The 55,386-nt window shown below is 67.4% G+C and carries 59 protein-coding genes and 3 tRNA genes (1 of these 62 only partly in view); 43 read left to right on the forward strand and 19 right to left on the reverse strand.

All coding sequences use genetic code 11. The annotated features are described in order from the left end of the window. A partial coding sequence (ribB, locus tag C474_RS11480; RefSeq protein WP_008386953.1) for a 3,4-dihydroxy-2-butanone-4-phosphate synthase occupies positions 1-618 on the forward strand: 618 nt, incomplete at its 5' end. A gap of 39 nt (positions 619-657) precedes the next feature. On the opposite strand, the gene C474_RS11485 is transcribed toward ribB, so the two are convergent. Beyond that, a complete protein-coding gene (locus C474_RS11485) occupies positions 658-1,581 on the reverse strand; it encodes an NAD-dependent epimerase/dehydratase family protein (protein WP_008386955.1) in 924 nt (307 codons plus the stop codon). Positions 1,582-1,673: 92 nt separating this feature from the next. Here C474_RS11485 and C474_RS11490 point away from each other — a divergent pair, with 92 nt between their 5' ends. After that, positions 1,674-2,603: a branched-chain amino acid transaminase gene (locus C474_RS11490; protein ID WP_008386958.1), complete on the forward strand. Its 930-nt coding sequence runs from the start codon at positions 1,674-1,676 to the stop codon at positions 2,601-2,603. Between the two features lie 90 nt (positions 2,604-2,693). On the opposite strand, the gene C474_RS11495 is transcribed toward C474_RS11490, so the two are convergent. Both C474_RS11495 and C474_RS11500 read right to left on the reverse strand, forming a co-directional pair. Further along, entirely contained in the window at positions 2,694-3,101 is a 408-nt protein-coding gene (locus C474_RS11495; RefSeq protein ID WP_008386959.1) for a RidA family protein, read from the reverse strand. A gap of 45 nt (positions 3,102-3,146) precedes the next feature. Then, entirely contained in the window at positions 3,147-3,746 is a 600-nt protein-coding gene (locus C474_RS11500; RefSeq protein WP_008386960.1) for a DUF502 domain-containing protein, read from the reverse strand. 206 nt (positions 3,747-3,952) lie between these two features. Between C474_RS11500 and C474_RS11505 the strand changes: the two genes are divergently transcribed. The 6 genes from C474_RS11505 to C474_RS11530 all read left to right on the forward strand — a co-directional run bounded on the left by C474_RS11505 (position 3,953) and on the right by C474_RS11530 (position 9,572). Further along, complete coding sequence (locus C474_RS11505) at positions 3,953-4,495, forward strand: CDP-2,3-bis-(O-geranylgeranyl)-sn-glycerol synthase (RefSeq protein WP_008386962.1); 543 nt, start codon at positions 3,953-3,955, stop codon at positions 4,493-4,495. A 227-nt stretch (positions 4,496-4,722) separates the two neighbouring features. Continuing rightward, a complete protein-coding gene (pyrE, locus tag C474_RS11510) occupies positions 4,723-5,271 on the forward strand; it encodes an orotate phosphoribosyltransferase (RefSeq protein WP_008386964.1) in 549 nt (182 codons plus the stop codon). 176 nt (positions 5,272-5,447) lie between these two features. Next, positions 5,448-6,167 (forward strand): phosphoribosyltransferase family protein, encoded by a 720-nt coding sequence (locus C474_RS11515; protein ID WP_008386966.1) that lies wholly within the window; start codon positions 5,448-5,450, stop codon positions 6,165-6,167. Positions 6,168-6,378: 211 nt separating this feature from the next. Beyond that, positions 6,379-7,785, forward strand: coding sequence for an NCS2 family permease (locus C474_RS11520; RefSeq protein WP_008386968.1), 1,407 nt, complete (start codon positions 6,379-6,381; stop codon positions 7,783-7,785). 72 nt (positions 7,786-7,857) lie between these two features. Then, on the forward strand, positions 7,858-9,246 hold the full coding sequence (locus C474_RS11525) for an aryl-sulfate sulfotransferase (RefSeq protein WP_008386970.1): 1,389 nt from the start codon (positions 7,858-7,860) through the stop codon (positions 9,244-9,246). Positions 9,247-9,314: 68 nt separating this feature from the next. Continuing rightward, the gene (locus C474_RS11530; RefSeq protein WP_008386972.1) at positions 9,315-9,572 is read left to right on the forward strand and encodes a glutathione S-transferase N-terminal domain-containing protein; all 258 of its coding nucleotides are present in this window, start codon (positions 9,315-9,317) and stop codon (positions 9,570-9,572) included. Positions 9,573-9,684: 112 nt separating this feature from the next. On the opposite strand, the gene C474_RS11535 is transcribed toward C474_RS11530, so the two are convergent. Continuing rightward, entirely contained in the window at positions 9,685-10,662 is a 978-nt protein-coding gene (locus C474_RS11535; RefSeq protein WP_008386973.1) for a transcriptional regulator, read from the reverse strand. A gap of 159 nt (positions 10,663-10,821) precedes the next feature. On the opposite strand from C474_RS11535, the gene C474_RS11540 reads away from it, so the two are divergent. Continuing rightward, on the forward strand, positions 10,822-12,138 hold the full coding sequence (locus C474_RS11540; protein ID WP_008386976.1) for a tRNA(Ile)(2)-agmatinylcytidine synthase: 1,317 nt from the start codon (positions 10,822-10,824) through the stop codon (positions 12,136-12,138). Between the two features lie 17 nt (positions 12,139-12,155). Here C474_RS11540 and C474_RS11545 read toward each other — a convergent pair whose 3' ends face one another. After that, the gene (locus C474_RS11545) at positions 12,156-12,623 is read right to left on the reverse strand and encodes a DUF7382 domain-containing protein (RefSeq protein ID WP_008386978.1); all 468 of its coding nucleotides are present in this window, start codon (positions 12,621-12,623) and stop codon (positions 12,156-12,158) included. A gap of 75 nt (positions 12,624-12,698) precedes the next feature. Between C474_RS11545 and C474_RS11550 the strand changes: the two genes are divergently transcribed. Genes C474_RS11550 through C474_RS11560 form a run of 3 tightly spaced genes read left to right on the forward strand, consistent with a single transcriptional unit; the run spans position 12,699 to position 14,513 of the window. Next, positions 12,699-13,781 (forward strand): ATP-binding protein, encoded by a 1,083-nt coding sequence (locus tag C474_RS11550; RefSeq protein WP_008386979.1) that lies wholly within the window; start codon positions 12,699-12,701, stop codon positions 13,779-13,781. Positions 13,782-13,803: 22 nt separating this feature from the next. Then, positions 13,804-14,145 carry a CrcB family protein gene (locus tag C474_RS11555; protein ID WP_008386981.1) on the forward strand — a complete coding sequence of 114 codons (342 nt, stop codon included), beginning with the start codon at positions 13,804-13,806 and terminating at the stop codon, positions 14,143-14,145. Then, positions 14,142-14,513, forward strand: a complete 372-nt coding sequence (locus C474_RS11560) for a fluoride efflux transporter FluC (protein ID WP_008386982.1) — start codon at positions 14,142-14,144, stop codon at positions 14,511-14,513. The genes C474_RS11555 and C474_RS11560 overlap by 4 nt, the downstream gene beginning before the upstream one ends. 61 nt (positions 14,514-14,574) lie before the next feature. Here C474_RS11560 and C474_RS11565 read toward each other — a convergent pair. Both C474_RS11565 and C474_RS11570 read right to left on the reverse strand, forming a co-directional pair. Further along, a tRNA-Asp gene (locus C474_RS11565) sits at positions 14,575-14,647 on the reverse strand. 19 nt (positions 14,648-14,666) lie between these two features. Next, a tRNA-Asp gene (locus C474_RS11570) sits at positions 14,667-14,739 on the reverse strand. A gap of 402 nt (positions 14,740-15,141) precedes the next feature. Between C474_RS11570 and C474_RS11575 the strand changes: the two genes are divergently transcribed. From C474_RS11575 to C474_RS11615, 9 genes are all read left to right on the forward strand, one after another. Then, the gene (locus tag C474_RS11575) at positions 15,142-15,369 is read left to right on the forward strand and encodes a DNA-directed RNA polymerase subunit H (protein WP_008386985.1); all 228 of its coding nucleotides are present in this window, start codon (positions 15,142-15,144) and stop codon (positions 15,367-15,369) included. Further along, the gene (locus C474_RS11580) at positions 15,366-16,937 is read left to right on the forward strand and encodes a DNA-directed RNA polymerase subunit B'' (RefSeq protein WP_008386987.1); all 1,572 of its coding nucleotides are present in this window, start codon (positions 15,366-15,368) and stop codon (positions 16,935-16,937) included. Before C474_RS11575 ends, C474_RS11580 begins: the two co-directional genes overlap by 4 nt. 3 nt (positions 16,938-16,940) lie before the next feature. Next, positions 16,941-18,773, forward strand: coding sequence for a DNA-directed RNA polymerase subunit B (gene rpoB / locus C474_RS11585; protein ID WP_008386989.1), 1,833 nt, complete (start codon positions 16,941-16,943; stop codon positions 18,771-18,773). Between the two features lie 15 nt (positions 18,774-18,788). Beyond that, positions 18,789-21,719 carry a DNA-directed RNA polymerase subunit A' gene (locus C474_RS11590; protein WP_008386991.1) on the forward strand — a complete coding sequence of 977 codons (2,931 nt, stop codon included), beginning with the start codon at positions 18,789-18,791 and terminating at the stop codon, positions 21,717-21,719. Beyond that, complete coding sequence (rpoA2, locus tag C474_RS11595) at positions 21,712-22,953, forward strand: DNA-directed RNA polymerase subunit A'' (RefSeq protein WP_008386994.1); 1,242 nt, start codon at positions 21,712-21,714, stop codon at positions 22,951-22,953. Before C474_RS11590 ends, rpoA2 begins: the two co-directional genes overlap by 8 nt. Positions 22,954-22,956: 3 nt before the next feature. Beyond that, the gene (locus C474_RS11600) at positions 22,957-23,376 is read left to right on the forward strand and encodes a NusA-like transcription termination signal-binding factor (protein WP_008386996.1); all 420 of its coding nucleotides are present in this window, start codon (positions 22,957-22,959) and stop codon (positions 23,374-23,376) included. 75 nt (positions 23,377-23,451) lie between these two features. Next, the gene (locus tag C474_RS11605) at positions 23,452-24,312 is read left to right on the forward strand and encodes a mechanosensitive ion channel family protein (protein WP_008386998.1); all 861 of its coding nucleotides are present in this window, start codon (positions 23,452-23,454) and stop codon (positions 24,310-24,312) included. 183 nt (positions 24,313-24,495) lie between these two features. Next, positions 24,496-24,924, forward strand: a complete 429-nt coding sequence (locus C474_RS11610) for a 30S ribosomal protein S12 (protein WP_008386999.1) — start codon at positions 24,496-24,498, stop codon at positions 24,922-24,924. After that, complete coding sequence (locus C474_RS11615; protein ID WP_008387001.1) at positions 24,924-25,538, forward strand: 30S ribosomal protein S7; 615 nt, start codon at positions 24,924-24,926, stop codon at positions 25,536-25,538. Before C474_RS11610 ends, C474_RS11615 begins: the two co-directional genes overlap by 1 nt. Positions 25,539-25,613: 75 nt before the next feature. Here C474_RS11615 and C474_RS11620 read toward each other — a convergent pair whose 3' ends face one another. Beyond that, complete coding sequence (locus tag C474_RS11620; RefSeq protein ID WP_008387003.1) at positions 25,614-26,381, reverse strand: DUF5781 family protein; 768 nt, start codon at positions 26,379-26,381, stop codon at positions 25,614-25,616. Between the two features lie 210 nt (positions 26,382-26,591). Here C474_RS11620 and C474_RS11625 point away from each other — a divergent pair, with 210 nt between their 5' ends. The 8 genes from C474_RS11625 to C474_RS21455 all read left to right on the forward strand — a co-directional run bounded on the left by C474_RS11625 (position 26,592) and on the right by C474_RS21455 (position 34,665). Further along, a complete protein-coding gene (locus C474_RS11625) occupies positions 26,592-28,781 on the forward strand; it encodes an elongation factor EF-2 (protein WP_008387005.1) in 2,190 nt (729 codons plus the stop codon). A 192-nt stretch (positions 28,782-28,973) separates the two neighbouring features. Next, a complete protein-coding gene (locus tag C474_RS11630) occupies positions 28,974-30,110 on the forward strand; it encodes a sensor histidine kinase (protein WP_008387007.1) in 1,137 nt (378 codons plus the stop codon). Positions 30,111-30,404: 294 nt separating this feature from the next. Continuing rightward, the gene (locus C474_RS11635; RefSeq protein WP_008387008.1) at positions 30,405-30,965 is read left to right on the forward strand and encodes an ACT-binding domain-containing protein; all 561 of its coding nucleotides are present in this window, start codon (positions 30,405-30,407) and stop codon (positions 30,963-30,965) included. Then, the gene (locus C474_RS11640; RefSeq protein WP_008387009.1) at positions 30,962-31,918 is read left to right on the forward strand and encodes a homoserine dehydrogenase; all 957 of its coding nucleotides are present in this window, start codon (positions 30,962-30,964) and stop codon (positions 31,916-31,918) included. Before C474_RS11635 ends, C474_RS11640 begins: the two co-directional genes overlap by 4 nt. 188 nt (positions 31,919-32,106) lie before the next feature. Further along, complete coding sequence (tuf, locus tag C474_RS11645) at positions 32,107-33,372, forward strand: translation elongation factor EF-1 subunit alpha (protein WP_008387010.1); 1,266 nt, start codon at positions 32,107-32,109, stop codon at positions 33,370-33,372. After that, complete coding sequence (gene rpsJ, locus C474_RS11650; RefSeq protein ID WP_008387011.1) at positions 33,373-33,681, forward strand: 30S ribosomal protein S10; 309 nt, start codon at positions 33,373-33,375, stop codon at positions 33,679-33,681. A 274-nt stretch (positions 33,682-33,955) separates the two neighbouring features. Beyond that, a tRNA-Ala gene (locus C474_RS11655) sits at positions 33,956-34,027 on the forward strand. 365 nt (positions 34,028-34,392) lie between these two features. Next, complete coding sequence (locus C474_RS21455) at positions 34,393-34,665, forward strand: HalOD1 output domain-containing protein (protein ID WP_160166834.1); 273 nt, start codon at positions 34,393-34,395, stop codon at positions 34,663-34,665. A 32-nt stretch (positions 34,666-34,697) separates the two neighbouring features. Here C474_RS21455 and C474_RS22370 read toward each other — a convergent pair whose 3' ends face one another. Continuing rightward, the gene (locus tag C474_RS22370; RefSeq protein ID WP_160166835.1) at positions 34,698-34,859 is read right to left on the reverse strand and encodes a TFIIB-type zinc ribbon-containing protein; all 162 of its coding nucleotides are present in this window, start codon (positions 34,857-34,859) and stop codon (positions 34,698-34,700) included. Positions 34,860-34,998: 139 nt separating this feature from the next. Here C474_RS22370 and C474_RS11670 point away from each other — a divergent pair, with 139 nt between their 5' ends. The 3 genes from C474_RS11670 to C474_RS11680 all read left to right on the forward strand — a co-directional run bounded on the left by C474_RS11670 (position 34,999) and on the right by C474_RS11680 (position 36,243). Beyond that, complete coding sequence (locus C474_RS11670) at positions 34,999-35,433, forward strand: hypothetical protein (protein WP_049916935.1); 435 nt, start codon at positions 34,999-35,001, stop codon at positions 35,431-35,433. A 76-nt stretch (positions 35,434-35,509) separates the two neighbouring features. Beyond that, on the forward strand, positions 35,510-35,914 hold the full coding sequence (locus C474_RS11675) for a CBS domain-containing protein (RefSeq protein WP_008387015.1): 405 nt from the start codon (positions 35,510-35,512) through the stop codon (positions 35,912-35,914). 95 nt (positions 35,915-36,009) lie between these two features. Beyond that, on the forward strand, positions 36,010-36,243 hold the full coding sequence (locus C474_RS11680; protein ID WP_008387016.1) for a DUF7385 family protein: 234 nt from the start codon (positions 36,010-36,012) through the stop codon (positions 36,241-36,243). 87 nt (positions 36,244-36,330) lie between these two features. On the opposite strand, the gene C474_RS11685 is transcribed toward C474_RS11680, so the two are convergent. Both C474_RS11685 and C474_RS11690 read right to left on the reverse strand, forming a co-directional pair. Next, positions 36,331-37,650 (reverse strand): ribonuclease catalytic domain-containing protein, encoded by a 1,320-nt coding sequence (locus C474_RS11685; RefSeq protein ID WP_008387017.1) that lies wholly within the window; start codon positions 37,648-37,650, stop codon positions 36,331-36,333. 99 nt (positions 37,651-37,749) lie between these two features. Further along, positions 37,750-38,058, reverse strand: coding sequence for a DUF7562 family protein (locus C474_RS11690; RefSeq protein ID WP_008387018.1), 309 nt, complete (start codon positions 38,056-38,058; stop codon positions 37,750-37,752). 170 nt (positions 38,059-38,228) lie between these two features. On the opposite strand from C474_RS11690, the gene C474_RS11695 reads away from it, so the two are divergent. Continuing rightward, positions 38,229-38,711, forward strand: a complete 483-nt coding sequence (locus C474_RS11695; RefSeq protein ID WP_008387019.1) for an RNA-binding protein — start codon at positions 38,229-38,231, stop codon at positions 38,709-38,711. Between the two features lie 22 nt (positions 38,712-38,733). Here C474_RS11695 and C474_RS11700 read toward each other — a convergent pair whose 3' ends face one another. Beyond that, a complete protein-coding gene (locus C474_RS11700; protein WP_008387020.1) occupies positions 38,734-39,408 on the reverse strand; it encodes a DUF1028 domain-containing protein in 675 nt (224 codons plus the stop codon). A gap of 121 nt (positions 39,409-39,529) precedes the next feature. Between C474_RS11700 and C474_RS11705 the strand changes: the two genes are divergently transcribed. Continuing rightward, positions 39,530-39,883, forward strand: coding sequence for a cell division protein SepF (locus tag C474_RS11705; protein ID WP_008387021.1), 354 nt, complete (start codon positions 39,530-39,532; stop codon positions 39,881-39,883). Between the two features lie 107 nt (positions 39,884-39,990). Further along, positions 39,991-42,939, forward strand: coding sequence for an excinuclease ABC subunit UvrA (gene uvrA / locus C474_RS11710; protein ID WP_008387023.1), 2,949 nt, complete (start codon positions 39,991-39,993; stop codon positions 42,937-42,939). Positions 42,940-43,066: 127 nt separating this feature from the next. On the opposite strand, the gene C474_RS11715 is transcribed toward uvrA, so the two are convergent. Then, positions 43,067-43,270 (reverse strand): hypothetical protein, encoded by a 204-nt coding sequence (locus C474_RS11715; RefSeq protein ID WP_008387025.1) that lies wholly within the window; start codon positions 43,268-43,270, stop codon positions 43,067-43,069. 171 nt (positions 43,271-43,441) lie between these two features. Between C474_RS11715 and C474_RS11720 the strand changes: the two genes are divergently transcribed. Then, a complete protein-coding gene (locus C474_RS11720; RefSeq protein ID WP_008387027.1) occupies positions 43,442-44,437 on the forward strand; it encodes a WD40/YVTN/BNR-like repeat-containing protein in 996 nt (331 codons plus the stop codon). Positions 44,438-44,449: 12 nt separating this feature from the next. On the opposite strand, the gene C474_RS11725 is transcribed toward C474_RS11720, so the two are convergent. Next, entirely contained in the window at positions 44,450-45,205 is a 756-nt protein-coding gene (locus tag C474_RS11725; protein ID WP_008387029.1) for a hypothetical protein, read from the reverse strand. Positions 45,206-45,323: 118 nt separating this feature from the next. Between C474_RS11725 and C474_RS11730 the strand changes: the two genes are divergently transcribed. Then, positions 45,324-46,406, forward strand: a complete 1,083-nt coding sequence (locus tag C474_RS11730) for a geranylgeranyl reductase family protein (protein WP_008387031.1) — start codon at positions 45,324-45,326, stop codon at positions 46,404-46,406. Positions 46,407-46,439: 33 nt separating this feature from the next. On the opposite strand, the gene ygfZ is transcribed toward C474_RS11730, so the two are convergent. Together ygfZ and C474_RS11740 are read right to left on the reverse strand one after the other, a co-directional pair. Next, the gene (gene ygfZ, locus C474_RS11735) at positions 46,440-47,534 is read right to left on the reverse strand and encodes a CAF17-like 4Fe-4S cluster assembly/insertion protein YgfZ (protein WP_008387033.1); all 1,095 of its coding nucleotides are present in this window, start codon (positions 47,532-47,534) and stop codon (positions 46,440-46,442) included. 68 nt (positions 47,535-47,602) lie between these two features. Beyond that, positions 47,603-47,902, reverse strand: a complete 300-nt coding sequence (locus C474_RS11740) for a DUF6432 family protein (RefSeq protein WP_008387035.1) — start codon at positions 47,900-47,902, stop codon at positions 47,603-47,605. A 126-nt stretch (positions 47,903-48,028) separates the two neighbouring features. Between C474_RS11740 and C474_RS11745 the strand changes: the two genes are divergently transcribed. Then, a complete protein-coding gene (locus tag C474_RS11745) occupies positions 48,029-49,093 on the forward strand; it encodes a DUF7093 family protein (protein ID WP_008387037.1) in 1,065 nt (354 codons plus the stop codon). Between the two features lie 114 nt (positions 49,094-49,207). Next, positions 49,208-49,588 (forward strand): DUF5611 family protein, encoded by a 381-nt coding sequence (locus tag C474_RS11750; RefSeq protein ID WP_008387039.1) that lies wholly within the window; start codon positions 49,208-49,210, stop codon positions 49,586-49,588. Positions 49,589-49,669: 81 nt separating this feature from the next. Here the strand turns inward: C474_RS11750 and C474_RS11755 are convergent, their stop codons facing one another. Next, a complete protein-coding gene (locus tag C474_RS11755; RefSeq protein WP_008387041.1) occupies positions 49,670-50,410 on the reverse strand; it encodes an SDR family NAD(P)-dependent oxidoreductase in 741 nt (246 codons plus the stop codon). A gap of 229 nt (positions 50,411-50,639) precedes the next feature. Between C474_RS11755 and C474_RS11760 the strand changes: the two genes are divergently transcribed. From C474_RS11760 to C474_RS11775, 4 genes are all read left to right on the forward strand, one after another. Further along, positions 50,640-51,098, forward strand: a complete 459-nt coding sequence (locus C474_RS11760) for a universal stress protein (RefSeq protein ID WP_008387042.1) — start codon at positions 50,640-50,642, stop codon at positions 51,096-51,098. A 116-nt stretch (positions 51,099-51,214) separates the two neighbouring features. Beyond that, positions 51,215-52,186: an ROK family protein gene (locus C474_RS11765; RefSeq protein WP_008387044.1), complete on the forward strand. Its 972-nt coding sequence runs from the start codon at positions 51,215-51,217 to the stop codon at positions 52,184-52,186. Positions 52,187-52,386: 200 nt separating this feature from the next. Continuing rightward, positions 52,387-53,904 (forward strand): LVIVD repeat-containing protein, encoded by a 1,518-nt coding sequence (locus tag C474_RS11770; RefSeq protein ID WP_008387046.1) that lies wholly within the window; start codon positions 52,387-52,389, stop codon positions 53,902-53,904. 114 nt (positions 53,905-54,018) lie between these two features. Beyond that, on the forward strand, positions 54,019-54,351 hold the full coding sequence (locus tag C474_RS11775; RefSeq protein ID WP_008387048.1) for a NifU family protein: 333 nt from the start codon (positions 54,019-54,021) through the stop codon (positions 54,349-54,351). Positions 54,352-54,571: 220 nt separating this feature from the next. Here the strand turns inward: C474_RS11775 and C474_RS11780 are convergent, their stop codons facing one another. Beyond that, on the reverse strand, positions 54,572-54,841 hold the full coding sequence (locus C474_RS11780; RefSeq protein WP_008387049.1) for a HalOD1 output domain-containing protein: 270 nt from the start codon (positions 54,839-54,841) through the stop codon (positions 54,572-54,574). A gap of 71 nt (positions 54,842-54,912) precedes the next feature. Beyond that, on the reverse strand, positions 54,913-55,386 hold the final stretch of the coding sequence (locus tag C474_RS11785) for a DUF402 domain-containing protein (protein WP_008387051.1). 957 nt of this gene lie beyond the right edge of the window; the window shows 474 of its 1,431 coding nt (coding positions 958-1,431); its start codon lies off the right edge, out of view; its stop codon occupies positions 54,913-54,915.

The following is a 55,386-nucleotide window of genomic DNA, read 5'->3' on the forward strand; positions in this document are numbered from 1 at the left end:
GAACCGGTCCTCGTCCACGACTTCGACGACCGGGAGGGCGAGACGGACGTCGTCTACCCGGCGGGCGCCGTCGGCCCCGCGGACGTGGCCCGACTCCGCAACGACGCCGGCGGCCTCGTCTGCGTCGCCCTCTCGCACGACGTCGCCGAGGCGGTCGGCCTCCCGTTCCTCGACGGCGTCATCGACCACCCGACGGCGGCCGACCACGACCTCGCGTACGACGACCGCTCGTCCTTTTCGCTGCCCGTCAACCACCGCGACACGTTCACCGGAATCACCGACGAGGACCGCGCGCTCACCATCTCGGAACTGAGCGGCGCGGCCGAGGCGGCCCTCGCGGGCGGCTACGACGCCGACGACTTCGCCGCCGACTTCCGCTCGCCCGGCCACGTCAACCTCCTCCGCGGCGCGCCGAACCTCCTCGGGGACCGCCGGGGCCACACCGAACTCGGGTTGGTCCTCGCCGACGCCGCCGACCTCCCGGCGGCCGTCGTGGTCTGTGAGATGCTGGACGACGAGACGGGGACGGCGCTCTCGCCCGCCGCGGCCCGGGACTACGCGCGCCGGAGCGACCTCGTCTACGTCGAGGGCGAATCCATCGTCGAGCGGTTCGCCTGACCCGGTCCTACATCCGCCGGTTTCGTCGGTCCGCCCGACTCACCGCCAACTCTTCTCCGGCGTCCACCCGAGCATCCGCTCGGCTTTCTCCGTCGAGATGAGCGCCTCGTACCCCTCGAAGGACGTCCGGCGTTCCGCGTCGGGGTACAGTTCCTCGACCAGTTCCTCGGTCGGCACGTCCGCGCTCGTGTCCGCCGCCGCGGCGAAGAATCGCTCGTGGCCCGCGAACTCCGCGTCGACCGCCCGGCGGACGAGTTCGGCGGCGTCCGACTGCGCGAGGTAGGAAAACAGCGTGTTGCGCGCCGTCTCGAAGTGCCCCGACTCGCGGAGCGCCGACGGCGTCCGCTCGGAGCGCTCGAACGTCTCGCGCATCTGCTCGTCGGTCGGCATCCACGGGAAGCGCAGCGAGGCGATAGTTTGCGGACCGTCCTCTCGGAGCGCGAACCCGTCGGCGGTGACTTCGAGTACGTGCTTGCCCATCCCGTAGGAGTTCGACGGCGTCACCTGGTGGGCCTCGTCGACGGGGAGATAGGAGACGCGGATCGGTTCGGGTTCGAAGGAGGCGCCGAACGCGGAGAGACTGGAGGCGAGGACGACGGTGTCGACGTCGAGTGCCTCCGCGGCCTGAAGGACGTTGTACGTGCTCATCGCGTTGCTCTCGAAGACGACGTGACCGGGGTCGTGGTCGGGCGTCGACAGCATCCCGAGGTGGACGACGGCGTCGGCGCCGGCGGTGGCGAACGCGCCGTACGTCTCGCCGGCGTCGACCATGTCCGCCCGCAGGCTCGCGTCCGCCTCGGTGTCGCCCCCCGACCGAGAGACGTTGACGACGCGGTGACCGGTCGCGCGGAGTCGCCGGATGACGGTCGGACCGATGCGTCCGGTGCCTCCCGTCACGACGACCGTCTCCGGTGTTTTCGATGCCTCCCTCGTCGCCGCCGCGTTCGCTTCGGACGTTGGCATTCGTTCGCACCCGACGCGGACCGACGAAAAAAATCCAGCGGGCCGTTCCGCGTCGCCTACTGTTTTATGATGTGCCGTGAAAACCACGAGATATGGGATTTGACGAGATGGACGTCGACACCATCTGGATGGACGGCGAGTTCGTGGACTGGGACGACGCCCAGATTCACGTGCTCACGCACGGACTCCACTACGGGACGGGCGTCTTCGAGGGCGTCCGCTGCTACGACACCGAGAAGGGCCCCGCCCTCTTCCGTTGGGAAGAACACATCGAGCGGTTCTACAACTCCACGAAGCCGTACGACATGGAGATTCCCTTCGACTCCGAGGAACTCACCGAGGCGACGCTCGAACTCCTCGAACGACAGGACCTCGAAGCCGCCTACATCCGCCCCATCGCCTTCTACGGCTACGACACGCTCGGCGTCTCGCCCGGCGACTGCCCGACGAAAGTCGCCATCGCGGCGTGGCCGTGGGGGGCGTACCTCGGTGAGGACGCCCTGGAGAACGGCATCGAGGTGATGGTGTCATCCTGGCGCAAGCACTCCTCCAGTCAGATTCCGACGAACGCGAAGACGACGGGGCTGTACGTGAACTCGCTGCTCGCCGGCGAGGAAGCCCGCCGCAACGGCTACGCCGAGGCCATCGTTCTCAACAAGGAGGGCAACGTCGCCGAGGGCCCCGGCGAGAACATCTTCCTCGTCCGCGACGGAACCATCTACACGCCCGGTCTCTCCGAAAGCATCCTCGACGGTATCACCCGCAACACCGTCATCGAACTCGCTCGCGAACGGGGCTACGAGGTGCAGGACACCGCCTCCATCAGCCGCGGCGAACTCAACACCGCCGACGAACTGTTCTTCACCGGCAGCGCCGCGGAGGTCACGCCCATCCGCAAGGTGGACAACGTCGTCATCGGCGACGGCTCCCGCGGCCCCGTCACCGAGGAACTCCAGCAGGCGTTCTTCGACCTCGTGGAGCGCCGTACCGACGACCACGACGAGTGGTTCACCTACCTCTGAACTGACCGACGCCCGCCGCGGGTCGCTCTCGATCTCTCCTCGCACTCTCGACCGCTCCCCGCCCTTCCCGTCTCCGTCGCTCCTGTTCGCTCAGTTCTCCCGTTCTTCCGCCTCCTCGACCACGGCGGTGGCCTCTATCTCGACCAGCAGCGCGGGGTCGACGAGTCGGCTCACCTCGACCATGCTCGTCGCCGGCCTGATCTCGCCGAAGAACTCGGCGTGCGCGTCGCCCACGGCCGCCCACTCGTCGATGTCGGTGACGTACATCCGAGTGCGGACGATGTCCGAGAGCGACGCCCCCGCCTCCGACAGCGCGGATTCGACGTTCCGCAACGCCCGCCGCGCCTGTTCGTACGAGTCGCCCTCGCCGACGATTTCGCCGTCATCGTCCGTTGCCGTCGTGCCCGAGACGTGGACGTGCGGACCGACTCTGACGGCCCGCGAGTAGCCCACGCGCTGTTCCCATTCGGTGCCCGTCGAGACGCGTCTCCGTTCCATGCGTCAACCCCGCGGAGACGGACGAAAAGCGTGTCGCGAGGCGACCTACCGCGTTCGCTCGCGTTCGTCGTCCACGTCGATGTCGATGGCCGCGGTGGATTCGTCCTCGGCGAACCCGGCCGAGAGAATGCGCGTCAGAGCCTCTTCGACCTTCTCGTCCGTCTCGGTGAGGTCCTCGGGTTTGACTTCCATCACGAACCCGGTAGTGATGTTCGGTGCCGTCGGCATGAAAACCACTTCTCGCCCGTCTTTCGTCGTCTTGCCGGTTTTAAAACCCGTCATCCGAATCCCCGGCCACACCTCCAGCCGAACGGGTTTCTGGAGGTCCTCGGTCCCCGTCAGCGCCGTCTCGACGGCGAGTTTCGACGCGTTGTACAGCACCCGAACCAACGGGACGCGGTTCATCGTCCCGTCGATGGCGGACTCGAACAGGCGTCCGGCCGTCGTCCGCATCAGATAGCCCACCGAGAACACGAGCATCACGAAGACGAAGATGGCGACGAAGAACCCGTACGGCGGTTCCAACTGCTTGATGAGGGGGAGACCGGAGATGTTGCTGTAGAGGATGCCGAGAACGTACAGGATGACGAGGATAGGGACGAGTACGACCAGACCGCTTGCGAAGTCGCGTCTCCACGAGGACATTTATCGGTGAGTAGGTGACCACGGAGCCTTAAGAGGCCTTCTGTCCGCGGTGAGCGGATTCAGACGCCCGCGACGGCTCACAGCGCGAACCGGAGTGAACCACACGCCGACGTGCGCGGGTCCGGCACCCGTGGATTTCGCTCGCTCGATGTTTCGGGCGCGACCGAATCACCGAGATTTTTGTCCCGCCCTCCGACGTTCCGGGTATGGTCATCGAACTCGTCGTCGGCGCGTTCTGGGCGATGCTCCCCGCGTACGTGCCGAACAACGCCGCGGTCCTCGCCGGCGGCGGCCGTCCCATCGACGGCGGACGGACGTGGGGCGGCCGGCGCGTCCTCGGCGACGGCAAGACGTGGCGCGGAACGGCGACGGGGACGCTGGTCGGGTTCGCCCTCGCGTTCGTCTGCAACGCCGTCGCCGGTCCCCTCGGCGCCGCCCTCGACGTGTCGCTCCCCCGGTTCTCGGTACTCGGCGCGTTCGGCCTCGCCCTCGGGGCGATGCTCGGCGACATCGGCGCCTCCTTCCTCAAGCGCCGGTCGGGGCGCGAACGCGGCGCGGCGTTCCCCGGCCTCGACCAACTCGACTTCGTCGTCGGCGCCCTCGGCCTCGCCGCCCTGCTGGATTTCGAGTGGTTCGCGGAGACGTTCACCCTCCCCGTCCTCGCCGTCGTCCTCGTCCTCACGCCCGTCCTCCACGTGGTGACGAACGTGGGGGCGTACTATCTGGGACTGAAGAACGAGCCTTACTAGATCCCCACCTTTCTTTTCGAGGGTCCTCGCAGACGGCTTCGCCGTCTGCTCGAACCCCCGGAAGAAAGCTGGGGCAAAGAACGGCCGCGAGGGCTCGCTCACTCCGTTCGCTCGCCTCGCGGTACGATTTAGTATCCTCTCTCCGCCTCCGCAACGCTTCTGCACCGCGTCCGCCGCTGCCCCGAACCAACCCGTTTAAGCGCCTCGGCGGGACCTCTCGAAACGAGATGGCGAACGACGAACTCATCGAGGCCCTGCGCGCGGCGGACGCCGTGCAGTTCGGCGAGTTCGAGTTGTCCCACGGCGGCACCTCGAACTACTACGTCGACAAGTACCTGTTCGAGACCGACCCCCGCTGTCTGCGTCTCATCGCCGAGGCGTTCGCCGAGCAACTCGACGGCGTGGAGAAACTGGCGGGCGTCGCCCTCGGCGCCGTCCCCCTCGTGGCCGTCACGGCCGTCGAGACGGACACCCCGTACGTCATCGCCCGCAAGAAGGCCAAGGAGTACGGCACGGCCAAGCGCATCGAGGGGCGTCTGGAGGAGGGCGAGGAAGTCGTCGTCCTCGAGGACATCGCCACGACCGGAAGCAGCGCCCTCGACGCCGTCGAGGCCCTCCGCGAGGCGGGCGCCGTGGTGAACCGCGTCCTCGTCGTCGTCGACCGAGGGGAGGGCGGCGCCGAACGACTCGCCGAGGCCGACGTGGAACTCGACGCACTCGTCACCGCCGAGGACCTGTTGGCCGACGCCGATGCCGGCGGCGACGCGGACGAGTAAGGCGTCTCCGTCCGCCGCTTCGCCGCCTCGACGCCGTTCCCCGCCGTCGCGTTTCCCCCGCTTGCAGTTCGCGCAAGGCGTCGGACCGCGCTCCGCGTCGGTTCCACATCCGTGCTGAATCTACCCCTCGAAACGTATCGACGTATTCATACTTGTGTAACCGCGAGTAGCACGGTATGAACAGAGCGGAGAAAGCCGCCCTCCAACTGCAGGCCGTCGCCGTCCTCCGAGTGCTCAAGGAGACCCGGACGTACGACGAACTCGCCGATCTCACCGGACTCCCGGCCGGCGACCTCAACCGCTACGTCAACGGCCACGTCCTCCCGGGCGTCGAACGCGCCCGCGAAGTGGTGCAGGGCGTCGGCCGCGACGCCCTCGCGGCGGAGTTGGAGAGTCGCGTCGAGTTCGACGACGAGGGGTACGTCGACAACTCCGGCGTCGTCTTCGACCAGTCGTTCTTGGACCTCGTCGCGCCCGTCGCGGCGAACACGCTCGGCTTCGAACGCCCGGACGTGGTCCTCACCGCCGCCACCGACGGAATTACGCTGGGTGCCGCGATGGCCAGTTACTTCGACGCCCGCGTCGCCTACGCCAAGAAGTCCAAGGAGACGGCCGTCGAGGAGTTCGTCGAGTCCCGTCAGCGACTCGCCTCCGGCATCGAACTGACGTACTACCTGCCCGCGCGGGCCCTCTCGTCCGGCGAGAGCGTCCTCATCGTCGACGACCTCATCCGGTCGGGCGAGACGCAGGAACTCCTCCTCGATATCGCCCTGCAGTCGGAGGCGAACGTCACCGGCGTGTTCACGCTCATCTCCGTCGGCACCGAGGGCATCGACCGCGCCGCCGAGATAACCGACGCGCCCGTCGGCGCCCTCACCACGTTCGACGCGGAGTGAGGCCCCGGCCGTCCCGCCGCCCGCGGTCCGTACGGGACGTTGCCATCGGCGGTATTCGCGAGTCGCTCGACGGCTTGAATACTCACAAATGTGCATAAATAATGGAATTAGTGGCGTCATATACCTAACAGTTGTACATCTACGTGGATATTTTTCTCCCCGAGATGGTAACGCTTATACTCGGATTCGTGATTATGCACAAGCGTGAATTATGGGGCTCACTGAAACGCTGGACGAGTACTTCGACGTACAAGAACACGGGTCGTCCGTCCGAACTGAACTCCTCGCCGGACTGACGACGTTCCTGACGATGTCGTACATCGTCGTCGTCAACCCGGCTATCCTGACGGCCATCCCGGACGTCAAACCCGGAATCGCCATCGCGGGCTACTCGCCGGGGCAGGTCGAGTCGATGATCACCGTCGTCACGCTTCTCGCCGCCGCCGTCGCCACGTTCGTGATGGCCGTCTACGCGAACCGGCCGTTCGGACAGGCGCCCGGCCTCGGACTGAACGCGTTCTTCGCGTTCACCGTCGTCGGCGCCCTCGGCGTGCCGTGGCAGACGGCGCTGGCCGCCGTCGTCGTGGAGGGAATCGTCTTCATCCTCCTCACCGCCGTCGGCGCCCGCGAGTACGTCATCCGATTGTTCCCCGAACCGGTGAAGTTCGCCGTCGGCACCGGCATCGGGCTCTTTCTCGCCATCATCGGCCTGCAGGCGATGGGCATCGTCGTCGACGACGCGGCGACGCTCATCACCCTCGGCGCCGTCGCCGCCGACCCCGTCGCCATCCTCTCGGTGTTTGGTCTGTTCCTCACGTTCGTCCTCTACGCCCGCGGCGTCCCGGGATCCATCCTCATCGGCATCCTCGGCACCAGCGCCGTCGGATGGCTCCTCACGACGCTCGGCGTCGTCTCGCCCGACGCGGGTCTCGTCGCCGGGTCGACGACGACGACGTACGACATCACGCCCCTCGCCGGCGCGTTCGTCAGCGGCCTCGGCAACGTCGAGGCGTTCTCCTTCGCGCTCATCGTCTTCACGTTCTTCTTCGTCGACTTCTTCGACACCGCCGGGACGCTCGTCGGCGTCGGGCAGGCCGGGGGCTTCCTCGACGCCGACGGCAACCTCCCCGACATCGACAAACCGCTCATGGCCGACGCCGTCGGCACCACCGTCGGCGGGATGCTCGGCACCTCGACGGTGACGACGTACATCGAGTCCGCCGCGGGCGTTGAGGAGGGCGGCCGGACGGGCCTGACGGCGCTCGTCGTCTCGCTGCTGTTCTTGGTCTCTCTCGCGTTCGTCCCCGTCGCGGCCGCGATTCCGCAGTACGCCTCTCACATCGCCCTCGTCGTCATCGGCGTCGTGATGCTCGGCAACGTCGTCGACATCGACTGGAGCGACGTGACGAACACCATCCCCGCGGGGATGACCATCCTCGTCATGCCGTTCACCTACTCCATCGCCTACGGCATCGCGGCGGGCATCGTCTCCTACCCGGTGGTCAAGGCCGCCGCCGGCGAGTCCGAGGACGTGCGACTCGGCCACTGGGCGCTCGCGGCCGCGTTCGTCGTCTACTTCTTCGTCCGGACCAGCGGCGTCATCCAATCGCAGGTCTGAGGCGTCGCGGCGCCTCGGACCCGCCGGAGACCGCAAGAGATTCGTTCCCCTCCCCGTTCCACTCGTACACCGATGGATACGCCCTCCCGGTCGACGGCGGTGCGAATCGTGGCGTTCGTCCTCGTGGTCGCGCTGTTGACTCCCTCGGCGGTGTCGGCGCTCACCTACGACCCCAGCGAAGAGCGGACGCTCACCCGGGGGACGGTGACGAGTCCGGCGAACGGGTCGACGGTCATCAGCGTGCAGGGGTACACCTTCGAGGGGAACACCAACCGGAAGAAGCCCGCACGCATCATCTCGGCCGGCGAACGGGGCCAGACGCAGTGGGTCCACGACGACGAGGTCGGGGCGGGGGCGTGGTTCTTCGACGTCGACCCGATGGACAACGGAAACCTGCTCGTCTCCTCGCCACGGAGCGGGCAGACCGTCGTCTACGAACTGAACCCCGACACGCAAGAGCGCGTCTGGGAGAAGACGTTCAATATCACCGACACGCACGACGTCGACATGCTGAGCGGGAACCGACTCGTCGTCGCCAACATGCGCGCGTGGAACGAGTCGACGCAGGTCAGCGACGACCGGATATTCGTCTACAACCGCACGACCGAGGAGGTGACCTGGGAGTGGTACTTCAAGAACCACTACCCGGCGAACACCGACGGCGGCTACAACAAAGACTGGACGCACGTCAACGACGTCGACCCCATCGGCGACGGGAAACTGCTCCTCTCGCCGCGGAACTTCGATCAGGCCGTCGTCGTCGACATGGAGACGAAGAACATCACCCGACGCCTCGGGAGCGACAACAACTACTCGGTGATGAACGAGCAGCACAACCCCGACTGGATACTCAGCGAGAACGGGACGCCCACCGTCCTCGTCGCCGACAGCGGAAACAACCGCGTCGTCGAGTACGCCTACGAGAACGGAGAGTGGGTACGGACGTGGACCGTCGGGTCGAACACGCTGAACTGGCCCCGCGACGCCGACCGACTGCCGAACGGGAACACGCTCATCGTCGACACGCTGAACCACCGCGTCATCGAGGTGACGCCGACGGGCGAAGTCGTCTGGGAGTACTACGCCACGTGGGGTCCGTACGACGCCGAACGCGTCGCTCACGGCGACGAGTCGTCGGGCCCGACCATCCGCGATATGAACGCCAGCGGAACCTACGCTATCACCGGCAGCGCGAACCTCACCGCCGGGGCCGGCGACGGAACCGAGTTCGCCGCGCAGATGCGCGCGACGTTTTCCGGAACGGCGCTGGAAGAACCGACGAACGAGTTCGCCACGCGGTGGTCGCACGTGACCCCGTGGCTCCGCCCGGTGTGGATGTCCGGGTGGGACTTCGTGTGGGCCATCGCCGCCGCCGTCGTCGTCGTCCTGTGGGGGGCGACCGAACTGGTCCTCGGTCGCCATCGAATCGTCGGCGCCGCCAGGAGCGTCCGCGGCCGCTGACATTCGCTGTGCGCTCGGAGCGCACGCCACCACCGGACTCTTTATTCGCCGACTCATAGCCGACAGTGATGACGAATCTCACGCTGTACGAACTGGAAGGCTGCCCCTACTGCGCGAAGGTAACTGACAAACTCGCCGAACTCGACCTGGAGTACGACTCCGTCATGGTCCCGCGTTCGCACGGCGAACGGACCGAAGTCGAGGAAGTGAGCGGACAGACCGGCGTGCCCGTCCTCGTCGACGAGGAACACGGCGTTGAGGGGATGGCCGAGAGCGACGACATCGTCGAGTACCTCGACGAGACGTACGGCAACGCGGCGAACTGAGGACCTCCCCGAACGATCTTTCGCCGACGCTCCGACCGCGTAGCGGCGGCTCCGGCGGTCGCAGGACAGAACGGAAGCAACGAACGCGCTGCCGAGTCCTCCCGGCCGCGCGTCAGGCCTCGGTCGGTTCGCCGGCGCGTTCGCGGATGAGGTCCCGAATCGCGTCGGGGTCGTCGATGGCGGCGAGTTCGTCGCAACTGACGAGCGCCGTCCCCTCGACGGCGTCGCGCTTTGACTGCTCTTTGGTGAAGTACACCGACCGCGTCCGGGTGACCTCGCCGAGCGAGGACATGATGCGGGCGCGCTTCTCTGCGCTCCGGGTGAACGAGGAGTGGCCGGTGAGCATGGGAATCTGGTCCGAGCGCCGGTCGTCGTCCTCGCTGACGGCCTTGAACGGCGCGCGGGCGGTCGGGTGGACGGTGAATCCCGCTCGCGTGAGGATGTGGACGACGTGCTCGTCGTCCGGGTCGGCGTCGGGGTCCTCGGGCGTCGGTTCGGCACTGCGGACCTCCTCGGCGCCGTCGAGGACGGAAACGGGGCTGGAGAACGGCTGGTCGAACATCTCTTCGAGGTGGATGGCCACCTCGATGCTGGCGTTCATGCCGTCCTCGTACTTGGAGACGGTCCGGCGCGAGACGCCGAGTTCCGTCGCCAGTCGGCCGAGGCTCCACCCGCGGTTCTGCCGTTCGTCCGCCAGCAGGTCGCCGTCGAGGTTGACGTAGAGACCGCCCGGCGCGGCGTAGATGAGCGGCGGCACCCCTTCGAGGAACAGGTCCATCGCGGTGTCGGGGTTCATCACCGGCACCCCGTGGCGGAAGTACACCACCTCGGGTTTCAGGTCCTCGTCGCGGGTCCGAAGGCCGACGACGAGCGGCGTCGCGGAGAGGTAGCTGCCGAGTCGGCGCATCTCGGCGCCCGTCTCGGCGTCGAACGCGTCGATGTTGCCGAGCACCTTCAACAGCACCAAGTCGTCGCCGCGGCGAGCGGCGAGGTCGAAGCTCTTGGGCCGGATGGCACAACGGTCGCTGACGGCGAATCCCGCGTCGTCCAGCATCGCTGTGATGTTTCCAACCAGAGCTGACCGAGACATACCGGGAGATAAGCGATTTGAGACATATAGCTGTTTTGCCGGTATCACCGCATCCCGTCTCCCGATTAGGCTCGGTAGTCACCAGCATCGTTATATAGGTCCTTCTCGTCGCGGTAACGACTCGAAAGGGGTTACTCCGCCGAGGCGCTACGAGGGTCCATGACGGTCCTCGGTCTCGACGACACCGACTCGCGCCAGCTGGGGATGTGCACGACGTACCTCGCGACGCTGGTGGCCGAGGCCATCGAAGCGGCGGGCGGAACGGTCGGGCGTCGCCTCCTCGTCCGCCTCAACCCCGCCGTCGAGCACAAGACGCGCGGCAACGCCGCTCTCGCCCTCCACACCGACCTCCCGCCCGACGAGACGCTCGAACTCGCCGTCGCGGAGTTGGAACCGCTGGCGCAGACGGCCGACCCGCGGACCAGTCCGGGCGTCGTCGTCGCCCCCGGCGACGCCGAGGCGGTGCCCGACTCCGTCGCGTCGTTCACGCGGCGCGCGATTCGGTCGTTCGTCGACACCGAGGAGGCGGTCGAACTCGCGGAGGCGACCGGCTACGCCCACCGCGGGTGGGACGGCGGCCGCGGCCGCATCGGCGCCCTCGCGGCCGTCGGCGCGTGGGCCGCCCTCGACGAGTGGACGTACGAGCACATCGCCTACCGGGAGTTCGACCGCTGCGGGGCGCCCCGCGAGGTGGACTTCGACTCGGTGTTCGAGGCGGCCGAGGCGCACTACCCCGCCGCGTGGGACACCGTCGACACCGTCGAGGGACAGGCCGTCTGCGTCCCGAACGCCCCCGGACCCATCCTCCACGGCATCCGCGGCGACGACGCCGACGCGGTGCGGTCGCTGTCGGCCGCCATCGACTCCGAACCCGTCGAGCGCTGGTCGACGTTCCGCACGAATCAGGGGACGGACGTCCACCTCCGCGACGGCGAACTCGGGTCGCTCGACGATGGCGGCGCGTACCGCGTCGACGGCGCCGTCGCCTCGGCCCCGGAGACGCGGCGCGGCGGCCACGTCTTCTTCGAGTTGGGCCCTCTCGACTCGGACATCGACACCGATGCCAACGTCGCCGATGCCGCCGACGCCGCCGCATCCGTCGCCTGCGCCGCCTTCGAACCGACCAAGCGGTTCCGTGACCGGATCCGCGCCCTCTGGCCGGGCGACGAACTGACCGTCTGCGGTGAGGTGTCGGGGGGAACGCTCAAACTGGAGAAGTTCGCCGTTCGGTCGCTGAACCGCACCGAGTCGCGGACGCCCGTCTGCCCCGACTGCGACCGGACGATGGAGAGCGCCGGTCGGAATCAGGGCTACCGGTGCCGCGACTGCGGGACGAGCGCACCCGGTCGCGTCGAGGTCGAAGTCGACCGCGAACTCGAACGCGGGTGGTACGAGGTGCCGCCGTGCGCCCGCCGACACGTCGCCAAACCCCTCGTCCGCGGCGGCTTCGACGCGCCCGTCCACCCCGAGCGGTGACCGGCGCGCGAGACGGCTCACTCCGCGACGACCAGAATCCGCGTGTTCGCCCGCCGGTCGACGAACTGACCGCCGGCGGGCGGTTTCACGTCGATGACGACGGTCCCGTCCTCCTGGTTCGGACGGAGCGACGGCGAGACGGTGACCGTCGCGCTTCCGTCCGAACCGGTTCTTTCGGTCGCGATGCCGTCGAGGTCCGCCGTCCCTCCCTTCACGACGACGGTGGCGCCCTCGACGGAGTCGCCGTCGGAGTCGACCACGACGAGCGATATCTCCCGTTCGCCCGGCGTCACCACGTCGGGCGACGGCTTCACGTCCAACTCGGTGACCGCGAGACCCTGCACGCCCGACAGCATGTTCAGCATCACGCTCATCGTCGCCACGCCGACGACGAGGGCGACGACCAGTCTGATAGGCAGACCCTCTATCGCGCGGTCGTCCGCGGCGAACCGCCGGAGTTCGGTGGGTAGAGATTCGTCGAACACGGGGTGGCTGGCCCCGTCTCAGTAGATAAACCTCTGCGCGAACGTTCAAGTGCGGAGAGGGGACCAGATGCTCGCGTGAACACTGACGTCCTCGGCCGACGCGGACGGGAGGACTCCGCCGGCGGTCCCCTCGCCCGCCTCGGCCGCCACCGCGCCCGCGACGGCAGCGACGGCGCGCCCATCGCGGTCGACCTCGACCGACCCCACGCAGCGCTCGTCGTCGGCAAGCGAGGCTACGGGAAGTCCTACACGCTCGGCGTCCTCGCCGAGGAGGCGTCGCGAGCACCCGGTCTCGCGCCCGTCGTCGTCGACCCGATGGGCGTTTTCGACGGTCTCGCCGGGGGCGACGACTTCGACGCGCGAGTCGTCCGGTCCCCGACCGTCCGCGCGGACGCGGTCCCGCCGTCGGAGTGGCCCGCCCTGGTGGGTGCCGACCCCGACTCGCCGGTCGGGTCGATGGTATGGCGCGCCGCCGGCGAGTCCGGGACTCTGGCCGAGATGCGCGCGTTCGCGGAGGTCCCCGCGCGGTCCTCGCGCGTCGCCCCCGAGACGGTCCGCGCGGTGCGGAATCGACTTCGACGGGCGGCGTCGTGGGACGTGTTCGACCCCGACGGATTGGACGCCGCGGCTCTCTGCGGACCCGAGGCGACCGTGTTGGACTGCGCCGGCCTCGACCCCGCGCCGGCGAACGCCGTCGCGAGGTCACTGTACGACGCCCGCCTCCGCGAGTCGGTCGCCCGCCTGCCGTGGCTCTTTCTCGACGAGGCGCACGTCTTCTTCGACGGCCTCGCCGCGCCGTCCCTCCGTGCGATACTGACTCGCGGGCGCGCGCCGGGCGTCTCCCTCGTCGCGGCGACGCAGCGACCGAGCGCCCTCCCCGACGTGGCCCTCTCGCAGTCGGACCTCAGAATCGTCCACCGGCTCACCGCCGGCCCGGACGTGCGGGCGTTGACGGCCGCCGAACCCACCTACCTCTGCGAGGGTGTCGAGGCGCGGATGCCGACTCGACCGGGGGAAGCGCTCGTCGTCGACGACGCGGCGGAGGCCGCCTTCGACGTTCGCATCCGCGAGCGAGACACGCCGCACGGCGGCGACAGTCCGCGGGCGAACGAGGTGAGCGCCGGGGTCGATTCGGCGGGAACCGAAACCGCCGAGTAGCCCCGGCGGCGACCGGTAGCCGATGCAGAACCGCGTGGATCCCCTCCTCGTCGCCGCCGGCGGCTTCGTCGGCGCGATGCTACGGTACGGCATCGACGCCTCGCTACCGGGCGTCGGCGGGACGCTGGCGGTGAACGTGCTCGGCAGTTTCGCTCTCGGCGTCCTGCTCACCGCCGTCCGCCACCCCCGGATTCATATCCTCCTCGGAACGGGGGTGCTCTCCTCGTTCACTACCTACAGTACGTTCGCGGTGCAGACGGCGTCGCTCGGGCCGACGTGGGGGCTGGCGAACGTCGGCGCCAACTACGCGCTCGGGTTCGCGGCGGCCCTCGCGGGACTCGCGGCGGGGGGCCGACTCCGATGACGGCGCTCGCCGCCCTCGCCGCGCTTCCGACGCCCGTTCTCGTCGGCCTCGGCGGCACGCTGGGGGCTCTCACGCGGTACGGCGTCGATGTCGGCCTGTCCGGCGGCCGCCGGAGCACCCTCGCAGTGAACGTGCTCGGCAGCGTCGCCCTCGGTGCCGCCGTCGCGGCGCCGCTTCCGACGGCGGTCGCGACGCTGTTCGGGGCGGGTTTTTGCGGCGCGTTCACCACGTTCTCCTCGTTCGCCGTGACCGTCGCCGATGACGCCGCCGGCGGGAACCGTCGGGCGGCGGCCGGGTACGCGGCGGGAACGCTCTGTGCCGCCCTCGTCGGCGTCGCCCTCGGGGGATTTCTGGTCGGACTGGTGTAGGGGTCGAGACGCCGTACGCTCGGCGATAAAACGCCTCGCTGGAGGAAGGAGAGTCAAAGGACGCCCGGAGCGGGATTTGAACCCGCGTCACGACCGTGACAGGGTCGTATGATGGGCCACTACACCATCCGGGCAGGCGTACAGAGCAAACAGCGCCCGGAGCGGGATTTGAACCCGCGTCACGACCGTGACAGGGTCGTATGATGGGCCACTACACCATCCGGGCTTGCTCTACTCCATCGTAACGCGGTTCACTAATTAAGACTTATCATATAGGTTCCGCGTGGTAGCTCCTACCGCGTTATGCGGTACTGTTCGCCGGACGGCGGCGCGATGCCGCACGCGTCCGACCGTTCTGGTTCTCGCGGCGGTGAGTGTCGCGGTCGCCGGAAGGCATTTATCGGCTTCTCGCGTTGTTGGGTGCAACGCGAGTGCCGTCGCACCACCCGCAACGCCCTCACGCGCCGACCGTCGACGGGCACGGTCGGCCCCGCAACGGGTGGAAACGAGGCGACGGGACTGCTCGTGGCGAAGAGCGGCGCTTCTCGAACCCAGTTGGCAAGGGTTAAATGGATGCCTCCCGAACGAGCCTGTAGTATCTCGTGAGAACTTCTTCCCCCACCCATACATGGTAGACGTAAGCCAACACAAACTCGTTCCAGAGCACACGGTCCTCGAAGAGGAGGAGGTCGAGGAGGTGCTGGAAGAGTACGACGTGAAGCGTACGAGCCTTCCGAAAATAAAGCGAACCGACCCGGCGGCGCCCGACGGCGTGGAGGTCGGTGACGTGGTGAAGATCGTCCGCGACTCCCGGACCACGGACAAAGCAATCACATACCGACTGGTGATCGAATGAACCGACAAGACCGACGCGAAGTCTCGCGGCAGTACTTCTCGCAGGAACGGCTTGCAGAGCACCACTTCCGCTCGTTCAACAACTTCCTCGAACGCGGCATGCAGGAAGTCGTGACCGAGAAGGAGACCATCGACACGGACATCGGCGACAAGGAGGGCGAGGAACCCGTCTTCGTCGAACTCGGGGACATCCGGGTCGAGACCCCTCGCGTCCGCGAGGCCGACGGCTCCGAGGAACTCCTGTTCCCGCAGGAGGCGCGCCTCCGCAACATCACCTACGCCGCGCCGGTGTTCATGGAGATGTCCATCGTCCGCGGCGGCGAGGAGGAAGAGGAGGTCGTCGTCGACACGACGGAGACGAAGGTGGGTCGGATGCCCATCATGGTCGGCTCCTCGAAGTGTAACATCAGCGGCCTCTCCGACGAGGACCTCGTCGAAATCGGCGAGGACCCCGTCGACCCCGGCGGTTATTTCATCGTCAACGGCTCCGAGCGGGTGCTGATGACGTCCGAGGACCTCGCGCCCAACAAGATTCTCGCCGAGTACGACACGAAGTACGGCGACGAGATTCAGGTGGCCAAGACGTTCAGCCAGCGCCGCGGCTACCGCGCGCTGGTGCTCTGTGAACGCAACCGCGAGGGCATCCTCGAAGTATCGTTCCCCTCGGTGTCGGGCAGCGTCGAGTTCGTTACGCTCGTCCGCGCCCTCGGACTCGAATCCGACGAGGAGATCGTCCACCGCGTCTCCGACGACCCGGAGATTGTCAAGTTCATGCTGGAGAACCTCGAGGAGGCCGAGGTGCAGACGGAGGCCGAGGCCATCGAGACGCTCGGCAAGCGCGTCGCCAGCGGACAGGGCAAGAACTACCAGCTCAAGCGGGCGAACTACGTCATCGACCGCTACCTCCTGCCGCACCTCCACGAGGACGGCGTCGAGGAGGAGGACGTGCGCATCAACAAGGCGTTCTACCTCTGCCGCATGGCCGAGGCGTGCTTCGAACTCGCCCTCCAGCGCCGCGACTCCGACGACAAGGACCACTATGCCAACAAGCGCCTCAAGGTGTCGGGCGACCTGATGAAGGACCTGTTCCGGACGGCGCTGAACAAGCTGGCGCGCGACGTGAAGTACCAGCTCGAACGCGCGAACATGCGGAACCGTCAGCTGACGGTCAACACCGTCGTCCGCTCCGACGTGCTGACCGAGCGCCTCGAGCACCCCATCGCCACGGGGAACTGGGTGGGCGGTCGCTCGGGCGTCTCGCAGTTGGTCGACCGGACCGACTACATGGGGGTTCTCTCTCACCTGCGCCGCCTCCGCAGTCCGCTCTCGCGGAGCCAGCCGCACTTCGAGGCCCGCGACCTGCACGCGACTCAGTGGGGTCGCATCTGCCCCTCCGAGACCCCGGAGGGACCGAACTGCGGGCTCGTGAAGAACTTCGCGCAGGCGATGGAGCTCTCGCAGAACATCGAGGACGAACAGGGACTCAAACGTGAACTGGCGTCGATGGGGGTCGAGGGCATCCCCGGCATCGAGGGACCGAACCCCACCAACACGCCCGCGGACGACTAATACATGGCTCAGACACAGCAACGCGAAGCGAAGGTGTACGTCAACGGAAGCCTGGTCGGGACGCATCCCGACCCCGAACAGCTCGCAGACCAGATTCGAGAGGCCCGCCGCCGCGGCGACGTGAGCGAGATGGTGAACGTCTCCGTGAAGGGGCGCACCCGTGAGGTCATCATCAACGCCGACGCCGGCCGCGCCCGCCGTCCCCTCATCGTCGTCGAGGACGGCGAACCCCTCCTCACCGACGAGGAGATAGAGGCCGTCAGAAACGACGAGGTGTCCTTCGAGGACCTCGTCGAACGCGGCTACATCGAATTCATCGACGCCGAGGAGGAAGAGGACATCTACGTCGCCGTCGACGAGGACGACCTGAACGAGGACCACACGCACCTCGAAATCGACCCGCAGCTCATCTTCGGTATCGGCGCCGGGATGATTCCCTACCCCGAGCACAACGCCAGCCCGCGCATCACGATGGGCGCGGGGATGATGAAGCAGTCGCTCGGACTGCCGTCGGCGAACTACCGCATCCGCCCGGACACGCGTCAGCACCTCCTGCACTACCCGCAACTGTCGATGGTGAAGACGCAGACGACCGAGCAGATCGGATTCGACGAACGGCCCGCAGCGCAGAACTTCACCGTCGCCGTGATGAGCTACGAGGGGTTCAACATCGAGGACGCTCTCGTCATGAACAAGGGCTCCGTCGACCGCGCGATGGCCCGCTCGCACTTCTTCCGGACCTACGAGGGCGAGGAACGCCGCTACCCCGGTGGACAGGAGGACCGATTCGAGGTCCCCAGTCAGGACGTCCGCGGTGCTCGCGGTGAGGACGCGTACAACCACCTCGACGAGGACGGCCTCGTCAACCCCGAGACGGTCGTCGACGAGAACAGCGTCCTCCTCGGGAAGACCTCTCCTCCCAGATTCCTCGAAGAGCCGGACGACATGGGCGGCCTCTCACCGCAGAAGCGCCGCGAGACGTCCGTCACGATGCGCTCCGGCGAGTCCGGGGTCGTCGACACCGTCACCCTGATGGAAGGCGAGGACGGCTCCAAGCTGGCGAAGGTCTCCGTCCGGGACCAGCGGGTCCCCGAACTCGGCGACAAGTTCGCGTCCCGCCACGGACAGAAGGGCGTCGTCGGCCACCTCGCGCCGCAGGAGGACATGCCGTTCACCGCGGACGGCGTCGTCCCCGACCTGGTGCTCAACCCGCACGCGCTGCCGTCGCGCATGACGGTCGGTCACGTGCTGGAGATGCTCGGCGGAAAGGTCGGTGCCCTCGAGGGCCGCCGCGTCGACGGCACCGCCTTCCAGGGCGAGGACGAGGAGGAACTCCGTGGCGCACTCGAAGAGCACGGGTTCGAGTCCTCCGGGAAGGAGGTCATGTACTCCGGCGTCACCGGCGAGAAGATCGAGGCCGAGATATTCGTCGGTATCATCTTCTACCACAAGCTGTACCACATGGTGAGCAACAAGCTGCACGCCCGTTCGCGCGGGCCGGTGCAGGTTCTCACCCGTCAGCCGACCGAGGGTCGCGCCCGCGAGGGCGGACTCCGGCTGGGCGAGATGGAGCGCGACACCGTCATCGGGCACGGCGCCGCGATGGTCCTGCAGGAGCGCCTGCTCGACTCCTCCGACAAGGAGAAGGTGTACGTCTCCGCGGACACCGGAATGGTCGCCGTCGAGGACCGCGACCAGCGCCGCATCTACGACCCCGTCACCGGCGACGAGGACAACATCCACGAGATAGAGATCAGCTACGCGTTCAAGCTACTGCTGGACGAGATGATAGCGCTCGGCATCCGACCGCGCCTGAACCTCGAGGACGCAGTCTAACCCACAACAATGTCAATGCAGACACCGAAGGAGATCGGGGCCATCCAGTTCGGGCTGATGGACCCGGAGACGTACCGAGATATGTCCGCGACGAAGGTCATCACCGCGGACACCTACGACGACGACGGCTACCCAATCGACATGGGGCTGATGGACCCCCGCCTCGGCGTCATCGACCCGGGACTCGAGTGTCGGACCTGCGGGTCCCACTCGGGGTCGTGTAACGGGCACTTCGGTCACATCGAACTGGCCGCGCCCGTCATCCACGTCGGCTTCACGAAGCTCATCCGCCGTCTCCTGCGCTCGACGTGCCGGGAGTGCGGTCGCCTCTCGCTGACCGACGAGGAGTCCGAGGAGTTCCGCAGCGGTCTCACCCGCACGGAGGAACTCGGCGACGACTGGACGGACGTGCTGAAGTCGGCGGTCCGGCAGGCGCGGAAGGCCAAGCGCTGCCCGCACTGCGGCGCCCCCCAGCACGACATCAAGCACGAGAAGCCCACCACCTACTACGAGGTGCAGGACGTGCTCGCGGGCGACTTCTCCGAGCGCATCGCCGAGGCGATGCAACCCGACGAGGACGAGGAGGACGACGCGGGCATCGCTCCCGCGACGCTCGCCGACGAGACGGGTATCGCGCTCCAGCGCGTCAACCAGATCCTCTCCGGGGAGTTCCGACCGGTTGGCGACGACCGCAAGAAACTGGAGAAGGCGCTGGACGTGGACCTGACCGAAGAGGACATGAACAAGCTGATGCCCTCGGATATCCGCGACTGGTTCGAGGACATCCCGGACGAGGACATCGTCACCCTCGGCGTCGACCCCTCGCGGGCGCGCCCCGAGTGGATGATTCTGACCGTCCTCCCCGTCCCGCCGGTGACGGCTCGTCCCTCGATTACGCTGGACAACGGCCAGCGCTCCGAGGACGACCTGACCCACAAGCTGGTCGACATCATCCGCATCAACCAGCGGTTCATGGAGAACCGCGAGGCCGGCGCCCCGCAACTCATCATCGAGGACCTGTGGGAACTGCTGCAGTACCACGTGACGACGTTCATCGACAACGAGATTTCGGGCACGCCGCCGGCGCGGCACCGCTCCGGCCGCCCGCTGAAGACGCTCAGCCAGCGGCTGAAGGGCAAGGAGGGTCGCTTCCGCGGCTCCCTGTCCGGGAAGCGCGTGAACTTCTCCGCGCGGACCGTCATCTCGCCGGACCCGACGCTGTCGCTGAACGAAGTGGGCGTCCCCGAACGCGTCGCCCGCGAGATGACGCAGACGATGAACGTCACGCAGCGGAATCTCGAGCAGGCCCAGCAGTTCGTCCGTCACGGCCCCGAGGGTCACCCCGGCGCCAACTACGTCAAGCGACCGGACGGCCGCCGCCTGAAGGTCACCGAGAAGAACTGCGAGGAACTCGCCGAGAAGGTCGAGGCCGGGTGGGAGGTCAACCGCCACCTCATCGACGGCGACATCATCATCTTCAACCGACAGCCGTCGCTGCACCGGATGTCCATCATGGCCCACGAGGTGGTTGTGATGCCGTACAAGACGTTCCGGCTCAACACCGTCGTCTGTCCCCCGTACAACGCCGACTTCGACGGGGACGAGATGAACATGCACGCCCTCCAGACGGAGGAGGCCCGCGCCGAGGCACGCGTCCTCATGCGCGTGCAGGAGCAGATTCTCAGCCCGCGCTTCGGGCAGAACATCATCGGCGCGATTCAGGACCACATCTCCGGGACGTACCTGCTGACGAACGGCAACCCGCACTTCTCGGAGACGCAGGCGCTCGACCTGCTCCGCGCGACGAGCATCGACACGCTTCCCGAACCCGCGGGCGAGGAAGCGGACGGCCGACCGTACTGGACCGGTCGACAGTTGTTCAGCGAACTCCTCCCCGACGACCTGAACCTCGAGTTCACCTCCTCGACGGGCGAGGACGTCGTCATCGAGGACGGCCAGTTGCTCGAGGGGACCATCGACGAGGACGCCGTCGGCGCGTTCGGCGGCGAAGTCGTGGACACGCTGGCGAAGGTCTATTCGAAGACCCGCGCCCGGGTGTTCATCAACGAGGTCGCCTCGCTGGCGATGCGCGCCATCATGCACTTCGGGTTCTCCATCGGTATCGACGACGAGTCGATTCCGGCGGAGGCCAACGAGCAGGTCGACGAGGCCATCCAGAGCGCCTACGACCGCGTGCAGGAGCTCATCGACATCTACGAGGCCGACGAACTGGAGTCGCTGCCGGGGCGCACCGTCGACGAGACGCTGGAGATGAAGATCATGCAGCAGCTCGGCAAGGCGCGTGACTCCGCCGGCGAAATCGCCGACGACCACTTCACCGACGACAACCCGGCCGTCGTCATGGCGCGGTCGGGCGCCCGAGGGTCGATGCTGAACCTCACGCAGATGGCCGGCTGCGTCGGCCAGCAGGCCGTTCGCGGCGAGCGCATCAACCGCGGCTACGAGGGACGCACCCTCAGCCACTACCAGGAGGACGACCTCTCCGCCGAGGCCCACGGCTTCGTGGAGAACTCCTATCGGGGCGGTCTGACGCCGACGGAGTTCTTCTTCCACGCGATGGGTGGCCGCGAAGGGCTGGTCGACACGGCGGTCCGTACCTCGAAGTCCGGATACCTCCAGCGTCGCCTCATCAACGCGCTGACCGAACTGGAGGCGCAGTACGACGGCACCGTCCGCGACACCTCGGGCACCATCGTGCAGTTCGAGTTCGGCGAGGACGGCACCTCGCCGGTGAAGGTGTCCTCGAACGAGAAGGACGGTATCGACGTCGAGAACATCGCCGACCGCGTCCTCGACTCCGAGTTCGCCTCCGAGGAGGAGAAAGACCGGTTCCTCGGCCGCCGCGAACCGCCGACGAACCTCTCGGAGTACGCCGGTCCGGGTCTCGACAAGGCGCAGAGCCCGGAGGTGCAGTCGGATGACTGAGTACGAACACGTTAGCGAGGATATCGAGGCGCTCGTCGAGGACCGCGACATCCCCCGGCGACTGAAGCTCGATATCTACGAGACTATCGAGAAGCGCGAGGGCGTCTCGCCCGACCGCGCCGACGAGATAGCGCAGGCCGTCGAGGCGCGCTATCACGACACCCGCGTCGACCCGCTCGACCCCGTCGGCACCGTCTCCGCGCAGTCCATCGGGGAACCGGGGACGCAGATGACAATGAACACGTTCCACTACGCCGGCGTCGCCGAAATCGACGTGACGCAGGGGCTGCCGCGCCTCATCGAACTGGTTGACGCGCGGAAGACGCCCGACACGCCGATGATGACCGTCTTCCTCGAGGGCGAGTACGCGACCGAACGCGAACGCGCCCACGAGGTGGTGTGGTCGATGGAAGCGACGAAGATACTCGCTCTCGGCGACGTGTCGACGAACGTCGCCGACATGGTCGTCCGCATCGACCTGAACGAGGAGACGCTGTTGGAGCGGTGGCCCACGGTGGACAACGTCGACACCATCGCCCAGGAGATAGCCGAGACCATCGAGGACGCCCTCGGCGTCGCCACGCAGCGTTCGGGCACCGTCGTGGAGTTCGGCCCCGAGTCGCCGAGTTACCGCCGCCTCCTGCAGTTGGTCGAGGAACTGCGGGACATCGTCTTCAAGGGCATCGAGGAGGTCACCCGCGTCGTCATCCGCAAGGAAGACAACGAGGAGACCGACGGCGAGGAGTTCGTCCTCTACACCGAGGGGTCGGCGTTCGGCGACGCTCTCGCCATCGAGGGCGTCGACGCCTCGCGCACGACGAGTAACAACATCCACGAGATATACCGCAACCTCGGGGTCGAGGCGGCCCGCGAGTCGATCATCGACGAGACGATGAACACCCTACGCGAGCAGGGTCTCGACGACGTGAACGTCCGGCACCTGATGCTCGTCGCGGACATCATGACGAACCGCGGCGAGATAGAGTCCATCGGTCGGCACGGCATCTCGGGGTCGAAAGACTCCGTGCTCGCCCGCGCGGCGTTCGAGGTGACGGTGAACCACCTGCTCGACGCCGCCGTCCACGGCGAGGAGGACGACCTCGACGGCATCATCGAGAACGTCATCGTCGGCAAACCGATAGCGACCGGCACCGGCGACGTGGACCTCCGCATGGGCTCCATCGAAGCGCCGACGGAATCGGACGCACCCGCGCCGGAACCCTCGGACGACTGACGGATGACGGTCACGCTGTCGGACACGGCGCGACAGTTCATCGCCCTCTTCGAAGACGAGACCGACGCGGTCGCGCGGGACTGTCTCGTGTTCGAGGACCGCGTGGTCATCCTGGTCGCCGCGGGGCAGATGGGACAGGCCATCGGTCCGCGGGGACAGCACGTCCACGCCGTCGAGGAGAAACTCGGTCGCTCGGTCGAACTCATCGAGGACGCCGACACCACGGAGGCGTTCGTCGCGAGCATGCTCGCGCCCGCCGCCGTCCGGCACGTGACCGTCTCCGAGCAGAACGACCGCGTCGCGTACGTCGAAGTCGCCGACGAGGACCGCGGCGTCGCCATCGGCAAGGACGGAAAGAACATCGAGACGGCCCGGACGCTCGCCGAACGGCACCACGGCATCGACGACATCCAGTTGACCTGACATCCGGCTCACGGGGTCGGCTGCCGGCGGCCCCGAGGCACTTCCGTTTGGCCCCCGAACCGACGAGCGACCGCAATGTTCGCCGCCCCGTTCGACCAGTTCGCCTCGCTCGTCTCGACGCTCGACCCGGCCGTCCGCCGGGCGCTCGCCGCCGTCGGCGTGTTCGTCCTGGTCTCGCTCGCCGGACGACTGCTCGTCGTTCCGGCCGCCACTCGCGTCGTGCGCCGACGAAACCGCGAGAACCCGACGATTCAGGAAGCGACCGATCTCTACCTTCGAATCGCCGTCCTCGTCGCCGCCGTCGTCGCGGCCGTCATCGCGGCGGGGTACGGTCGCGTGCTGACGCGGTCCGCCCTCGTCGTCGCGGCGGCGACGCTCGTCATCGGCGTCGCCGGACAGGAGGTCGTCGGCAACCTCGTCAGCGGAATGTTCTTGGTCACCGATCCGAACTTCAACGTCGACGACTACATCGCGTGGAACGAGCGAGAAGGGACCGTCGAGGCCATCGGGTTCCGGACGACGCGCGTCCGGACAGTCGACAACCGGGAGGTGACCGTCCCGAACACGGAACTCGCCGCCAACCCCGTCGACAGACCGTACAGCCGCAGTCGCGTGCGCGAGACGATCCGGCTCCCGTTCGACTACGACGCCGACGTCGACCGGGTCGAGGCGTCGCTCGCCCCCCCACTCGCCGAGATGGACGGTATCCGCGAGGAACCGGCGCCGTCGGCCACAATCGACGAGTTCGACGCCTCGGCCGTCTGGCTGTCCGTCGTCTACTGGGTGGCGAATCCGATGGAGACGGACGTCCCGACGGTGAACGCGGACGCGATGGGGCGGATAAAGGCCGTCTGCGACGAGGAGGAACTCCCGCTCGGTCCGCCCGCCTACCAGCACCTCTCCGGCGCCGTCTCGCTGGCGGACGCCGAGACGTGACCGGTCGGCGCGACGAGACGGCCTCTCAGCACCGTTCCCGACCTGCGCGGTCCGTAGAAGGCGTAATCCAGGACGAGAAACGGCCTCAGAACCGTCCTTAGGGGGTGCTAATCGAACCTACGGCCGTTTCGCCGGATTCGAAAAGGGAGGCTTAAGTAGCTCCGTCGGGAAGTCCGTGTTACTATGGCGAACGGCAAATACGCCGCGCGCAAACTCAAACAGGACCGGCAGAAGCGACGCTGGTCCGACTCCGAGTACGCGCGCCGCGAACGCGGTCTCCGCAAGAAGTCCGACCCCCTCGAAGGCGCCCCGCAGGCTCGGGGTATCGTCCTCGAGAAGGTCGGTATCGAGGCAAAGCAGCCGAACTCGGCCATCCGAAAGTGCGTCCGCGTTCAGCTCATCAAGAACGGAAAGCAGGTCACCGCGTTCTGTCCCGGTGACGGCGCTATCTCCTTTATCGACGAGCACGACGAGGTCACCATCGCCGGTATCGGCGGGGCGAAGGGCCGCGCGATGGGCGACCTCTCGGGCGTCAACTACAAAGTCGAGAAGGTCAACGGCGTGTCGATGATTGAACTGGTTCGCGGTAACGCGGAGAAACCCGTCCGATAATGTCCGAGAGCGACCAACCCGAGCCGGACGCGCCGGCCGATTCCGAGGAAGCGACGGCGAACGCACAACTGTTCGGCGTCTGGGACATCGTCGAGATGGAGTACGCCGACCCCTCGACGCAGCGTTACATCAACGTCACGCCCATCGCGCACACGATGGGTCGCCACGCGTCCAAGCAGTTCAAGAAGTCGGAGATAAGCGTCGTCGAACGTCTCGTCAACCGACTCATGCAGTCGGAGGACAACACGGGCCAAAAGCAGAAGGCGATGAAGATCGTCAAGGAGGCGTTCGAACTCGTCCACGAGCGCACCGAGGAGAACCCGATTCAGGTGCTCGTCACCGCCGTCGAGAACGCCGCTCCCCGCGAGGAGACGGTTCGACTCAAGTACGGGGGTATCTCCGTCCCGCAGGCCGTCGACGTCGCCCCTCAGCGCCGCGTCGACCAGGCGCTGAAGTTCATCGCCGACGGCACCGCCAGCGGCTCCTACAAGTCCACCACGAGCGCCGCCGAAGCGCTCGCCCAGCAACTCGTCGGCGCGTCGAACTACGACGTGCAGACGTACGCCATCAGCCAGAAGGAAGAGCGCGAACGCGTCGCGGAAGCGGCCCGGTAAGCGCGCGGATTCTCTCTCTCTTTCGTTTCTCTTTGTCTTCGGTCTCCGTCCACCGATAGCGGCGTCCGCACGTCTTCAGTCGGCCGCCGCGGACCCTCCCGTCCCCGTCCCGACGGCGTACGCTCGCGTCACGTCCACGAGCGCCTTTCGGTAGTCGCTCTCGGTGGGGTCGGCCGCCAGCGAGCGGAACCGCCGCTTGAAGGCGGGGAGTTCGACGTTCGGCGCGTCGTCGGCGGCGGCGTGGGCTAAGTCGTAGATGCGGTGGTCGTCGTCTATCAGGTCGTGCCGCTCCACTAAGGCGAGGGCGAACGCCGCGTTGACGGCGGTTATCTCCGGGTCGGCGTCCGCGGTGACGAGGCGGGAGTCCGGCCACGGCGACGGGCCGGGGTTAGCGGCGACGGCGCGCGCGAGTTCGGATTCGAGAAAGTGGACGAGTTTCTCCGCCGGCGCCAGAGAGAGGGTGATGTCGTCGGCGTAGATGTCCTTCATGTGATTCGCTATCTGATAGCAGTGCGCGAGCTTCCTGCGCTCGACGGAGTTCCCGGAGAGCGCGAGGTAGAGCGCCTCCTCGGTCGATTGGACGTGCGAGGCGTGGCGCTCCTCGTTGCGAGCCATGTGGGAGAGTTCGTGGAGGACGAGTTCTCTGGCCATGGCGCTCGTGGCGGCCTGTCGGGAGATGTTCAGTTCGTGCCTGTCGTCGTAGTGGGCCGCCCACGTTCGCTCGTCGGGGTCGTCGCGAACGGAGACGTGGACGGGTTTCTCCAAATCGTACTCCGTCTCGAAGAGGTCGACGGCGCTGAGAAACGGATCCGGCGACGGGGACCCGAACAGTCGGATATCCATGCGTATCAATACCACGGACTGTGCGACAAAGACTCTTGTGCCGGCGGTCCGCGCCCCCGTGAGGCGGCGTTCGTCGCGGTAACCGTCGCGCTCGCGGGTTCCCGTCGTGGCAAAAAGGGACATACCGAGGCGAGAGCGGCGCGCTGGCGGCCGTTTCGCCACCGGCAAAACACTACCCTTTTGACCCTCCTACCAGTACGAATCGGTATAATGGGCCGACGAAAGAAAATCGTCCAAGAATGTGAGAAGCTGATGGACAAGCCGGAGCAGATCCGGAACATTGCCATCGCCGCTCACGTCGACCACGGGAAAACCACCCTGACAGACAACCTCCTCGCCGGTGCAGGCATGATCGCCGACGAGGGCGAGGCGACGCGCCTCATGATGGACACCGAGGAGGACGAACAGGAACGCGGTATCACCATCGACGCGGCGAACGTGTCGATGACGCACGAGTACCAGGACAAAAACCACCTCATCAACCTCATCGACACGCCGGGCCACGTCGACTTCGGTGGCGACGTGACGCGCGCGATGCGCGCCGTCGACGGCGCACTGGTCGTCGTCGACGCCGTCGAGGGCGCGATGCCGCAGACCGAGACGGTCGTCCGGCAGGCGCTCCGCGAGGGCGTCAAGCCCGCGCTGTTCATCAACAAGGTCGACCGCCTCATCTCGGAACTGCAGGAGGGTCCCGAGGAGATGCAGCAGCGTCTCACCGAGGTCATCGGCGACGTCAACGAACTCATCCGCGGGATGACCGAGGACATGGACGGCGTCGACGACTGGACCGTCTCCGTCGAGGACGGCACCGTCGCCTTCGGGTCCGCCCTCTACAAGTGGGGCGTCTCGCTCCCGTCGATGCAGGAGACGGGCATGTCGTTCGGCGACATCATCGAACTCGAACAGGACGGCAAGCGGCAGGAACTCCACGAGCGGACGCCGCTGTCGGACGTCGTCCTCGACATGGTCGCCAAGCACTTCCCCAACCCGCTCAACTCCCAGCCGCGCCGTATCCCGCGCGTCTGGCGTGGCGACGACCAGACGGAACTCGCCCGACAGATGCGCGAGGTCGACGACGACGGCGAAGTCGTCTTCATGGTGACCGACATCTCGATGGACCCGCACGCCGGCGAAATCGCGACGGGTCGGCTCTTCTCGGGAACCATCAAGAAGGGTCAAGAGCTGTACGTCTCGGGCACCGCGGGCAAGAACCGCGTGCAGTCCGTCGGTATATTCATGGGCGGCGAACGGGAGGAGTTGGACCGCGGCGTCCCCGCGGGTAACATCGCGGCCGTCACGGGCCTCCGCGACGCCATCGCAGGCTCGACCGTCTCCTCCGTCGAGATGACGCCGTTCGAGTCCATCGAGCACATCTCCGAGCCGGTCATCACGAAGTCCGTCGAGGCCAAGAGCATGGACGACCTGCCGAAGCTCATCGAGACGCTCCAGCAGGTCGCAAAGGAGGACCCGACCATCCGCGTCGAGATTAACGAGGACACCGGCGAGCACCTCATCAGCGGACAGGGCGAACTCCACCTCGAGGTCATCACCCAGCGCATCCAGAAGAACCAGGGCATCCCGGTCCAGACCGGTGAGCCCATCGTGGTCTACCGCGAGGCGCCGCAGAACGCCTCCCGCGAGGTCGAGGGCGTCTCCCCGAACCGCCACAACAAGTTCTACATCACCGTCGAACCCCTCTCGGAGGACATCGTCGAACAGATCCAGCTCGGCGAAGTGTCGATGGACATGCCCGAACTGGAGCGCCGCGAGGCGCTGCAGGAGGCCGGCATGGACAAAGACTCCTCGCAGAACGTCGAGCACATCCACGGGACGAACATCCTCATCGACGACACGAAGGGTATCCAGCACCTCAACGAGACGATGGAGCTCGTCATCGAGGGTCTCGACGAGGCGCTCGACGACGGTCCGTTGGCCGCCGAACCCGTGCAGGGCGCGCTGCTGCGCCTGCACGACGCTCGGCTCCACGAGGACACCATCCACCGCGGCCCCGCGCAGGTCATCCCCGCGGTCCGCGAAGCCGTCCACCGCGCGCTCATCGACGCCGACATCAAGATTCTCGAACCCATCCAGAACGTCCGCATCGACGTTCCCTCCGAGCACATGGGTTCGGCGTCCGGCGAGATTCAGGGCCGCCGTGGCCGCGTCGACGACATGTTCCAGGAGGGCGACCTCATGGTCATCGAGGGCATCGCGCCCGTCGAAGAGATGATCGGGTTCTCCTCGGACATCCGCTCGGCCACCGAGGGCCGCGCGTCGTGGAACACGGAGAACGCCGGCTTCCGCGTGCTCGCGGACAACCTCCAGCGCGACATCATCATGGAGATCCGAGAGCGCAAGGGAATGAAGCTCGAACTGCCGCAGTCCATCGACCAGTTCTGAGCTAAGCCGAACCGACCCAACAAGCGGCGTCCGGTGTCGATTCCCGGCGCCGAACGCCGCGTTCGACGCCGCCGGACTCCGCGCCGACGAACGCCCGTCGGACGGCGGCGACCGTCGGCCCGCGCGATTCGTTATCTCTTCTGAGAATTCACACCGAGAATACATCTTCTCTCCCCCCGTCCGTTCCGGCGTATGCTCACGAGAGTTCTCACGCTCGCAGAGCGCGTCGGGTTCGGGTCGCCCCCCGAGTCCGTCGCGCGGCAGTCGACGTCCGCGGTCCGGGTCGCCGCCAGCGGACTCGTCGCGCTGACCGGACTCGTCCTGCTCGTCCCGAACCTCGCGCCGCTTCTCCGCGGTGCGGACGACGGCGTCGTCGTCGTGCTCTCGCTGCTCGGGTCGGTCGTCTCGGTCGGTCTCGTCGCCGCCGGTGGGCTGTTGTACCGGAGTCGCTTCACGGACCGCAACGCCGCCAGAATCGCCGTCTGGAACCTGCTCGGCGTCGTCGTCCTCGGGGGCGTCATGACCGCGCACGCCGCCGCGCAGGGGTCGTTCGCGGGCGGCGTCGACGCCTCGGCGTTCACCGTCGGCAACCTCCTGGCCATCGGCGCGGCCGCGCACGTCATCATCGGCGTCTACGACGCCCGCCGGGTCCGCGCCGAGCAACTCGCCCGGCAGCGGCGGCAGACGGCGGTGCTGAACCGCGTCCTCCGGCACAACCTCCGCAACGAGGCGCAGGTGCTCACCGGTCACGCGGACATCGTGGCCGGCGCCGCCGACGGCGACGGGACGCTCGCGCGGTCGGTGGCGGCACTCCAGCGGAGTTCCGCCGCGGTCAGCAGCCTCGCCGACGGCGCGAGGGCCATCACGCAGGCACAGGAGCGGGCGGCGTCCGAGTACGTCGAGACGGACCTCTCGGCCGTCGCGCGCGCCGCCGTCGACGGCGCCCGCGAGCGCCACCCGGAGGCGACGGTTCGCCTCGACGCCGAGGCGGGCCTCGACGCGACGGTGCTCGGCAGCAAGGGCGTCCGCACCGCGCTGGACGAACTGGTGAAGAACTCGCTCGAACACGGCGGCGCCGCCGTCGACGTGGGCGTCTACGTCTCGCCCGACGCCGTCGAACTCCGGGTGAGCGACGACGGACCGGGCATCCCGACCCACGAACGCGACGTGGTCACCGGCGACGCCGAGATAACGTCGCTCACGCACGGTAGCGGCCTCGGTCTGTGGGTCGTCGAGGCCGTCGCCTCCTCGCACGGGGCGACGCTCGCGTTCGCGGACCGGGAGGGGGGCGGCTCCGTCGTCTCGCTCACGTTCCCGCGGCGCTCCTGATTCCGTTCTCCTTCGTCGCTCTCGAACGCTCGAAGCCGACGCGGTTCGTCGCCCGGTACGCGTCCGAACGCTATCGGTTCCGAGAGATAGCCGTTTTCCCATCGGTAACGTCGGACACGGCTCGCGTCCACAGACGCCGGACAGATTTGCAACCGACGAAGGCTTATAACGCGCGCACCGAGTGCACGGTAGTATGCTGACGGGGTCACACCGCCCGGCACGCATCGGTACGGAGCCACAGCGCGATTCCTCCCTGCCGACGACACCGACGCCGGGTGTCGCGGGGGTGGCGCGATGACCGGCGCCGAAGCCGAGACCGCTCCCGAGACGGACGGCGGCGAGCAGCCGAAGCCGCACACGATACGGCTGGAACTCGCCGACGAACCGGGACAGCTCCTGGACGCGCTCCGTCCCATCGCCGAGAACGGCGGCAACCTCCTCTCTATCTTCCACGAGCGGGGGAACCTCACGCCCCGCGGCCGCATCCCGGTCGAAGTCGACTTGGAGTGTCTGCCCGAGCGGTTCGAGGCCATCGTTGACGCGCTCCGGTCCGAAGAGGTGAACATCATCCAGGCGGGCGCCGAACACTACGGCGAGACGCTGACGGTCATCCTGGTCGGACACCTCGTCGACAGCGACCTCTCGGACACGCTCCGGCGCATCGAGCAGTGCTCCTCGGCGTCGCTGACGAACGTCTCCCTGAGCGCGCCCGAGGGCCGCGACGACGTGTCGAGCGCCAGCCTCCGGTTGGCGACGCACACGGGTCGGACCGAGGATGCGCTGGCGGTCATCCGCGAGGTGGCCGCGGAGAAGGACCTACACGTCGTCGAACCCCTCACGGAGGCGGGCCAATGAGCGGCAAGCGCCTCGCCGTCGTCGGCGCCGGCGCCGTCGGCGGGTCGGTGGTCGAACTCGCCCGAGAGTACGGACATACCGTCACGGCGTTCGCCGACTCCGCCTCCGCCGCCGTCGACGCCGACGGCATCGACGTCGACTCGGTGCTCGCGCGCAAGGGGTCGGAGGGACGCGTCGGGTCGGCCGACCCGGAGGCGGCGCTGGACGCCGACTACGACGTGCTCGTGGAGGCGACGCCGACGACCCTCGGCGACGCCGAACCGGGCTTCTCGCACGTGCGCGGCGCCCTCGAACGGGACCGACACGTCGTGCTGGCGAACAAGGGGCCGGTCGCCGAGCGGTACGCGGACCTGATGGCGCTCGAACGCGAGAGCGCGGGCGAGGTGCGGTTCGAGGCCACAGTCGGCGGCGCCATCCCGGTGCTCTCGACCGTCGAGGACCTCAGGCCGGGTCACGTCACCGCCGCGCGCGGCGTCCTCAACGGGACGGCGAACTTCATCCTCTCGCGGATGGCCGCGGAGGGACTCGGGTACGAGCACGTCCTCGCGGAGGCGCAGGACCTCGGCGTCGCCGAGGCCGACCCCGCCTTCGACGTCGAGGGGACGGACGCGGCGCTGAAGTGCGTCATCCTCGCGAACGTCCTCGCGGAGGGCGCACGCGAGTACACGCTCGCGGACGCCGACGTGGAGGGCATCCAGAACGTCCCGGGGAGCGCGCTCGAACTCGCCGCGGAGGACGGACAGACGATACGCCTCATCGGGGAGTGCACGCCCGATACGGTGCGGGTCAGCCCCCGCCTCGTCCCCCAGAACGCGGCGCTCGCCGTCACCGGCACGCGCAACATCGTCCAGTTGGAGACCGAACATGCCGGCCAACTGAACATCAGCGGCCGCGGCGCGGGCGGTCCGGAGACCGCGTCGGCGGTGCTGGCGGACGTGGGACGCCTCGACTGACGGGTAGACCGTCGCCTCGTGCGCTCTATACGCTGAAACGGACGGGGCGTGACACGCGCTCTCAGTCGTGCGATGCGCTCGCATAAAACGCGGTACGCGGCCGTCTCGGCGCGTATACGTATCGAAATGGTTTTAGGTCCATCTGGCTAAACACGCCAACACAGAGCGCCTTAGCGCGTGACTTACCCATGAGTGACAAACCGCACCAGAACTTGGCCATCATCGGCCACGTTGACCACGGAAAGAGTACGCTGGTCGGACGACTCCTGTTCGAGACAGGGTCCGTTCCGGAACACGTAATCGAGCAGCACCGCGAAGAAGCAGAAGAGAAGGGCAAGGGCGGATTCGAGTTCGCCTACGTCATGGACAACCTCGCCGAAGAGCGAGAGCGTGGTGTCACCATCGACATCGCCCACCAGGAGTTCGACACGGACGAGTACTACTTCACCATCGTCGACTGTCCTGGCCACCGCGACTTCGTGAAGAACATGATCACGGGGGCCTCCCAGGCCGACAACGCCGTCCTCGTGGTCGCCGCCGACGACGGCGTCGCACCCCAGACCCGAGAGCACGTCTTCCTGGCCCGCACGCTGGGTATCAACGAGCTCATCATCGCGGTCAACAAGATGGACGTCGTCGACTACAGCGAGGACACCTACAACGAGGTCAAAGAGGAGGTTCAGCAGCTCCTCAAGCAGGTCCGCTTCCGCTCGGACGACGCGACCTACATCCCCATCTCGGCGTTCGAGGGCGACAACATCGCCGAGCGCTCGGACAACACCGATTGGTACAGCGGTGAGATTCTCCTCGAAGCCCTCAACAGCCTGCCGGAGACGGAGCCGCCGACGGACGCGCCGCTTCGCCTCCCCATCCAGGACGTCTACACCATCTCGGGCATCGGTACCGTCCCCGTCGGACGTATCGAGACCGGTACGCTCAACCCCGGTAACAACGTCTCCTTCCAGCCCTCGGACGTGGGCGGCGAAGTGAAGACGGTCGAGATGCACCACGAGGAAGTCGACAGCGCCGGCCCCGGCGACAACGTCGGATTCAACGTGCGCGGCGTCGGCAAGGACGACATCCGCCGCGGCGACGTCTGCGGTCCCGCGGACGACCCGCCCTCGGTCGCCGAGACGTTCAAGGCTCAGATCGTCGTGATGCAGCACCCCTCGGTCATCACCGCGGGCTACACGCCGGTCTTCCACGCGCACACCGCACAGGTCGCGTGTACCATCGAGTCCATCGACCAGAAGCTCGACCCCGCGTCGGGCGAGGTCGCAGAGGAGAACCCCGACTTCATCAAGTCCGGCGACGCGGCGGTCGTCACCGTCCGCCCGCAGAAGCCGCTTAGCATCGAACCGTCCGGCGAGATTCCGGAGCTCGGTTCCTTCGCAGTCCGCGACATGGGTCAGACCATCGCGGCCGGGAAGGTCCTCGAGGTCAACGAGCGATAGATGCAGCAGGCTCGCGTTCGTCTCGCCGGGACCAGCCCGGACGACCTCGACGACATCTGCGACGACGTCCGCGAAATCGCGAACAAGACGGGCGTCAACCTCAGCGGACCGATTCCGCTGCCGACCAAGACCCTGGAAGTTCCCACCCGAAAGTCCCCCGACGGCGAGGGGACGGCAACGTGGGAGCACTGGGAGATGCGCGTCCACAAGCGTCTCATCGACATCGACGCCGACGAACGCGCCCTGCGTCAGCTGATGCGGATTCAGGTGCCGAGCGACGTCAGCATCGAGATCGTTCTCGAAGACTGAGTCGCTCCCCGTTTCCCGCATCGATTCGCGTCGCCCGCGAGGGCGACGAACCGGCGCGCGTCTGGCCGCTCGACTCGAAGCCACGACGCTAAGGCGCACGCGCCGTTTTCTCTCTCGCGTTTCCCACCTCGGCGAGCGATGGCTCCGTCTCTCGTTCTCAGGCCGCCGCCCGGCCGCAGCGACCGGATATCCGCGGTCGTTCCCCGTGTCAGTGGCTCTCGCGCCGGGGGCGAAACAGAAGGTACAAATGACCGGACGCCTTCGAACGAAGTGCGGGCTCGTAGATCAGTGGCAGATCGCTTCCTTCGCAAGGAAGAGGCCCGGGGTTCAAATCCCCGCGAGTCCACTAATTTCTCTCGACACTACCGGCGAGCGAAGCGAGCCGCGTATGTCGAGTGGATTCGTGTTCTGTTCGAGCGGGGATTTGAGCAGCGAGCGAACGGAGTGAGCGAGTGAGTTCAAATCCCCGCGAGTCCATTTCCTTCCGCTCACTTCGTTCGCTCCAGTCAATGGACTCGCTTGCCCCCGTTCACTCGCTACGCTCGCGGGGACCCCGCGAGTCCACTCATTGCTCTCGACACTACCGACGAGTGAAGCGACTCTCCTCTGATTATCCAAACCGCCGCGACCGCAGACTTTTCTAATCGGACGACGGTGACACAAACGGAAACGCCGCGGTTCGTGCGACGGGAGCTGCGAGAGAAACAAGACATGACGGAAAAGACCACCTCCACCGGTCCGGACGGACGCTCGATACCCGACCTCTCTTACGACGAACTGGCGAGCGAAATCGTCGGCGTCGTCGCCGAGGCGACAGGCCGCGACCCCACGACGCTGCGTCCGGTCTCGGAGGTGATGGACGCCGAGGCGGCCGACAGGATACTCGAAAACCCGAACACCGGCCTCACGGTCGCCTTCGAGTACGAGGGCGGCGTCGTTCGGGTAACCAACGACGAGGTCCGATTCGAACCGTCTGAGGAGTAGCCGCGGCCGTCGGTTCGCGTCGTCCGAACGGGCTACCGACGCTCGTCGGTCGATTTCTCGAACACGCGTTGGAGTTCGTCGCCGATGCCGTCCTGCCACTTCCGACCGCAGTTCTCACAGACGTAGTCGGCGCCGTCCGCGCTGTGCGGGTCGGGGTCGGCCAGCGTCTCGCCGCAGTTGGGACAGTCGGTCACGTGCGCGACGACGGCGCCCGCGCGCATGAGTGTGGTGGCGCTCCGACCGGACGAGCGCTCTCGACGTCTCGCGTTCTCTCTCCCGTCGGGAATCAGCCGCCGCGTATACCCCCTCGGCGACCCTCTCTTCGGTCGAACCATGTCCTCTACGCCTGCCTCGAACCCGGGAACCGCCCGCAGACCGCGACTGCTCCGCTCGCTCGTCCCGTGGGCGCTGATGGCCGCCGTCGCCGTCGTCAACGGCGTCTTCCGCGAGACGGTCATCGTCCCGCGCACCGGCGAGCACGCCGGCCACGTCCTCAGCACGGGACTCCTCACGGCCGCCATCGCGGTCATCTCGTACGCCTTCTTCGCGACCACCGACGCCGAGTACACGCGCGCCGAACTGGCGGCCGTCGGAGCGGGGTGGACCGTCCTGACCGTCGGCTTCGAGTTCCTCGTCGGATACGTCGAGGGGACGCCCGTGTCGGTGACGCTCGGCCAGTACGACGTGTTCTCGGGGCAGGTGTGGATACTGGTTCCGCTGACGCTGTTCGTGACGCCGTTGCTCTTCGGTCGGCGGGTCGGACGGTGAAACGAGGGCCGGCCGGTGACGCCGTGCTTCGCTCTTTCGGCGCTACCCTTATGCCCCGAGACTGTTAGCTACGTTCATGGAGGATATTTTCGTCGCGCGTCTGATGTCGACGTCGGCGTACACCGTCTCGCCCGATACGCTCGTCGAGGACGCCGCGCAGGTGATGATGGAGAAAGGTATCGGTTCGGTGATGGTCGTCGACGACGACAACCAGTTGGTCGGCATCCTCACGAACACGGACTTCGTGAAAATCGTCGCCGAACGGCAGCCCAAAGACCGCACGCCCGTCTCCGAGTACATGACCGACGACGTGGTGACGACGACGGCGCAGGTGTCCATCCGCGACGTCGCCGACACGATAATGCGCCACGGCTTCCACCACGTGCCCGTCGTCGACGAGGAGGAGGGCGTCATCGGGATGATAACGACGACGGACCTCGCCGCCTACCTCTCGACGGCCGAGGCACCCAGTCCGTCCTGAGCGCCGTCGACCCGGACCGCCCGACCGTTCGCCGTTTCTCCGGCAGGGTACGTGCCCATCGGTACCACTAAGCGTCCCCTCCGCGCACGGAGGGTATGGACGACGCGGAGTACGACGAACTCACCTCCTCGTTGACGCCGAACGAGGCCGTCGACGGGGTCACGACGTACCGAAACACCGTGAGCATCGCCTGTCCCGCCTGCGGGAACCCCTTCGACGACTTGGTCGTCTGCGAGGGCGAATACAGCAGCCTCGAACTGAGCCGCATGCTCGACCTCTGCGTGTCGACGCACGAGGACGAGGTGGTGCTGTTCACACACAAGCAGTAACGGCCGGCGAAGAGCGGCAGAACGCGGCGTTCGCGCGACGCGACGGCCCGTCAGGTTTTCCGACGGGCGGTTCCGCCGGCGTCGACGCTACTCCTCCGGCGGCAGACCGTTCTCGTCGACCACGTCGCCGTCCTCGTCGACGGTGACGATGCCGCGGTTGTTCACCGCGTAGGGGTCGAGACCGACCTCTTCGAGGAACTGTTTGTACAGTCGCTCGGCCGTCTCGCCGTCCTTCTGTCGGTCGGACGCCCGGTCGCAGAGTTCGATGAGGTCCTCCGGCACGTCGTTCTCGTGGACGATCCAGTGGTTGATGAGGTCAGAGAGCCGGCGGATGGGCGAGGTGAAGTGCCCGTAGATGTCGAAGTTCAGGGCGTGGTGCCCGCCGAAGGGGTCGTTCATGTACTTCGCGCGAGGCATCACCTTCAGCACGGCGCGCTGAATCTTGTTCAAGGCGCGTCCCGGCGAGTCCTCAAGCGCGGCGTTGACGGCCTTCCGCGGGTCGTCGAACGACGCGCTCGGGATGGAGACGCCGTCGAGTTCCATTATCTCCCGCAGCGCCTTGTCCCACTGGTCGGGCGTCGGTTGCGGGTGGACGCGGTACATCGCCTCGACGCCGCGGCCCCACATCAGTTCGTGCGTGACGGCCTTGTTGGCCTTCAGCATGCACTCCTCGATGATGGTGTGCGCCCGGTCCCGGCTCGGGTTCAGAACCAGGGAGCCGTCCTCCTTTCGCTGTTGGTGCATCTGGTCGGCGAGTTCGTAGACGAGCGTGCACTCCTCGTGGAGGGCGGCGTCTTCGTCTTCGAGGCGCTTTTCGGCCTGCGAGTAGGTGAGGCGTTCGTCCGACTCGATGACCGATTTGTAGATGTCGATGTTCTCGAACGAGAGGTTCTCTTTGTCTATCTCCATCTCGACGGTGTGGGCCAGGCGGTCCTCGTTGGGGACCAGCGAACAGACCGTCTCCGCCAGCGTCGGCGGCAGCATGTGGATGGTGTATGCGGGGAGGTAGACGGTGTTCCCGCGCTTGACCGCTTCGGCCCACATCTCCGATTCGGGGTGGACGTAGTGGGTCACGTCGGCGATGTGTACCCACAGCGTGTACGTCTCCTCGTTCTCGGCGATGGAGATGGCGTCGTCGAAGTCCTGCGCGTCGATGGGGTCGGTCGTCCACGTCGTCAACTCGCGGAGGTCCTGGCGTTCGTCCACCTCCTCGCGGATCTCGTCTTGTACGTCCGTCGTACGCTCTCTGGCCTCCGAGAGGACGGGTCCGGGGAACGCGTCGCGGATCTCGAACTCCTCGAAGAGTTCCTCGCGCTTCTCCTGCAGTTGCCGGGCGACGTCGGGACTGATCTCGACGGGGCCCTGCCCCTCCGCCGTCCCGGCCTGCGCCTGCGCGTCGTTCGACATGCTCTCGACTAAACGCGAGAGGTAGTTAGTCGTGTCGCACCGACGGATTCGCGCGCGTCCGAAAAAGCGCCGCCCTCAGACGCAGAGACGGCGACGGGACTACCGTTCCCGCTCCGTTTCCTCGGCGGAGCCGTACCGCTCTTCGACCGCCTCGACGTACCGCTTCAGAAACTCGGTTCGGTGGAGTCCGTCCGCCTCGATGTCCACGAGGAGCGACTCCAGTTCCGTCCGCGGTTGGTGGCACAGTCCGCGATAACACTCCTTGCAGAGGTGCTCGAACTGCTTGCCCTGTCGGTTCCAGCGGTCTCCCTCCTTGTCGTACTCTCGCGCCTCTCCCCGAAGGACCGACGTCCCGCAGGCGATACAGACGACCGTCTTCCGACCCCGGTTGGTCCGGGAACGCCACATAGAAGCCAGCATGAACCCGCGTTACTTAGCGTTTGTTCCGCGTCCGCATCCGACGGCCGGTGCATCTCCGTTCTCGACGCGCTTCCGTTCTCGACGCCTCCTTCGAACTCCCGACGGTCGCCGCCTCGGAGAGCGGTCGATTTATTCACGGCGGTTCCGTGGTCGGGGGTATGAAGGTCAAGTCCCGCCACCACCTTCGCTCGGACGAGATTTCGGAGTTGGAGGACGCCATCGCCGACCAGACCGGCGTGGCGCTCGACGGCGACACCTACGAGATGGTCGAACTGACCGACGCCGACTTCGACGTGGTTCTCGTCGACGGCGACCCGGTGGTCGTCTACATGGACGACGAGCGCCCGTTTCTCACCGTCGCGGGCGCGAACGGCTACGAACCGACGGCGAACGTCGTCACCGTCGACGCGGGCGCCGTCTCCTTCGTCAGCGACGGCGCCGACGTGATGCGCCCCGGCATCGTCGACGCCGACGACGGCATCGAAGCGGGCGACCTCGTCCTGATAGCCGAGGAGACGCACGGCAAGGTGCTCGCAATCGGCCGCGCGCTCGAATCCGGGCCGGAGATGGTCGGCGACTCGGGCAAGGTCGTCGAATCGCTCCACCACGTCGGCGACGACCTGTTCCAGTTCTCGGTCTGAGCGTCGTCGCCGCTCGCCGACCTTACTCTTGGTATTTCTCGACGGCCGCCTCGTACCCCTCCGTCGCCGTCTCGTACGTCTCCCGCATGTCCGCGACGGGCGTCCGCGTCGCGTCCACCCGCAGGTCGTCGTAGTACGGCCGCGGCGACCGCTCCTCGGTGGTCTCGACAACCAGCGCGGCGCTCTGCACCTCCAGGTCCTCGCGCTTGTCGCCCCCCTCCTCGTGCCCCGCTTCGAGGGCGTCCACCAGCCGCTTCGCCAGCGGTTCCGACCGGTCGCCGGACTCGTACGCCTCGGCGGCGGCGTCGACGACCGATTCGCCGGTGAGGAGGTTGCCCGCGACGGTGTAGTTCTCGCCGACGCGGTGGCCGAACCAGCCCTGACACTCCGCCCCGGAGAACGCGAACTCCCCGTCGGACCCGACGCCGTGGAGTTGCCGCTGCTCGCGTCCCTCGTCGGCGTTCAAGAGAGCGTTCAGGGCGTCGTCGACGGCGAGGCCGTCGTCGAGGTACGCGACGCCCTTGCGGCCCAACTCGACGTTCACGAGGCTCTGCGTCGCCACCGCGCCGTTCTCCGAGGCGAACGGACAGAGCGTCCCCACGCCCGGCAGGCGCGTCGTGACGGCGACGCCGAACCGCGTCTGCTCCTCGCCCAGTTCGTCCTCGTAGCGTTCGCGGACGCAGATGCTGAAGGTCACGTTCGCGGGTCGGACGCGCGGCGCAAAAACCTCGGTATGCCGGCCCGTCGCGCCCGTTCTGTCGGAAGTCTGACGGTCGTCTGACGTAAGAACTAACCCGGACGTAGCGGTTGTAGCCGACATGGGAATCATGAGCAAAATCCTCAGCGGCGGTGAGAGCCACACCACGGAGGACTACGTCGAACTCGACTTGGACGACTTCGACACCGCTCGCGGCGAAGCGGGCATGAGCGTCCACATCGCAAGCATCGGCGGCAAGCAGGACGTCGTCGCCATCAAGGACGCCGTCTACGACGGCGACCTCGTCATCGCGGACATCACGCGGCACACCACTTCCGACAGCACGATGGAACACATCATCGACGACCTGCGGCAGGTGGCCGACGAGGTGGACGGCGACATCGTCCAGAAGGGCGACGACCAGATAATCATCGTTCCCACGGGCGTCACCATCGCCCGCGAGAAACTGTCGTAGTCTACCTCTCCCGCTCGTCTCGCCGAGACCGCGAACCGCCGCGCTGAGGTGTGCTATCCTACCACAACCGATGGGTTTAGCCGTCCGCTCGCCCTAGCCGAGCGTAGATGAGCAAGGACTTCATCGAGGTTCGAGGCGCCGAAGAACACAACCTCAAAGACCTCGACGTCCGGATTCCCCGCGAAGCGTTCACCGTCGTCACCGGCCTCTCGGGGTCGGGCAAATCGTCGCTCGCCTTCGAGACGATCTACGCCGAGGGACAACGACGGTACATCGAGTCGCTGTCGGCGTACGCCCGCAACTTCCTCGGGCAGATGGACAAACCACAGGTGGAGGCCGTCGAGGGTCTCTCGCCCGCCATCTCCATCGACCAGAAGAACGCGGCGAACAACCCGCGTTCGACCGTCGGCACGGTGACCGAACTCCACGACTACCTCCGTCTGCTGTACGCCCGCGTCGGCACGCAGTACGACCCCATCACCGGCGAGGAGGTCGGCGAGCAGTCCGCACAGGACATGGTCTCGCAGATACTCTCGCTGCCGGAAGGGACGCGCGCGAAGATAATCGCGCCCGTCGTCCGCGACCAGAAGGGGGCGTTCGAGGACCTGTTCGACGACCTGGTCTCGGAGGGGTACGCGAGAGTGGAGGTCGACGGCGAGGAGTTCGACCTCACGGTCGAGCGACCGGACCTCGACAAGAACTACGACCACACCGTCGACGTGGTGGTCGACCGGGTGAAGATACGCCCGGAGGACCGCTCCCGCATCGGCGACAGCGTCGAGACGGCGTTGGAGGAGGCCGACGGTATGCTGAAACTCGTCGTGCCCGACCCGCCCGAGGACGTGCCGTTCGCGTCGAACACCCGCTCTACGGGGGACCTCGCGGGCGAGGGCGACGACCGACTCGTCGTGCAGTTCTCCGAGGAACTCGGCAACCCCAACTCCGAGTTCCAGTTCTCCGAGATAGAGACGCGGTCGTTCTCGTTCAACAGTCCCCACGGGGCCTGTCCGGCCTGCGAGGGTCTCGGTCAGACGAAGGAGGTAGACGAGGAACTCGTCGTCGTCGACCCCTCGAAAGCCATCAAAAACGTCTTCGAGCCGTGGTCGTACAACCGGTCGTACTACCGCACGCGCCTCGACTCGGTGGCGGCGCACTTCGGCGTGAGCGTCGACACGCCGTTCGAGGAACTGGACGAGGACACCCGGCGACAGTTCCTCTACGGCACCGACCGGCAGGTCGTCTTCGAGCGACAGACGCGCAACGGCACCCGCCGGAAGGAAAAGCGCTTCGAGGGCGTCATCCCGAACCTCGAACGCCGCCACGTCGAGACGGACTCCGACTCCACGCGCGACCACATCGAGAAGTACATGGCGACGACCACCTGCCCCGAGTGCGACGGCACGCGCCTGAAAGAGCAGTCCCGGCACGTCCTCGTCGCTGACACCGCCATCACCGAGGTCAACCGGATGAGCATCGGCGACGCCCTCGAACACTTCGAGGGACTGGAGGCCGAACTCGGCGAGCGAGAACTGACCATCGCCGAGGAGATTCTCAAGGAGATACGCGCCCGCCTCGGCTTCATGGAGGAAGTGGGGTTGGAGTACCTCACGCTGGACCGCGAGGCGGCCACCCTATCGGGCGGGGAGAGCCAGCGCATCCGACTCGCCACGCAGGTCGGTTCCGGTCTGGTCGGCGTCCTCTACGTCCTCGACGAACCGTCCATCGGCCTCCACCAGCGGGACAACGACCGCCTCTTGAACACGCTCGAGGGCCTCCGCGACCTGGGTAACACGCTCATCGTCGTCGAACACGACGAGGAGACGATGCGCCGCGCGGACAGCGTCGTGGACATGGGTCCCGGTCCGGGCAAGCGCGGCGGCGAAGTCGTCGCGCAGGGCGACTTCGACGACATCTGCGCCGCCGAGAACTCCCTCACCGGCGAGTATCTCTCGGGTAGACGGGAGATACCCGTCCCCGAGGAGCGACGCACCTCGGAGGGGGCGCTCACCGTCCGCGGCGCGCGCCAGCACAACCTGAAGGACCTCGACGTGTCGCTGCCCATCGGACAGTTCACCGCCATCACGGGCGTCTCCGGGTCGGGCAAGTCGACCCTGATGCACGAGATACTGTACAAGGGGCTCGCGCGGACGATGAACGACAACACGTCGGTCCACCCGGGCGAACACGACGCCATCGAGGGCACCGAGCACATCGAGACGGTGCGGCTCATCGACCAATCGCCCATCGGCCGGACGCCCCGGTCGAACCCCGCGACGTACACCGGCGTGTTCGACTACATCCGCGAACTGTTCGCGCAGACGAAGCTATCGAAACAGCGCGGCTACGAGAAGGGCCGCTTCTCGTTCAACGTGAAGGGCGGGCGCTGTGAGGCCTGCGGCGGGCAGGGAACGGTGAAAATAGAGATGAACTTCCTCTCGGACGTGTACGTCCCCTGCGAGGAGTGCGGCGGCGCGCGCTACAACGACGCGACGCTGGACGTGACGTACAAGGAGAAGACCATCTCGGACGTGCTCGACATGGAAGTCGCGGACGCCCTGGAGTTCTTCGAGTCGAACCGCCAGATTCGCCGCCGCCTCCAACTCCTGAAGGACGTGGGTCTCGGCTACATGACCCTCGGCCAGCCCTCCACCACCCTCTCGGGCGGGGAGGCCCAGCGCGTCAAACTCGCCGAGGAGTTGGGGAAAAAGCAGACCGGCGAGACGCTCTACCTGCTGGACGAACCGACGACGGGCCTGCACAAAGAGGACGAGCGAAAGCTCATCGACGTGCTCCAGCGACTCACCGACAACGGCAACACCGTCGTCGTTGTCGAACACGAACTGGACTTGGTGAAGAACGCCGACACCATCGTTGACCTGGGTCCCGAGGGCGGCGAGCACGGCGGCGACATCGTCGCCATCGGCACGCCCGAGGAGGTGGCGCGAGTCGAGGAGTCCCACACGGGGCGGTATCTCCGCGACCTACTGCCAGCCGTCGACATCGAGGGGCCGCGCTCGGACCGCCGCAAGCCCGCGAAGGCGCCGAGCGACGACTGAATCGCGACCCCGGTCGCGTGCCTCACGGGACCGTCCCGCCGGTCTCCGTGGTACTCGTCCCTTCGGTTCGGTTCCGCTTCGATTCTCGGAGCTGATTTTCTCGACGCCCTCGAAGAGCGTCTCGCGCTCACTCCACCGTCGCCAGTAGCGTCGCGGCGGCGACCAGGGAGACGGCGAGCGCGAAGATACCGATGCTTTTCGTCGCCGTGGCGGCGTCCGGGCTCGCGGCGGCGGCGCTGTCTACCGATAACAGGAACCCCGCGAGCCAGAAGCCGCCCACGACGAGGCCGCTCATCCCCAGTGCGTATCTCGCCGTCCAGTTCGCGGACATACTTCCCCTCTCGGACCGGTGGCAAAGAAACTGTCCCTCTAGTTATCTGTTTAGATACTTGGGCGCGCCGCAATCGGCGGTCGACGTTCGTGCCCGGTGCCTGTACGCGTCCGCGCAACGGTCAAGGTCGGCGGCGCGTTAGGTGATCGCATGACAACGTGTTACGTCGCGATGGAAGGCGGCGTCCTCGTCGTCGAGGACGCCGGGACGGGGTCGCCGACGGCGCGCCGGACGTTCGGCGGCCACGACGTGGAGTGTCTCGCCTCGGACGCCGACGCGCCGGCCCGCGCCTTCTGCGGGACGTTCGAGTCGGGCCTCCACCGGACCGACGACGGCGGGGAAACCTGGGAACGGGTCGGCGCCGACGCCCTGCCCGAGTCGGTGACGAGCGTCGCCGTCTCGCCGCGCGACCCCGCCGTCGTCTACGCCGGGACCGAACCGAGCGCTGTCTTCGCGTCTGCGGACGGCGGCGAGACCTGGCGGGAACTCGACGGACTGACAGACCTGCCGTCCGCCTCGGAGTGGTCGTTCCCGCCGCGCCCGGACACCCACCACGCGCGGTGGATAGAACCCGACCCGAACGACCCCGAGCACCTGTACGTCGGCGTCGAGGCGGGCGCTCTCGTACGGACCCGCGACGGCGGGGAGACGTGGGAGGACCGGGTCCCGTCCGCCCGCCGGGACACCCACTCGATGACGACGCACGCCGACGAACCGGGCCGCGCGTGGACCGCCGCGGGCGACGGCTACGCCGAGACGCGCGACGGCGGCGAGACGTGGACTCACCCGCAGGAGGGACTCGACCACCGGTACTGCTGGAGCGTCGTCGTGGACCGGACGGACCCCTCGCGCGTCCTCATCTCGTCGGCCAGCGGTCCGCGCTCGGCGCACGACGCCGACCGCGCCGAGTCGTACCTCTATCGACGCGAAGGCGACGGCGCGTGGGAGCGACTGGACGAGGCGGGGATGCCGACGGGGCCGGGCGTCGTCCGCGCGGTGCTCGCCCGCGGGGGCGACGCCGGCGAGTTCTACGCCGTCACCAACCGCGGCCTCTACCGCACCGCGGACGGCGGCGACTCGTTCGACCGCCTCGACGTGCCGTGGCCGGACGCCTACGAGCGGCAGACGCCCGCCGGACTCGCGGCGGTGCCGACGGTCGAGCGGTGACTCCCGTTGCGGCTACGCTCTGATGCTCGAATCGCCGGCGTGCATGCGGCGGAGTCGCGCCTCCCCCTCGGCCGCAAGTAGGGCGAGGACGAGCGGGAGGAGCCACCCGATGGCGTACAGCGCGCCGAACGAGAGGCCGTCGCCTGAGGGGACGACGAGGACGAACCCGAGGCCCGCGCCGACGACGGCGGCGGGCGAGAGGCGACCGGTCTTGACCGCGACGTAGACGGGGACGGACCCGACGAGAACGAGTCCGACCGTGACCCAGACGGCGAGGCCGACGGTTTCGAGGTCGAACGTTCGGAACTGGAGGCCGGAGAAGCCGACGATGACGGCGGCGTAGAGGACGCCGGCGGCGAGGGACCCGACGCCCGTCTCGCCGTCGAGGGCGTCGTTCACGCGGGGATGTCTGAGCGCGAGATACTCGACGGCGGCCAGGGAGACGATGACCGTCTCCGCGAGGGCGACGCCGACGAGGAAGTCGGGGGCGACGAGCGAGTCGGGGGCGACGCCGCCCCGTCCGGTCCCGAGGCGCGGCCCGAATCCGATCCACGGCACGAGCAGCAGCAGCGACGTGGTGACCGGAAGCGGGGTGAGGAGACCGAGGTGGTGTCCGACGACGACGACCACGCCCACGGCGGCGAGCAAGACGACGAATAGGAGGGCGGTTCGAGCGTCGCCCATCGCGCCCGAGACACCCAGACTGAGGAGATAACTCGTGAACGCGACGGGGGCGATGACGGCGGCGAGGAGAGCGTCCCGGCGCATACGACCTTATTCTCTATCCGTTGATTTATCATTACGCCTCCGTGTCAGTCTCTGCGCTCGCTCCGAGACTGTGCAGACAGCGAAGGTATTTGTTCGCCGGCGGCCGAACCCGTAGCAAATGTATGACTTTGCCGTCGTCGGCGTCGGTCCCGCGGGCGCGCGCTTCGCCCGTCGGGCCGCGGCGGCCGGCTACGACGTCGTCGCCTTCGAGAAAGGCGAGGTCGGCACCCCGCTGGCCTGTTCGGGCCACGTCAGCACCGACATCTGGGCGTACGTCCCCGACGGAGCGAAGGAGCGTCTCCTCCAGAACCGCGTCTACGGCGCGAACTTCCACGTCGGCGGCGCGGACTCGAACTCCTACCCGTTCTACAAGACCGATGAGGTGTCGAACGTCATCGACCGCGTGGAACTCGACCGGACGCTCGCCGACTGCGCGCGCGAGGCGGGCGCCGATGTGCGGGAGCGACACACCGTCACGAGCGTCGAAGAGCACCACGACCGCGTCGAACTCACCGTCTCCGCGGCGGGCGAGGAGCGGACCGTCGAGGCGAAGATGGTCGCGGGTTGTGACGGTCCGGTCTCGCGCGTCCGCCGCCAGGTGGGACTCGACGAACCCGAGGAGATTCTGCACGGCGTCCTCGCGTTCGACGAGGCGACCGACGACGGCGACTTCGTCGACGTCCATCTCACCGTCCCGCGATTCTTCGCGTGGCGCATCCCGCGCGGCGAGGCGGGCGTCGAGTACGGCCTCGCCGCGCCGCCGGGCGCGGAGGTCAACGAGATGTTCGACGTGCTCACCGACCAGTACGACGTGGAGACGACGCACTTCTGTTCGGGTGGGATTCCCATCGGCCCGCCAGAACGGGTCACGACGCGCCGCGTCTTTCTGTTGGGTGACGCCGCCGCGCAGACGAAACCGTTCACCGGCGGCGGCATCCTGTACGGCATGACGGCCGCCGACTGCGCGATAGAGGCCGTCGACCCCGACGACCCGGCGACGCTCCGCGACTACGAGTCCGCGTGGCGCGCCGAACTATCGAAGGAGATTTCGATGGGTCGCTGGGTCCGTCGGGCGTACTCGCTCCCGGAACGGGTCCAGCACCTCGGCCTGCGGTCGCTCTCCGGCGAGATAGCCGTCCACATGGACAAGCCCACGTCCTTCTTCTCGCGGGAGCACCTCGGGACGCTGTTGGGTCGCTGAGGCGTTCGTCCCACGCGGTCCGGTCGCGTCGCCCTATTCTCGCGCGAGATACGCCGGCAGTCGCCGCGACGCGTCGCTGCCCTCCACGAACGGAAGCGCCGTCACGTCGGCGTCTACCTCCGCGCCGTCGACGCGGACCGTCACCGCGTCCGCGTCGAGGTCGAAATCCACCAGTGCCAACGCGATGGGTTCCTCCAGCGACGGACTCGCCACGCCCCGCGTCACCTCGCCGACGGAGGAGTCGCCGTCGAAGACGGCCGCGCCCGACTCGGGGACCGCTTCGGGTCGCAGGCCGACGAGGCGCTTGCTCGGTTGGCCCCGGTTTTCGACCTTCGAGACGACCTCCTGGCCGACGTAACAGCCCTTCTCGAAGTCCAAGGCGTTCCGGAGGCCGAGCACGTTCGGTACCTTACCCTCCAACTCCGTGTCGAACAGGGGGGTGCCGGCCTCGGCAGTGAGCGTCTCCCACGTCGCGTAGCCGAACGGCGGCGCGTTCATCCCGTTGGTGAGGAGCGTCTCGAAGACACGTTCGGCGTCGTCGGCCGCGCAGACGACTTCGTACCCCTCCTCGCCCGCGAGGCCGTCGCCCGCGATGACGGTGACGCCCTCGTCGCCCATCGACCCGCGGACGAACGTCAGCGCGGGTTCCGGTGCGGCCGCGCCGTTGAGCACGCTCGCCACCTTCTCCGTCGACTGCGGGCCGTGGACGCCGAACACGCCGAACTCCGTCGAGGCGTCCTGAATCGATACGTCCTGGATGAACACCTTGTCCGACCAGTCGTCGATCAGCGGTTCGGCGCGTTCGGGCGGCGTGAAGCAGAGCAGTCGCTCGCCCGCGTTGTAGACGTACATGTCGGTCTCGATGCGGCCTTGCGGGTCCAGCAGGAGGGCGTAGACGCCCTCGCTGTCGGCGTCGGGCACGCGGTTCGACACCGCGTTGTCGACGAACTCGACCCGGTCGTCACCCTCGACGACGACGACGCCGTAGCCCATCTCTATCACCGCCGCGCCCTTGCGGACCGCCCGGTGGGTTCGCTCCGGGCGGCCGTAGTCGCGGACGATGCGCCGGCCTGCGCGGGTCTCGAACGTCGCCCCGTACCGCTCGTGCATCTCCTCTACGACGGTCATTACCTCACGTTCCGCACTCTGGAGTAAAAACGTCCTCGTCACGCGTCGACCCGCCTACGCGCCGTCGGTCACAGTCCGAACCGCTCGCGGACGGCGTCGATGAAACTCCGCTCTTCCTCGGGTTCCGCCGTCGGGTCCGGGACCACCCGGTCGGCCGGGAGGATGACCACGCGGTCCTCGCCGCTGTCGACCGAGATGAGTCCGTCGGACTTCAGCGCCGACAGCGCCTCCTCGATGGTGTCGATGTCGGCGTCGACGGCCGCGCGCAACTCGAAGACGGTCATACCCTCTTCGGCCCGGTCGACGAGTGCGTCGAGGAGGTCGACCTCCACGTCTCGTCGGTCTCGAAACTCCCGCCGCGCTCTCATGCTCGGTACATCGTCCGCGGGCGGTTTATACTGTCCCCCGAGCGTGCTCCCGAGTAGCACACCAAATGCCGGGCGTCGGACGGCGAGGGGGTACATTTTAGTCGTTGAGTTTCCGAAAGGCGGGTAATGGGACTCAAGTGCCGTCTACTCGGGCATCAGTACGGGGACCCCGAGATAGAACGCGAACGCGAGGAGAAGGGCGACGAAGTCGTCGTCACCATCCGGGAGATTCAGGTGTGCCAGAAGTGCGGGGCCGAACACGTCGTCAGCGAGAACAAGGAGATCACCGCCATCCGAAGCGCACAGGAGGTGGGACTGGATCGACAGACGGACGCCGCGCCCGAGGCGGCCGACCCCGCGGCCGCCGACCCCGAAACCTCGCCCGTCGACGACCCCGGTTCCCATATCGCTGAGGCGGAACCCGACGCGTCGAACCCGTTCTCGGCGGAGGCCGCGGACGGCGACAACGCGGGCGCGGCCGACGCGTCCGACGCCGCCGCGGAACCCGCGACCGACGCCGACTCGGAGTCGTTCAACGACGACGACTTCGAACCGCCGTCGGACCCCGATGAGGACGACGCGGTCATCCTCGGCGACGAGGACACCGAACGCGACGAGACGCAGTGGCCCGAGGAGACGGGCGCCGACCCCGCGGCGGCGGCGCAGGAGTCCGCGGCGCAGGACACGCCGACGCGGGAGTCGACGGACGGTCAACCGGTCCCGACCGACCCGCCCGCCGAGGAGGACGAACCGGTCACGGACGACGCGGAGTTCATCGACGCCGACGAGGAGGCGGTCGAGGCGCCCGACATCGACCGCGGCCACGGCGAGTGGCCCGAACGGACCGACTTGGAGGAGCGACAGACTTCCTGGCCCGTCCAGGAGAGCGAAGACGAAGGGTTCGAGGCGGAACCGTCCGACGGCACGGCGTCGGAGGTGTCGTTCGGCGGCCTCGCACCCGAGGCGAACGGGCGGTCGTCCGACGAGGCGACTCGCGCCGGCGGCGACGCCGACGACGGGGTGGGCCGCGCGGAGTCGCGGGGGGAACTGCAGGCCGACGTCCCCGACGACCGAATCGAGTTCTACTGTCCGAACTGCGGTCACGCCCGAGGGGCGGGCGTCTCCTCGATGCGCGCGGGCGACATCTGCCCCGAGTGCCGACAGGGGTACATCGCCGAACGCCGACTGTAGTCTCTCCCCCGGCATTTCGCGAACCGACTTATAGGCGGCGCGAGACGCTTTTATACGGCATAAGAAGCGACGAGGGACGAAACAGGTAAACCGTCCCCTGTCAAACGACGGGCCATGAAGGAGTACAAGATGCGCCGCGGCGAGACCCTCGACGAGCGAGTACCCGACATGGAGTCGTACATCGAGGACATGTTCGGTCCCATCACCGAGACGATGGACTACAAAGGGAGCGACCTGCACGTCGTCGGCGAACCCTCGAATCCCGTCTTCGAGAAGATAGTCGCCGGCGCGGTGAAGTACAGCGGTAAGAAGGACAAACTCGCCGTCGAGTTCCACGAACGCGACCCGACGGAACTCGGTCCCGACGAACTCGAAGCGGCCGGCGACGCCGTCGACGCCAAGAACACGTTCCTCCTCGAAGCGACCGGACGGGACGCCAAGTCGCGCCGCGACTCGCTGAAGCGGTCCGTCGAGGACGAATCTCCCGACTACTGAGCGGGTCTCTTCTCCGCGCGGGCGACGCCGCGCGCCCGTCACCGACCGGGAGCGACCGCGTCCCGCCGCGAGTTCCTCCGCTCAGATCCGTTCCGGGAGCCATCCCCCGTCGACTTCGACGTTCTCACCGGAGAGGTACTCCGACCCCTCGTCCCAGAAGAAGGAGACGGCGTGAGCGACGTCGTCGACGCCCGCCCACCGGCCCCGCGGTGCGTCCTCGGGGAACTCGTCGGACGTCTCGACGACGTACGGCGAGACGGCGTTCACCGTCACGCCGTCGTCTTGGGTGTCCGCCGCGAGCATCCGCGTGAACATCAGCACGCCCGTCTTCGCCACGAAGTACGGGAAGTTCTTCGGGGCGACGAGCGCCTTCTCGCTGCCGGCGTACCCGATATTGACGATGCGCCCCCACGACTGCTCGCGCATTCCGGGGAGCGCGCGCTTCGAGCAGAGCACGGTACCGTAGAAGTTCGTCTCCATCACCCGCCGCCACGTCTCGAACTCTATTTCCTCCCAGTGGGTGGGCGCGAAGTCGCCGACGTTGTTCACCAGGAGGTCCACGGTTCCCAGTTCCGCCTCGGCGGCGTCGAACACCGCGTCGACGTCGTCGGGGTCCGTCACGTCGCCTCGAACCGTCGTCGCGGCGGGGGCGCCGAGTTCGCGCGCCTCGACGGCCGCCTCCGCCGCCGCCTCCTCGCTGGTGTGGTAGTGTATCGCCACGGACGCCCCCGAGGCGGCGGCGCGGAGGGCTATCGCCCGGCCGATACCGCTGGAACTCCCGGTGACCAACGCGACGCGGCCGTCCAACTCTGGTGAGAGCATACGACTTCGTTCGTGGGAGCCCACATTACGCCGTCGCCCTCGGCGCGCCGCCGGGTCCGTCGCCGTCTCCGATTTGTCCGGTTCGACGGGACGACGCGGAGAAAGTTACATGATGCTAGCACGTGACCTGGGACCGTACGCCGCGACCGCCAGTGGCTCGCTCGAATATTTAATTCGTAAGCGAGTAAATAATCGCCACAGTTAAGTTTCCGGGGGTGATAGCGTAGTTATGGCCATAGAGACCATCCTGTTAGCCGTCGGCCCGGGCGATGCAGACCGACTCGACCGACTCGCCGAGGAGACGATAGACGTCGCCGGACCGACCGGCGCCCGCGTCATCCTCGGGCACGTCTTCACGCGCGAGGAGTACGATTCGGCCCTCGACAACCTCGACTTCGACCGAACGGCCGACGAGGTGACCCCGGACGACGTGGCGACGCGACACTCGACGGTCCGCGAACTCGTCGCGACACTCGACGAGGCCGGCATCGAGTACGGGATTCGCGGGCGCGTCGGCGACCACGGGGAGTCCATCGTGAACCTCGCGAAGAACGTCGACGCCGACCGAATCGTCGTCGGCGGCCGCCGCCGGTCGCCAGCCGGGAAGGCCGTCTTCGGCAGCGTCGCTCAGGAAGTCATGCTCTCGGCGCCCTGTCCGGTCACGTTCGTTCGCGCGGACACGAAGTAACGGTCGGACGGGAAGCCGTTCCCGGCGCGTGCACGCGCTTTCGACGCGTGCAAATCGAACTCGGATTCGTGTGAGAAACCTCTTAGTTAAGTGCGGGGCAAACGGGTATCGGTACAATGGCCTACTACGTGGGTGTCGATCTCGGGGCGACCAACGTCCGCGCGGTCGTAGCCGACGAAGACGGCACGGTCCTCAGCAGTCGCAGCGACCAGACGCCTCGCGGTCCGACCGGCATCGCCATCACGGAGGCGATCCTCAGAATCGTCCGCGAGGCGTGTTCGGGGGCGGACGTCGAACCCCAGGATGCGGTCGCCGCCGGTGTCGCCTCCATCGGTCCGTTGGACCTGGCCGAGGGCGCCGTCGAAAATCCGGCGAACCTCCCCGACACCATCGATAGAATCCCCCTCACGGGACCGCTCTCGGTCCTCCTCGACACCGACCGAGTCTACCTCCACAACGACACGAACGCGGGCGTCATCGGCGAGCGGTTCCACTCCGAACGGAACCCCGACGACATGGTGTACGTCACCATCTCCTCGGGGGTCGGCGCGGGCGTCTGCGTCGACGGCAACGTGCTCTCGGGGTGGGACGGCAACGCCGGCGAGGTCGGGCACATGACGCTCGACCCGCAGGGCGAACTCACCTGCGGATGCGGACACGACGGTCACTGGGAGGCGTACTGTTCGGGGAACAACATCCCCCGATACGCGAGATTCCTCTACGAGGAGGACGGCAGCGTGGACACCGTCCTCCCCATGGAAGACCCCGACTTCTCGGCGGTGGATATCTTCGAACACGCCGAGGACGACGAGTTCGCGCGCCACGTGGTCGACCAGGTAGGCCACTGGAACGCGATGGGCATCGCCAACATCGTCCACGCGTACGCCCCGCTCACTATCTACGTCGGCGGCGCCGTCGCCCTCAACAATCCCGACCTCATCCTCGAACCCATCCGCGAACGGATGGACGAGATGGTGATGGTGAACGTCCCGCAGATAGAACTGACGACGCTCGGCGACGAAGTCGTCGTGCAGGGCGCGTTGGCGAGTGCGTTGACCGGGGGCACTGGTGACCGTTCGCGCCTGTAGGGCGCGAAAATTCACGAGTGGTCCCGCAGGCGGGACCGGCGACCGTTCGCGGATGTAGGTCGCGAAGATTCGGGCGTTCCTTCGCAGGCGGGACCGACGACCGTTCCGCTGCCCGCCCCGCGCCCGCCGTCTGACCCTCTCCTTCGCCTTCTCCCCCCGTCGAACCGCCGACTTATCCCGCTCGAAACCCGAACGAGCGTATGCGCCGCCGCGACTTCCTCCGCACCGGCGCGCTCGTCGGTGCCACCGGTCTCCTCTCCGCCGCCGCGACGCCGACGGCCGCCCACCCCGGCCCGTACCAACCGTACGGTCGCGTCGACGTCGCGGGGACGAAGGAGGCCGTCACCTCGCCGGACGGCAGCGTCGCCTACCTCGCCACCGGCACCGGGTACGCGACGGTCGACGTCTCCGTCCCCGACCGCCCGGAACTCCTCGCCGACGTGCGGGGACCCCTCGCGGACCACGAAGCCGGTCCGCTCCGCGGCATCTACGACGTGAAACTCGACGCGACCGACCCCGAGACGCTGGTCGTCGTCGGTCCGGCGAACCCCCTGCCCGGCGCCGTCGCGGGCGCCCTCGTCGTCGACGTCTCCGACCCCGCCGCGCCCGAACGCGTCGCCTTCCACGAGACCGACTTTCCCATCCACAACTGCTTCGTCCGCGACGGCTTGGCCTACCTGACGAAGAACGACGGCGAGACGAACGCCCTCGCGGTTCTCGACATCGACTCCGGCGAGACGCTCTCGGAGTGGACGCTCACGGGCGTCGACGGCGCGTGGGCGGACGTGCGGAACGGGCGACGGGCCGTCCACGACGTCTTCGTCGGCGGGGACACCGCCTACGTCGCCCACTGGGACGCGGGCACGTGGATTTTGGACGTCTCGGACCCGACGAACCCGACCCACATCGGCGGCGTCGAGGTTCCCGACCCCGCCGAACTCGCGGCTTCGAACGCCGAGAGCCGACGGGAGGGCGTCCTCCCGCCGGGCAACCACCACTACGTCGCCACCGACGAGTCGGGGACGCTCCTCGGCGTCGGCAAGGAGTCGTGGGCGCAGCGAATCGGCGGAGGCGACGAGGGAGCGGACGGGACCGGCGAGTCGCGCCTCGTCGGCGGCCCCTCCGGCATCGACCTCTGGGACGTGTCGGACCCCGCCGCACCCCGGAGGCTCTCGACTATCGACCCGCCGCCGTCGCCGGACCCGACGTACGGCGGCGTCTGGACCACCGCGCACAACTTCGAGTTCGCCGACGGCCGCCTGTACTCCTCGTGGTACCGCGGCGGCGTCAAGCGCCACGACGTGTCGGACCCGCGGAATCCCGAACCGCTCTCGTGGTGGCGGATGCCCGACGAGGCGTCGTTCTGGACCGCCCGCCTCGCCCGACCGGGCGCGCAGGAGGGATTCTTCGTCGGCGCGAGTCGCGGCGTCGGCGACGTGCCGGGCCGCCTGTACACGTTCCCCGACCACGCGGGCCAACAGGCGTCGCCGCCGTCGCTCACGTCCGCCTCCGCGGCGACCGAGACGGAATCCCCCGTGGCGACGGCGACGTCGGAGGGAAGCACCGGCGGTACGGCGGCGGCGACCGGCGAACCGGACGAACCGGATGAATCGGACGACGGCGCGTCGGCGTCCGCGCCCGGATTCGGTGCGGGCGCCGCCGCGGGCGCACTCGGCCTCGCCTCGTGGCGACTCCTCCGGCGCGCCCGACGGAAGTAACCGTCCCCTCGAACGCCCGAATCCGAGCGATAGACCGTGAGAAACATCCGTTCACGTGTCGGCGCCCAGACGGTAACCGGAAGGCATCAAAGTGTGGGGCGCGAAGGGAAGCGTATGAGCGACGACGGGGACTCGCTGAAACGGCGTATCGAGGACTGGATGGTCGGCCAGATGCCCATCATCCAGATGCACGGCGGCGACAGCGTCGTCCGCAAGGCCGACGCCGAGTCCGGCGAAGTCGTCGTCGAACTCGGCGGCGCCTGCTCGGGGTGCGGCATCTCGAACATCACCGCGAACAACATCAAATCCGACCTCATCATGGACTTCGACGACGTGACGGACGTGCAGGTGAAGGTCCCGAGCTCGGGCGACCACGGCGCCAGCACGGTCGAGGGCGGCCGCGGCGGCGAACTCCAGTACGGCGACGAAGACACCGGGCACTTCTAACGAGCTTTTTGCACGTTCGAGTCTCCTCGGGCCGCTACGCGGCCCTGCGGGGACCCTCACCGCAAAAAGCTCGACCAAAAACCTGCCGCGACTCGCTTCGCTCGTCGCGGTGCGACTGCTCGGAGTCTTTCTTGGCCGTCGCTCCTCGTGAGAACTCACGGCGAGCGACGTACTGCGGATATTCGGCCCGCTCGAACCTCTCGGCTTCCGCTTCGCCCGCCTACACCTTCACGAACTGCGCTCGTCCGCTCTGGCTGACCGTGATGCGGTAGCCCTCGTAGGTGAACGTCACCTCCACTTGCGCCTCCGGGGCGGGCGGGTTCGAGAACAGGTGGTCCAGCATGTGGTCGATTTGGACGTACGTCGGGCCGAGTTGATCCGCGGCGGTTCCCTCCAACTCGGCGACGATTTTGGCCACCTCTACCGCCGGTTCCTCGGCGTTCGTCTGTAGCTGCCGCTGAATTATCGCATCGTCCGGCGTCTCATCCATCCCGTTCGATTCTCACAACCATCCGACAAATAGTTCGCGCTCGTTCGTCGTTCCCGCGACCGATTCGCTCACTACGAGAGCGCGTTCTCCAGACTCGAGGCGACCGACCGCGCCTTCTCCGCGAGCGCCTCGCTCACGGTTCCTCGCTCCACCGCCTCGTCCAGTTCGTCGTCGTCGACGCGTTCGACCGTCCCGTCGGGATGTTTTATCACGTCGACGTGCAGGTCGACGTAGCGCACCTCGTCGGGGAAGCACTCGACGGGCGTGCAGACGTTCACGTACGTCCCCTTCAGGTCGCCGCCGGCGTTCCGGTAGACGGTCGGATACCACCACCGGCCCTCGCGGAACTTCGTGAGGGCCGTGTCGCCCGACTCACGCGGCGTCCCGAGGCCGTCGTAGACGCCGCCGCCGGACAGCGTCCGCTCCACCGAGAGCGTTCCGTCGGCGTCCCACTCGACCACCTCACCGCGGCCCAACTGGAACGCCCGCCCGTCGGGTTTACCGTGGCCGATGCCCACCCTGTCGCCCTCGACGGGGCCGAACTG

The sequence above is a fragment of the Halogeometricum pallidum JCM 14848 genome (assembly GCF_000337095.1).
In the GTDB taxonomy this organism is placed as follows: domain Archaea; phylum Halobacteriota; class Halobacteria; order Halobacteriales; family Haloferacaceae; genus Halogeometricum; species Halogeometricum pallidum.

Coding starts and splice junctions, on each gene's coding strand:
- C474_RS11485 (WP_008386955.1), bottom strand. CDS start 1,581: ATGCCAACGTCCGAAGCGAACGCGGCGGCGACGAGGGAGGCATCGAAA.
- C474_RS11490 (WP_008386958.1), top strand. CDS start 1,674: ATGGGATTTGACGAGATGGACGTCGACACCATCTGGATGGACGGCGAG.
- C474_RS11495 (WP_008386959.1), bottom strand. CDS start 3,101: ATGGAACGGAGACGCGTCTCGACGGGCACCGAATGGGAACAGCGCGTG.
- C474_RS11500 (WP_008386960.1), bottom strand. CDS start 3,746: ATGTCCTCGTGGAGACGCGACTTCGCAAGCGGTCTGGTCGTACTCGTC.
- C474_RS11505 (WP_008386962.1), top strand. CDS start 3,953: ATGGTCATCGAACTCGTCGTCGGCGCGTTCTGGGCGATGCTCCCCGCG.
- pyrE (WP_008386964.1), top strand. CDS start 4,723: ATGGCGAACGACGAACTCATCGAGGCCCTGCGCGCGGCGGACGCCGTG.
- C474_RS11515 (WP_008386966.1), top strand. CDS start 5,448: ATGAACAGAGCGGAGAAAGCCGCCCTCCAACTGCAGGCCGTCGCCGTC.
- C474_RS11520 (WP_008386968.1), top strand. CDS start 6,379: ATGGGGCTCACTGAAACGCTGGACGAGTACTTCGACGTACAAGAACAC.
- C474_RS11525 (WP_008386970.1), top strand. CDS start 7,858: ATGGATACGCCCTCCCGGTCGACGGCGGTGCGAATCGTGGCGTTCGTC.
- C474_RS11530 (WP_008386972.1), top strand. CDS start 9,315: ATGACGAATCTCACGCTGTACGAACTGGAAGGCTGCCCCTACTGCGCG.
- C474_RS11535 (WP_008386973.1), bottom strand. CDS start 10,662: ATGTCTCGGTCAGCTCTGGTTGGAAACATCACAGCGATGCTGGACGAC.
- C474_RS11540 (WP_008386976.1), top strand. CDS start 10,822: ATGACGGTCCTCGGTCTCGACGACACCGACTCGCGCCAGCTGGGGATG.
- C474_RS11555 (WP_008386981.1), top strand. CDS start 13,804: ATGCAGAACCGCGTGGATCCCCTCCTCGTCGCCGCCGGCGGCTTCGTC.
- C474_RS11560 (WP_008386982.1), top strand. CDS start 14,142: ATGACGGCGCTCGCCGCCCTCGCCGCGCTTCCGACGCCCGTTCTCGTC.
- C474_RS11575 (WP_008386985.1), top strand. CDS start 15,142: ATGGTAGACGTAAGCCAACACAAACTCGTTCCAGAGCACACGGTCCTC.
- C474_RS11580 (WP_008386987.1), top strand. CDS start 15,366: ATGAACCGACAAGACCGACGCGAAGTCTCGCGGCAGTACTTCTCGCAG.
- rpoB (WP_008386989.1), top strand. CDS start 16,941: ATGGCTCAGACACAGCAACGCGAAGCGAAGGTGTACGTCAACGGAAGC.
- C474_RS11590 (WP_008386991.1), top strand. CDS start 18,789: ATGCAGACACCGAAGGAGATCGGGGCCATCCAGTTCGGGCTGATGGAC.
- rpoA2 (WP_008386994.1), top strand. CDS start 21,712: ATGACTGAGTACGAACACGTTAGCGAGGATATCGAGGCGCTCGTCGAG.
- C474_RS11600 (WP_008386996.1), top strand. CDS start 22,957: ATGACGGTCACGCTGTCGGACACGGCGCGACAGTTCATCGCCCTCTTC.
- C474_RS11605 (WP_008386998.1), top strand. CDS start 23,452: ATGTTCGCCGCCCCGTTCGACCAGTTCGCCTCGCTCGTCTCGACGCTC.
- C474_RS11610 (WP_008386999.1), top strand. CDS start 24,496: ATGGCGAACGGCAAATACGCCGCGCGCAAACTCAAACAGGACCGGCAG.
- C474_RS11615 (WP_008387001.1), top strand. CDS start 24,924: ATGTCCGAGAGCGACCAACCCGAGCCGGACGCGCCGGCCGATTCCGAG.
- C474_RS11620 (WP_008387003.1), bottom strand. CDS start 26,381: ATGGATATCCGACTGTTCGGGTCCCCGTCGCCGGATCCGTTTCTCAGC.
- C474_RS11625 (WP_008387005.1), top strand. CDS start 26,592: ATGGGCCGACGAAAGAAAATCGTCCAAGAATGTGAGAAGCTGATGGAC.
- C474_RS11630 (WP_008387007.1), top strand. CDS start 28,974: ATGCTCACGAGAGTTCTCACGCTCGCAGAGCGCGTCGGGTTCGGGTCG.
- C474_RS11635 (WP_008387008.1), top strand. CDS start 30,405: ATGACCGGCGCCGAAGCCGAGACCGCTCCCGAGACGGACGGCGGCGAG.
- C474_RS11640 (WP_008387009.1), top strand. CDS start 30,962: ATGAGCGGCAAGCGCCTCGCCGTCGTCGGCGCCGGCGCCGTCGGCGGG.
- tuf (WP_008387010.1), top strand. CDS start 32,107: ATGAGTGACAAACCGCACCAGAACTTGGCCATCATCGGCCACGTTGAC.
- rpsJ (WP_008387011.1), top strand. CDS start 33,373: ATGCAGCAGGCTCGCGTTCGTCTCGCCGGGACCAGCCCGGACGACCTC.
- C474_RS21455 (WP_160166834.1), top strand. CDS start 34,393: ATGACGGAAAAGACCACCTCCACCGGTCCGGACGGACGCTCGATACCC.
- C474_RS11670 (WP_049916935.1), top strand. CDS start 34,999: ATGTCCTCTACGCCTGCCTCGAACCCGGGAACCGCCCGCAGACCGCGA.
- C474_RS11675 (WP_008387015.1), top strand. CDS start 35,510: ATGGAGGATATTTTCGTCGCGCGTCTGATGTCGACGTCGGCGTACACC.
- C474_RS11680 (WP_008387016.1), top strand. CDS start 36,010: ATGGACGACGCGGAGTACGACGAACTCACCTCCTCGTTGACGCCGAAC.
- C474_RS11685 (WP_008387017.1), bottom strand. CDS start 37,650: ATGTCGAACGACGCGCAGGCGCAGGCCGGGACGGCGGAGGGGCAGGGC.
- C474_RS11690 (WP_008387018.1), bottom strand. CDS start 38,058: ATGTGGCGTTCCCGGACCAACCGGGGTCGGAAGACGGTCGTCTGTATC.
- C474_RS11695 (WP_008387019.1), top strand. CDS start 38,229: ATGAAGGTCAAGTCCCGCCACCACCTTCGCTCGGACGAGATTTCGGAG.
- C474_RS11705 (WP_008387021.1), top strand. CDS start 39,530: ATGGGAATCATGAGCAAAATCCTCAGCGGCGGTGAGAGCCACACCACG.
- uvrA (WP_008387023.1), top strand. CDS start 39,991: ATGAGCAAGGACTTCATCGAGGTTCGAGGCGCCGAAGAACACAACCTC.
- C474_RS11715 (WP_008387025.1), bottom strand. CDS start 43,270: ATGTCCGCGAACTGGACGGCGAGATACGCACTGGGGATGAGCGGCCTC.
- C474_RS11720 (WP_008387027.1), top strand. CDS start 43,442: ATGGAAGGCGGCGTCCTCGTCGTCGAGGACGCCGGGACGGGGTCGCCG.
- C474_RS11725 (WP_008387029.1), bottom strand. CDS start 45,205: ATGCGCCGGGACGCTCTCCTCGCCGCCGTCATCGCCCCCGTCGCGTTC.
- C474_RS11730 (WP_008387031.1), top strand. CDS start 45,324: ATGTATGACTTTGCCGTCGTCGGCGTCGGTCCCGCGGGCGCGCGCTTC.
- ygfZ (WP_008387033.1), bottom strand. CDS start 47,534: ATGACCGTCGTAGAGGAGATGCACGAGCGGTACGGGGCGACGTTCGAG.
- C474_RS11740 (WP_008387035.1), bottom strand. CDS start 47,902: ATGAGAGCGCGGCGGGAGTTTCGAGACCGACGAGACGTGGAGGTCGAC.
- C474_RS11745 (WP_008387037.1), top strand. CDS start 48,029: ATGGGACTCAAGTGCCGTCTACTCGGGCATCAGTACGGGGACCCCGAG.
- C474_RS11750 (WP_008387039.1), top strand. CDS start 49,208: ATGAAGGAGTACAAGATGCGCCGCGGCGAGACCCTCGACGAGCGAGTA.
- C474_RS11755 (WP_008387041.1), bottom strand. CDS start 50,410: ATGCTCTCACCAGAGTTGGACGGCCGCGTCGCGTTGGTCACCGGGAGT.
- C474_RS11760 (WP_008387042.1), top strand. CDS start 50,640: ATGGCCATAGAGACCATCCTGTTAGCCGTCGGCCCGGGCGATGCAGAC.
- C474_RS11765 (WP_008387044.1), top strand. CDS start 51,215: ATGGCCTACTACGTGGGTGTCGATCTCGGGGCGACCAACGTCCGCGCG.
- C474_RS11770 (WP_008387046.1), top strand. CDS start 52,387: ATGCGCCGCCGCGACTTCCTCCGCACCGGCGCGCTCGTCGGTGCCACC.
- C474_RS11775 (WP_008387048.1), top strand. CDS start 54,019: ATGAGCGACGACGGGGACTCGCTGAAACGGCGTATCGAGGACTGGATG.
- C474_RS11780 (WP_008387049.1), bottom strand. CDS start 54,841: ATGGATGAGACGCCGGACGATGCGATAATTCAGCGGCAGCTACAGACG.